This is a genomic window from Pseudomonas sp. DSP3-2-3 (genome assembly GCF_049898225.1).
Lineage (GTDB): Bacteria > Pseudomonadota > Gammaproteobacteria > Pseudomonadales > Pseudomonadaceae > Aquipseudomonas.
In genome coordinates this window covers 1-56,566 of the sequence record NZ_JAFCXH010000026.1, presented here as the reverse complement: position 1 = coordinate 56,566, position 56,566 = coordinate 1, and the positions used below count along the sequence as shown (strand labels likewise).

At 59.0% G+C, this 56,566-nt stretch carries 51 protein-coding genes and 3 pseudogenes (1 of these 54 cut by a window edge); 27 read left to right on the top strand and 27 right to left on the bottom strand.

What is annotated here, in order from left to right; all coding sequences use genetic code 11:
• Together ACP7E4_RS23985 and ACP7E4_RS23980 are read left to right on the top strand one after the other, a co-directional pair.
• Window positions 1-375 carry the 3' portion of an MFS transporter gene (locus tag ACP7E4_RS23985; RefSeq protein ID WP_426117998.1) on the top strand. 1,020 nt of this gene lie to the left of the window's left edge, so only the last 375 of its 1,395 coding nucleotides appear in the window; its start codon lies off the left edge, out of view; it ends in the stop codon at window positions 373-375.
• A 9-nt stretch (window positions 376-384) separates the two neighbouring features.
• Window positions 385-921 carry a single-stranded DNA-binding protein gene (locus ACP7E4_RS23980; RefSeq protein ID WP_020290687.1) on the top strand — a complete coding sequence of 179 codons (537 nt, stop codon included), beginning with the start codon at window positions 385-387 and terminating at the stop codon, window positions 919-921.
• A 54-nt stretch (window positions 922-975) separates the two neighbouring features.
• Here ACP7E4_RS23980 and ACP7E4_RS23975 read toward each other — a convergent pair whose 3' ends face one another.
• The 7 genes from ACP7E4_RS23975 to ACP7E4_RS23945 all read right to left on the bottom strand — a co-directional run bounded on the left by ACP7E4_RS23975 (window position 976) and on the right by ACP7E4_RS23945 (window position 6,777).
• Window positions 976-1,689, bottom strand: coding sequence for an RES family NAD+ phosphorylase (locus ACP7E4_RS23975; protein WP_426117997.1), 714 nt, complete (start codon window positions 1,687-1,689; stop codon window positions 976-978).
• Window positions 1,689-2,093: a hypothetical protein gene (locus ACP7E4_RS23970; RefSeq protein WP_426117996.1), complete on the bottom strand. Its 405-nt coding sequence runs from the start codon at window positions 2,091-2,093 to the stop codon at window positions 1,689-1,691. Before ACP7E4_RS23970 ends, ACP7E4_RS23975 begins: the two co-directional genes overlap by 1 nt.
• A 109-nt stretch (window positions 2,094-2,202) precedes the next feature.
• Window positions 2,203-2,682 (bottom strand): DUF1348 family protein, encoded by a 480-nt coding sequence (locus tag ACP7E4_RS23965; RefSeq protein ID WP_426117995.1) that lies wholly within the window; start codon window positions 2,680-2,682, stop codon window positions 2,203-2,205.
• A 96-nt stretch (window positions 2,683-2,778) separates the two neighbouring features.
• The gene (locus ACP7E4_RS23960; protein ID WP_426117994.1) at window positions 2,779-3,732 is read right to left on the bottom strand and encodes a 2-hydroxyacid dehydrogenase; all 954 of its coding nucleotides are present in this window, start codon (window positions 3,730-3,732) and stop codon (window positions 2,779-2,781) included.
• A 36-nt stretch (window positions 3,733-3,768) separates the two neighbouring features.
• Complete coding sequence (locus tag ACP7E4_RS23955) at window positions 3,769-4,533, bottom strand: SDR family oxidoreductase (RefSeq protein ID WP_426117993.1); 765 nt, start codon at window positions 4,531-4,533, stop codon at window positions 3,769-3,771.
• A gap of 30 nt (window positions 4,534-4,563) precedes the next feature.
• The gene (locus tag ACP7E4_RS23950; protein ID WP_426118011.1) at window positions 4,564-5,265 is read right to left on the bottom strand and encodes a fumarylacetoacetate hydrolase family protein; all 702 of its coding nucleotides are present in this window, start codon (window positions 5,263-5,265) and stop codon (window positions 4,564-4,566) included.
• A 171-nt stretch (window positions 5,266-5,436) separates the two neighbouring features.
• The gene (locus ACP7E4_RS23945) at window positions 5,437-6,777 is read right to left on the bottom strand and encodes an MFS transporter (protein WP_331150756.1); all 1,341 of its coding nucleotides are present in this window, start codon (window positions 6,775-6,777) and stop codon (window positions 5,437-5,439) included.
• 343 nt (window positions 6,778-7,120) lie between these two features.
• On the opposite strand from ACP7E4_RS23945, the gene ACP7E4_RS23940 reads away from it, so the two are divergent.
• A complete protein-coding gene (locus tag ACP7E4_RS23940) occupies window positions 7,121-8,023 on the top strand; it encodes a helix-turn-helix transcriptional regulator (protein ID WP_426117992.1) in 903 nt (300 codons plus the stop codon).
• Between the two features lie 132 nt (window positions 8,024-8,155).
• Here ACP7E4_RS23940 and ACP7E4_RS23935 read toward each other — a convergent pair whose 3' ends face one another.
• Window positions 8,156-10,507 carry an FdhF/YdeP family oxidoreductase gene (locus ACP7E4_RS23935; protein WP_426117991.1) on the bottom strand — a complete coding sequence of 784 codons (2,352 nt, stop codon included), beginning with the start codon at window positions 10,505-10,507 and terminating at the stop codon, window positions 8,156-8,158.
• Window positions 10,508-10,703: 196 nt separating this feature from the next.
• Between ACP7E4_RS23935 and ACP7E4_RS23930 the strand changes: the two genes are divergently transcribed.
• Window positions 10,704-12,878 (top strand): mechanosensitive ion channel family protein, encoded by a 2,175-nt coding sequence (locus ACP7E4_RS23930; protein ID WP_426117990.1) that lies wholly within the window; start codon window positions 10,704-10,706, stop codon window positions 12,876-12,878.
• A gap of 154 nt (window positions 12,879-13,032) precedes the next feature.
• Here ACP7E4_RS23930 and ACP7E4_RS23925 read toward each other — a convergent pair whose 3' ends face one another.
• On the bottom strand, window positions 13,033-17,358 hold the full coding sequence (locus ACP7E4_RS23925) for a DEAD/DEAH box helicase (protein WP_426117989.1): 4,326 nt from the start codon (window positions 17,356-17,358) through the stop codon (window positions 13,033-13,035).
• A 309-nt stretch (window positions 17,359-17,667) separates the two neighbouring features.
• On the opposite strand from ACP7E4_RS23925, the gene ACP7E4_RS23920 reads away from it, so the two are divergent.
• Window positions 17,668-18,552 carry a sugar nucleotide-binding protein gene (locus tag ACP7E4_RS23920; RefSeq protein WP_331150761.1) on the top strand — a complete coding sequence of 295 codons (885 nt, stop codon included), beginning with the start codon at window positions 17,668-17,670 and terminating at the stop codon, window positions 18,550-18,552.
• On the top strand, window positions 18,545-19,474 hold the full coding sequence (locus ACP7E4_RS23915; protein ID WP_426117988.1) for an NAD-dependent epimerase/dehydratase family protein: 930 nt from the start codon (window positions 18,545-18,547) through the stop codon (window positions 19,472-19,474). Before ACP7E4_RS23920 ends, ACP7E4_RS23915 begins: the two co-directional genes overlap by 8 nt.
• A gap of 81 nt (window positions 19,475-19,555) precedes the next feature.
• Here the strand turns inward: ACP7E4_RS23915 and ACP7E4_RS23910 are convergent, their stop codons facing one another.
• The 6 genes from ACP7E4_RS23910 to ACP7E4_RS23885 all read right to left on the bottom strand — a co-directional run bounded on the left by ACP7E4_RS23910 (window position 19,556) and on the right by ACP7E4_RS23885 (window position 23,737).
• The gene (locus ACP7E4_RS23910; RefSeq protein WP_426117987.1) at window positions 19,556-20,242 is read right to left on the bottom strand and encodes an OmpW/AlkL family protein; all 687 of its coding nucleotides are present in this window, start codon (window positions 20,240-20,242) and stop codon (window positions 19,556-19,558) included.
• Window positions 20,243-20,357: 115 nt separating this feature from the next.
• Entirely contained in the window at window positions 20,358-20,879 is a 522-nt protein-coding gene (locus ACP7E4_RS23905) for a DUF3299 domain-containing protein (protein ID WP_426117986.1), read from the bottom strand.
• Window positions 20,880-20,890: 11 nt separating this feature from the next.
• Entirely contained in the window at window positions 20,891-22,156 is a 1,266-nt protein-coding gene (locus tag ACP7E4_RS23900) for an ABC transporter permease (RefSeq protein ID WP_426117985.1), read from the bottom strand.
• 1 nt (window position 22,157) lies between these two features.
• Window positions 22,158-22,868 (bottom strand): ABC transporter ATP-binding protein, encoded by a 711-nt coding sequence (locus ACP7E4_RS23895; RefSeq protein ID WP_426117984.1) that lies wholly within the window; start codon window positions 22,866-22,868, stop codon window positions 22,158-22,160.
• A gap of 6 nt (window positions 22,869-22,874) precedes the next feature.
• Window positions 22,875-23,453: a DUF2796 domain-containing protein gene (locus ACP7E4_RS23890; protein ID WP_426117983.1), complete on the bottom strand. Its 579-nt coding sequence runs from the start codon at window positions 23,451-23,453 to the stop codon at window positions 22,875-22,877.
• Window positions 23,454-23,533: 80 nt separating this feature from the next.
• Window positions 23,534-23,737 carry a hypothetical protein gene (locus tag ACP7E4_RS23885; RefSeq protein WP_426117982.1) on the bottom strand — a complete coding sequence of 68 codons (204 nt, stop codon included), beginning with the start codon at window positions 23,735-23,737 and terminating at the stop codon, window positions 23,534-23,536.
• Between the two features lie 571 nt (window positions 23,738-24,308).
• Here ACP7E4_RS23885 and ACP7E4_RS23880 point away from each other — a divergent pair.
• Window positions 24,309-24,650: a hypothetical protein gene (locus tag ACP7E4_RS23880; protein ID WP_426117981.1), complete on the top strand. Its 342-nt coding sequence runs from the start codon at window positions 24,309-24,311 to the stop codon at window positions 24,648-24,650.
• Window positions 24,651-24,660: 10 nt separating this feature from the next.
• Here ACP7E4_RS23880 and trxA read toward each other — a convergent pair whose 3' ends face one another.
• Together trxA and ACP7E4_RS23870 are read right to left on the bottom strand one after the other, a co-directional pair.
• A complete protein-coding gene (gene trxA / locus ACP7E4_RS23875) occupies window positions 24,661-25,533 on the bottom strand; it encodes a thioredoxin (RefSeq protein WP_426117980.1) in 873 nt (290 codons plus the stop codon).
• A 190-nt stretch (window positions 25,534-25,723) separates the two neighbouring features.
• The gene (locus tag ACP7E4_RS23870) at window positions 25,724-26,176 is read right to left on the bottom strand and encodes a YbaY family lipoprotein (RefSeq protein ID WP_331150771.1); all 453 of its coding nucleotides are present in this window, start codon (window positions 26,174-26,176) and stop codon (window positions 25,724-25,726) included.
• A 204-nt stretch (window positions 26,177-26,380) separates the two neighbouring features.
• On the opposite strand from ACP7E4_RS23870, the gene nrdR reads away from it, so the two are divergent.
• The 10 genes from nrdR (at window position 26,381) to ACP7E4_RS23820 (ending at window position 33,786) form a co-directional block, all read left to right on the top strand.
• On the top strand, window positions 26,381-26,845 hold the full coding sequence (gene nrdR / locus ACP7E4_RS23865; RefSeq protein ID WP_065833665.1) for a transcriptional regulator NrdR: 465 nt from the start codon (window positions 26,381-26,383) through the stop codon (window positions 26,843-26,845).
• Between the two features lie 41 nt (window positions 26,846-26,886).
• Window positions 26,887-27,987, top strand: a complete 1,101-nt coding sequence (gene ribD, locus ACP7E4_RS23860) for a bifunctional diaminohydroxyphosphoribosylaminopyrimidine deaminase/5-amino-6-(5-phosphoribosylamino)uracil reductase RibD (protein WP_426118010.1) — start codon at window positions 26,887-26,889, stop codon at window positions 27,985-27,987.
• Window positions 27,988-28,035: 48 nt separating this feature from the next.
• Window positions 28,036-28,707, top strand: coding sequence for a riboflavin synthase (locus ACP7E4_RS23855; RefSeq protein ID WP_020289645.1), 672 nt, complete (start codon window positions 28,036-28,038; stop codon window positions 28,705-28,707).
• A 16-nt stretch (window positions 28,708-28,723) separates the two neighbouring features.
• Window positions 28,724-29,815 carry a bifunctional 3,4-dihydroxy-2-butanone-4-phosphate synthase/GTP cyclohydrolase II gene (gene ribBA, locus ACP7E4_RS23850; RefSeq protein ID WP_426117979.1) on the top strand — a complete coding sequence of 364 codons (1,092 nt, stop codon included), beginning with the start codon at window positions 28,724-28,726 and terminating at the stop codon, window positions 29,813-29,815.
• A 134-nt stretch (window positions 29,816-29,949) separates the two neighbouring features.
• The gene (gene ribH, locus ACP7E4_RS23845) at window positions 29,950-30,426 is read left to right on the top strand and encodes a 6,7-dimethyl-8-ribityllumazine synthase (RefSeq protein WP_020289643.1); all 477 of its coding nucleotides are present in this window, start codon (window positions 29,950-29,952) and stop codon (window positions 30,424-30,426) included.
• On the top strand, window positions 30,423-30,920 hold the full coding sequence (gene nusB, locus ACP7E4_RS23840; RefSeq protein ID WP_426117978.1) for a transcription antitermination factor NusB: 498 nt from the start codon (window positions 30,423-30,425) through the stop codon (window positions 30,918-30,920). Before ribH ends, nusB begins: the two co-directional genes overlap by 4 nt.
• A 177-nt stretch (window positions 30,921-31,097) precedes the next feature.
• Window positions 31,098-32,063 carry a thiamine-phosphate kinase gene (gene thiL / locus ACP7E4_RS23835; protein WP_426117977.1) on the top strand — a complete coding sequence of 322 codons (966 nt, stop codon included), beginning with the start codon at window positions 31,098-31,100 and terminating at the stop codon, window positions 32,061-32,063.
• The gene (locus tag ACP7E4_RS23830; protein ID WP_020289640.1) at window positions 32,060-32,569 is read left to right on the top strand and encodes a phosphatidylglycerophosphatase A family protein; all 510 of its coding nucleotides are present in this window, start codon (window positions 32,060-32,062) and stop codon (window positions 32,567-32,569) included. The genes thiL and ACP7E4_RS23830 overlap by 4 nt, the downstream gene beginning before the upstream one ends.
• 183 nt (window positions 32,570-32,752) lie before the next feature.
• The gene (gene ribA, locus ACP7E4_RS23825) at window positions 32,753-33,370 is read left to right on the top strand and encodes a GTP cyclohydrolase II (protein ID WP_426117976.1); all 618 of its coding nucleotides are present in this window, start codon (window positions 32,753-32,755) and stop codon (window positions 33,368-33,370) included.
• Window positions 33,367-33,786 carry an MFS transporter gene (locus ACP7E4_RS23820; RefSeq protein WP_426117975.1) on the top strand — a complete coding sequence of 140 codons (420 nt, stop codon included), beginning with the start codon at window positions 33,367-33,369 and terminating at the stop codon, window positions 33,784-33,786. Before ribA ends, ACP7E4_RS23820 begins: the two co-directional genes overlap by 4 nt.
• Before the next feature lie 130 nt (window positions 33,787-33,916).
• Here ACP7E4_RS23820 and dxs read toward each other — a convergent pair whose 3' ends face one another.
• The 3 genes from dxs to ACP7E4_RS23805 all read right to left on the bottom strand — a co-directional run bounded on the left by dxs (window position 33,917) and on the right by ACP7E4_RS23805 (window position 37,098).
• Window positions 33,917-35,812 carry a 1-deoxy-D-xylulose-5-phosphate synthase gene (gene dxs, locus ACP7E4_RS23815; RefSeq protein ID WP_426117974.1) on the bottom strand — a complete coding sequence of 632 codons (1,896 nt, stop codon included), beginning with the start codon at window positions 35,810-35,812 and terminating at the stop codon, window positions 33,917-33,919.
• A 159-nt stretch (window positions 35,813-35,971) separates the two neighbouring features.
• Window positions 35,972-36,859 carry a polyprenyl synthetase family protein gene (locus tag ACP7E4_RS23810; RefSeq protein ID WP_426117973.1) on the bottom strand — a complete coding sequence of 296 codons (888 nt, stop codon included), beginning with the start codon at window positions 36,857-36,859 and terminating at the stop codon, window positions 35,972-35,974.
• On the bottom strand, window positions 36,856-37,098 hold the full coding sequence (locus tag ACP7E4_RS23805) for an exodeoxyribonuclease VII small subunit (protein WP_020289635.1): 243 nt from the start codon (window positions 37,096-37,098) through the stop codon (window positions 36,856-36,858). Before ACP7E4_RS23805 ends, ACP7E4_RS23810 begins: the two co-directional genes overlap by 4 nt.
• 330 nt (window positions 37,099-37,428) lie before the next feature.
• On the opposite strand from ACP7E4_RS23805, the gene ACP7E4_RS23800 reads away from it, so the two are divergent.
• Genes ACP7E4_RS23800 through ACP7E4_RS23790 form a run of 3 tightly spaced genes read left to right on the top strand, consistent with a single transcriptional unit; the run spans window position 37,429 to window position 39,136 of the window.
• Window positions 37,429-38,046, top strand: coding sequence for a cytochrome b/b6 domain-containing protein (locus ACP7E4_RS23800; RefSeq protein ID WP_426117972.1), 618 nt, complete (start codon window positions 37,429-37,431; stop codon window positions 38,044-38,046).
• A complete protein-coding gene (locus tag ACP7E4_RS23795) occupies window positions 38,043-38,828 on the top strand; it encodes a molybdopterin-dependent oxidoreductase (protein WP_426117971.1) in 786 nt (261 codons plus the stop codon). The genes ACP7E4_RS23800 and ACP7E4_RS23795 overlap by 4 nt, the downstream gene beginning before the upstream one ends.
• A gap of 53 nt (window positions 38,829-38,881) precedes the next feature.
• A complete protein-coding gene (locus ACP7E4_RS23790) occupies window positions 38,882-39,136 on the top strand; it encodes a pentapeptide MXKDX repeat protein (protein WP_426117970.1) in 255 nt (84 codons plus the stop codon).
• Window positions 39,137-39,308: 172 nt separating this feature from the next.
• Here ACP7E4_RS23790 and ACP7E4_RS23785 read toward each other — a convergent pair whose 3' ends face one another.
• A complete protein-coding gene (locus tag ACP7E4_RS23785) occupies window positions 39,309-39,569 on the bottom strand; it encodes a DUF6429 family protein (RefSeq protein ID WP_426117969.1) in 261 nt (86 codons plus the stop codon).
• 285 nt (window positions 39,570-39,854) lie between these two features.
• On the opposite strand from ACP7E4_RS23785, the pseudogene ACP7E4_RS23780 reads away from it, so the two are divergent.
• The 6 genes and pseudogenes from ACP7E4_RS23780 (at window position 39,855) to ACP7E4_RS23755 (ending at window position 48,160) form a co-directional block, all read left to right on the top strand.
• Window positions 39,855-41,587: pseudogene (locus ACP7E4_RS23780) on the top strand (type I restriction-modification system subunit M).
• On the top strand, window positions 41,577-42,896 hold the full coding sequence (locus ACP7E4_RS23775; RefSeq protein WP_426117968.1) for a restriction endonuclease subunit S: 1,320 nt from the start codon (window positions 41,577-41,579) through the stop codon (window positions 42,894-42,896). The pseudogene ACP7E4_RS23780 and the gene ACP7E4_RS23775 overlap by 11 nt, the downstream one beginning before the upstream one ends.
• A 1-nt stretch (window position 42,897) precedes the next feature.
• Window positions 42,898-43,836 (top strand): COG2958 family protein, encoded by a 939-nt coding sequence (locus tag ACP7E4_RS23770; protein WP_426117967.1) that lies wholly within the window; start codon window positions 42,898-42,900, stop codon window positions 43,834-43,836.
• A pseudogene (locus ACP7E4_RS23765) lies at window positions 43,833-44,465 on the top strand (DUF1016 N-terminal domain-containing protein); the annotation flags it as partial. The gene ACP7E4_RS23770 and the pseudogene ACP7E4_RS23765, both read left to right, overlap by 4 nt.
• Before the next feature lie 156 nt (window positions 44,466-44,621).
• A pseudogene (locus ACP7E4_RS23760) lies at window positions 44,622-45,041 on the top strand (PDDEXK nuclease domain-containing protein); the annotation flags it as partial.
• A complete protein-coding gene (locus ACP7E4_RS23755; protein WP_426117966.1) occupies window positions 45,038-48,160 on the top strand; it encodes a type I restriction endonuclease subunit R in 3,123 nt (1,040 codons plus the stop codon). The pseudogene ACP7E4_RS23760 and the gene ACP7E4_RS23755, both read left to right, overlap by 4 nt.
• Window positions 48,161-48,478: 318 nt before the next feature.
• Here ACP7E4_RS23755 and ACP7E4_RS23750 read toward each other — a convergent pair whose 3' ends face one another.
• The 6 genes from ACP7E4_RS23750 to exaC form a co-directional block, all read right to left on the bottom strand.
• The gene (locus ACP7E4_RS23750) at window positions 48,479-49,189 is read right to left on the bottom strand and encodes a LexA family transcriptional regulator (protein ID WP_426117965.1); all 711 of its coding nucleotides are present in this window, start codon (window positions 49,187-49,189) and stop codon (window positions 48,479-48,481) included.
• 426 nt (window positions 49,190-49,615) lie between these two features.
• Window positions 49,616-50,143 (bottom strand): inorganic diphosphatase, encoded by a 528-nt coding sequence (ppa, locus tag ACP7E4_RS23745; protein WP_020289622.1) that lies wholly within the window; start codon window positions 50,141-50,143, stop codon window positions 49,616-49,618.
• A 124-nt stretch (window positions 50,144-50,267) separates the two neighbouring features.
• Window positions 50,268-51,080 (bottom strand): zinc-dependent peptidase, encoded by an 813-nt coding sequence (locus ACP7E4_RS23740; protein WP_426117964.1) that lies wholly within the window; start codon window positions 51,078-51,080, stop codon window positions 50,268-50,270.
• Window positions 51,081-51,083: 3 nt separating this feature from the next.
• The gene (locus ACP7E4_RS23735) at window positions 51,084-51,731 is read right to left on the bottom strand and encodes a DedA family protein (protein ID WP_426117963.1); all 648 of its coding nucleotides are present in this window, start codon (window positions 51,729-51,731) and stop codon (window positions 51,084-51,086) included.
• Between the two features lie 280 nt (window positions 51,732-52,011).
• Window positions 52,012-52,470 (bottom strand): GNAT family N-acetyltransferase, encoded by a 459-nt coding sequence (locus ACP7E4_RS23730; RefSeq protein ID WP_426117962.1) that lies wholly within the window; start codon window positions 52,468-52,470, stop codon window positions 52,012-52,014.
• A 181-nt stretch (window positions 52,471-52,651) separates the two neighbouring features.
• Window positions 52,652-54,172 carry an acetaldehyde dehydrogenase ExaC gene (gene exaC, locus ACP7E4_RS23725; RefSeq protein WP_331150581.1) on the bottom strand — a complete coding sequence of 507 codons (1,521 nt, stop codon included), beginning with the start codon at window positions 54,170-54,172 and terminating at the stop codon, window positions 52,652-52,654.
• Between the two features lie 314 nt (window positions 54,173-54,486).
• Between exaC and ACP7E4_RS23720 the strand changes: the two genes are divergently transcribed.
• Entirely contained in the window at window positions 54,487-56,397 is a 1,911-nt protein-coding gene (locus tag ACP7E4_RS23720) for a sigma-54-dependent Fis family transcriptional regulator (protein ID WP_426117961.1), read from the top strand.
• Window positions 56,398-56,566 lie beyond the last annotated feature (169 nt).

Sequence of the window (56,566 nt, the reverse complement as noted above, 5' to 3'; positions counted from 1 at the left end):
GGCACGGCGATGGGCGTATATTCCACGAGCCAGTTCCTTGGTTCGGCCGCAGGTGGGATACTCGGCGGCTGGTTGTTCCAGCATGGCGGGCTCGATGTGGTTTTCCTCGGCGGAGCGGCCATGGCTGCGATCTGGCTTGCCGTCGCAGTCACCATGCGCGAACCGCCTTACGTCACGAGTCTACGCTTGCCGTTGTCGCCGCAAGCGCAGCGTGACGCAGGCCTGGCAGCGCGGTTGATGGCTGTAGCAGGTGTAACGGATGCAGTGGTGGTTGCTGAAGAGGCAGCCATCTATATCAAATTAGACACAGCACTATTGGATCGCGCGTCTCTGGAACGAATGGTCAATCCATCGACCGAAGCGTGCGAAGCCTAGGAGAACGTTATGGCCCGTGGGGTTAACAAAGTCATATTGGTCGGCACTTGCGGCCAGGATCCCGAAGTTCGCTACTTGCCTAACGGTAACGCCGTGACCAACCTGAGTCTGGCGACCAGCGAACAGTGGACCGACAAGCAAACCGGTCAGAAAGTCGAAAAGACTGAGTGGCACCGCGTTTCGATGTTCGGCAAAGTTGCCGAGATCGCTGGCGAGTACCTGCGCAAGGGCTCCCAGGTCTACATCGAAGGCAAGCTGCAAACCCGCGAGTGGGAAAAAGACGGCATCAAGCGCTACACCACTGAAATCGTCGTCGACATGCAAGGCACCATGCAACTGCTGGGCGGTCGTCCTCAAGGCGAAGGCGCTCCACAGGGTCAAGGTGGCGGCGGTTATCAGCAGAATTCTGCACCGCGTCCTCAGCAGTCGCGTCCGCAGCAGTCCGCGCCTCAAGCCCAGCCACAACGCGAATCGCGTCCGGCTCCGCAACAAGCGCCGCAACCGGCTGCAGATTTCGACAGCTTTGATGATGATATTCCGTTCTAGGCCATGCCTCGAAACGTAAAAAGGGCCCGTGACTTCACTGTCACGGGCCCTTTTTTATGGGCCGGGATCTGCTTTGGTCGCTGACACTTCGCTGATTTTGCTGACGCTGGTGATCTGGCCGTTCCAGACCATCTCGTAATGCGCGGTCTGGATGATCGATGAAACCGGGCGGGGTTTCAGCAGCGCCCAGCAGTGTTGGCCCTGGGCCCTGACCGAGCGGTAACGCAAGCCATTGCTGCCCGTAGCGCGGATTTCCCGGCCCAGGCGATGTGAGTCGGTGTAGTCGTCCGGATCGTAAATGGGATCAGTCATTGGCACAGTCGCAGCGTCCAGCATCCCGGCTTCATTGAAGGTGCAGGCCAAGCCGCGGAAAACAAATCGCTCGTAGCTCAGGTTTTGTACGTTCGACCAGTATTTGTTCTGGTGATGCTGCACTTCAGCCAACGCCGTATCCATGGTGTCTGCCAGATACAAAACCCCGTAACTGCCATCGCTGAATCGCGAGCCACTCGGGTTGATGTGGGTAAAGGGTGCAGTCGCGTAAGAGCAGCCGGTGATGCCGAACGGGATTTCTGCAAGCGGGATCAATTCCAGGCGTCCGGTTTGATTCAACAATCGTGGGTTGGTCAGTGCCTGAATCTGATACAGCGCTTCAAATTCATCCGCACTGGCGACGTCATCGAACAGTTCAATGGGCGGGAATTTGGAATTGACCAGTCGATAGGCCTGCTGTTGCTCGTCACTCAGGCTCGGCAACTGGCTGAGCATCACCACAAGCCACCGCGCAGCACATCGATGCGCCGGAAGGTTTCGTACAGGGAAATCATGTCGCCTTGAGCCATGATTTCCAGCGGCGAGCGGCCGTTGAAGAACTCGTTGTGATTGACCATCGCCGGAAAGCCGTAGACGTTATCCGGATTATCAAACACCAGGCGCAGGGCGGCGTGGATGTTGAGGACGAAGCTGATGCGCTGCATTTGGTCCGCATCCAGACTTACCGACCAGGCGGGATCCTGCTGGTTGGCGCGCACATAAGTACTGCGCGATATACGCAGGATGCGACACGTCTGATCACTTGAGGCTCGCCATTTATCAAGGATGGCGACGGCGGCACGCAAACCCGCAGCGCATTGCGCTTTGGTAAATGCCTGGAGTTGAAGGACTGCCGACATGGCAATGATCTCTCTTTGAGTCTGTAGATATATTTGTGAGTAAATATAGTCTATAGACTCAAATTCCGCCAGTATCCGTTGTCCGTTGTCCGTTGTCCGTTTGCCGGTGTTACAACCCCAATTCTGAAAGCCCCGGATGATCATCCGGACGTCTGCCCAGCGGCCAATGGAATTTCCGCTCCGATTCCTTGATCGGCATATCGTTGATGCAGGCAAAGCGGTTGGCCATCAAACCGTTCTCGGCGAACTCCCAGTTTTCATTGCCGTATGAACGAAACCAGTTGCCTGAGTTATCGTGCCATTCATAGGCGTAACGCACGGCAATGCGATTATCGGTGAAAGCCCACAGCTCTTTGATCAGCCGATAATCCAGCTCTTTAGCCCATTTGCGCATGAGAAAATTCTTGGCTTCCTCGCGATTGGTCGCGAATTCCGTGCGATTGCGCCACCGGGTATCCAGGGTATAGGCCAGCGCCACTTTCTCCGGGTTGCGGCTGTTCCAGCCGTCTTCAGCGAGACGGACTTTCTGGATGGCCGATTCGCGTGTGAATGGCGGCAGAGGAGGGCGTGTTTCGGGAGTGGACGACATGACGAGACCTCTAGACGATGGGAGTCAGTGGTTCCGTGCAACGGGAGGCCGTTGAGCGGGGCATCATTCTACCCCGTCAAACGGTTGAACCTAAGATTACAAAACGGTCGCGCTCGGCTTTTCCCCTGCCAGCCCTTGAGCAAGGCTTGCCAGGACCATTTCGCCCATCCGCGTGCGGGTCTGTACGGTTGCGCTGGCGCGGTGCGGTTGCAGCACGACGGATTCCAGCTCGAACAGCTCGGTCGGCACATTGGGTTCATCGACGAATACGTCCAGGCCCGCACCGGCAATCGAGCCAGACTTGAGCGCCGCGAGCAGATCCGGCTCATTGACCAGGCTGCCACGCGCCACGTTGATCAGATAACCCTCGGCACCCAGCGCTGCCAGCACTTGCGCGTTGATGATGCCCTTGGCCTTGTCGGCTGCGGCCGCGACGATCAATGCGTCGCTTTGCCGAGCCAGTTCGATCAGGTCGGCGACGAAGGTATACGGCACGTCGTCCATGGCTTTCAGATCGGTGTAGCTGATCGGACAACCGAAGGCCGCCGCACGGGTGGCAACGGCGCGACCGACGCGACCCAGACCGACGATCCCGATCTTCATGCCGCTGAACTGCCGGGCCAGCGGGATCGGCGCCAATGGCGTCGGGCTTTGCGGCCAGGCACCACTGCGCACATAACGGTCTGCGGTGCACAGGCCACGGCAGGCCGAGATCAACAGGCCGATAGCCAGGTCAGCCACGTCCTCGGTCAGCGCGCCGATGGTTGCGGTGACATGAATGCCACGGTCGCGGGCGTAGGCCAGGTCCACTGCGTCAGTACCGACGCCATTGACGGCGATGACTTCCACGGCCGGCAATTGCTCCATCACCGCGCGGGTAATGCCCGTGTGGCCACCAGTCACCACACCGCGAATGTTGGCGCCGTGTTCACGCAGATAAGCGGCCTTGTCGGTTTGCTGGAAGTAGGGGCGAACGGTGTACAGCTCGTTGAGCCGCGCATTGATCTCGGGGATCAGGATCGGGCTCAGTTGCAGGATTTCAGGTTTCATCGCGTTCTCGCTCAAGCAGAAATTCAGAAAAATTGATCAGCCGCGGCCGACGAACGGCATGTTGGTGGCCATGACAGTCATGTTCAGTACGTTGGCCGAAAGCGGCAGATTGGCGATGTAACGCACGGCATCGGCGATGTGCTTGACGTCGATCATCGGCTCTACGGCGGTCTCGCCATTGGCCTGGCGCACGCCTTTGGTCATGCGCACCGACAGTTCGGTCAGCGCGTTGCCAATGTCGATCTGGCTACAGGCGATGTTGAATTCACGGCCGTCCAGGGCAAGGCTCTTGGTCAGCCCCAGAACCGCGTGTTTGCTGGCGGTATAAGGCCCGGTGAACGGGCGCGGGGTGTGGGCGGAAATCGAACCGTTATTGATGATGCGTCCGCCTTGGGGCGACTGTTTGCGCATCAGGCCGAAGGCGCCGCGGCTGCACAGGAAAACCCCGGTGACGTTGGTGTCGATCACGTTCAGCCACTTATCCACCGGCAGCTCGTCCATAGGCACGGCTGGAGCATTGACGCCAGCATTGTTGAAGACCACATCGACCCGGCCATAAACTTCTTCGATGGTGGCAAACAATGCATCGACGCTGGCTGGATCGCGCACATCAGAGGACACCGCCAGCGCTTCGCCACCTTGCTCGGCGGCCAGTGCCACCAATTCTTCGAGCGGTTCCAGACGCCGTCCGGTGACCACGACTTTGTAGCCATCAGCCAGCAAGCCGAGCGCAACTGCGCGGCCGATACCGCTGCCAGCGCCGGTGACCAAGGCGATTTTCGGGAGGGAATTGTCAGTCATTGTTATATCTCCGTTTCATCATTTTCTGGATCAGGCAGCGCGACGGCCGCCAATACGTACTTCGAACCTGGCGATCCCCGCGATGCCCGCGCTGATCACATCGCCGGGTTGCAGGACATCGACGCCCGGCGGGGTGCCGGTCATGATCAGGTCGCCAGGAATCAGCCGGATCGACTGCGACAAGCGGCTGACGATTTCGCCAACCGACCAGATCTGGCTTTCAAGGTCCGAACGCTGGCGCTCTACGCCGTTGACGTTCAGCCACAGTGCGCCCTGGCCGGGATGTCCCAGAATGCTGGCGGGCTGGATGGGGCTGATGGGCGCCGAGCCGTCGAACGCCTTGGCCGCTTCCCAGGGCTGGCCCACCGCTTTGGCCGCCATCTGCAAATCGCGGCGGGTCAGGTCCAGGCCGGCGGCATAGCCCCAGACGTGGTCCAGCGCATGGGCTTCATCGATGTTGAAACCGCCCGTGCCGATGGCGACCACCAGTTCGATCTCGTGGCAGAACTGCTCGGTCAGCGGCGGAAACTCCAGCTCGCCCACAGCATCGATCACCGAGGTGGCGGGCTTCATGAAGAACGCGGGCATTTCTCGTGGAGCGTTTTGCGAGTCGCCCCAGTGATAGTTGCGGCCCAGGCAAAACACTCGCGCGACCGGAAAGCGTGCGCTGCTGTCCGCCACGGGCAAGCTGCGGATCAGGCCAGGTTCGAACACGTAATCAATCATTGTTATTCCTTGAGCTAGAGCCTTCTTGCCGATCAGCCTACGGGATCGGCAGCGGCCAAAGTTGGACAAAGCGGTGTTCGAACTGGAGTAAACACGGCGAATGCGCGCCATAAAAAAGGCGTACTTGCGTACGCCATTGCCAAGGGGAGGCATAAGGTCACACACATTCTTTTTGCGTTAGCGGGTCTTCAATTCAATGCGGTAGATCTTGCCCAGCAGCAACGAGTACGAGAGTGTGCCGATCAGCGCAACACCGCCGATGAACCAGAACGCGTAGGCGAACGACCCCGTGACGTGCAGGATCTGGCCGATGACAATCGGTGTCACGATCCCGCCAATGTTGGCGGCCAGGCTGGTCACGCCGCCGGTCAGGCCAATCAGTTCCTTGGGCGCGATTTCCGACACCGCCGCCCACGAAGACGAAGCGATGCCTTGGGCGAAGAAAGCGATGGTCAGCAGGGCAATACACACTTCGTTGGAGTCGGTGAAGTTGACCAGCATGATCGACATGCCCAGCGCCGAGCCCACCACCAGCGGCAACTTGCGCGAGAACGACAGGGAATAGCCGCGCCGGATCATCCAGTCGGCAATTGCGCCGGCCAGCAGCACACCAACAGTGGCTCCGATAAAGGGCAATACGGCGAAGATCCCCACTTTGACCATGGTCAAATGACGCTCTTCGATCAGGTACGTCGGGAACCAGGTCAGGAAGAAGTACAGTGCCGAAGTGCTGGCAAACTTGCCGATGCAGATCGCCCAGATCTGGCGATACTTCAACAGCTCGGCGATTTGCGCCCACTTGAATTTGTTCTTGTCCTTGCTGGCTTTCACCAGACCGCCGCCGTCCTCAATGTACTGCAGCTCTTCCTTGCTGACCTTCTTGCAGAACAGCGGGTCGCGATACAGAAACAGCCAGGCGATACCGAAAATGATGCCCGCGATGCCGGTGCTGTAGAACACGTGGCGCCAGTCATAAGTGGTCGCCAGCCAGAGCAACAGGCCGGTGAAGAGTGCGGTGCCCAGATACTGGCCGCAGACATAAATACTGCTGGCCAGGCCGCGTTCTCTGGCAGGAAACCAGACGGTAACGGCGCGACTGTTGGCCGGGAAAGCTGGCGCTTCCATGGCGCCGATTGCCAGACGCAGGCCGAACAGCGAGGCGAACCCGCCCGCCATACCCTGGCACACCGTGACGGCGGACCAGGAAATCAGCGATACACCGTAAGTGATCCGCGAGCCGAATCTGTCAGCGATAAAGCCAGCGGGAACCAGGGCAAACGCGTAAGTCCAGGCAAAGGCGGAGAAGATAAGGCCCATTTCGACTTTATCCAGACCAAGATCCTTGGCCATGAACGGAGCGGCGATAGAGATGTTTACCCGGTCCACATAGTTGATGATCGTGGCAATCAACAACAGCGAAAGCATGAACCAGCGACGGCGAGAAGGCAGACGAACCGGTGCGGCAGCGGGTGCGGCGACACGGGCGTCGATCGCCTGGATATCAGGGGAGCTCGACATGAGAATTCCTCATTGTTTTTATTGGTATCGAGTTAAGTTGCGGCCCCAAAGTGATCGTACGACGATGTAAAAACAACCAAGTGCTTAGACCGTTTATTAATTTGCAGACAGCCTGCTCAGTATTTATCCAAGAAAATTACACCGCATGCGAAGCCCCGATAAGTTGACAATCCTGGGTAAAACATACGACTTAGAGCGCCTGCTGAATTTGACGTGGTGAATTTTCTTTTGGACATGGAATGACAATGGCTGGAAAATATTTTTACGGATTTATGTCATAGGACGACTGACAATAAAGGCGCGGCTCAGAACCGCAGCCGCATTTTGCACACGAGGTACCGATATGGATTCAGCAACGTCAGCGCCGACGTATGGCATGCAGCAACGCAGCGAGCGAGCCGATTTCTACATCCGTGACAAGCATGCCCGCAGTGCCGAAACCGGGCCGCATCGGCATGAGTATTTTCAGATTCAGATCAACCTCGGCGGTGACACCGTGCAGCACATTGGCGGCGTGATCCGGCCGTTCCCGCGCTATGCCCTGGCGTTTATCCTGCCGCACAAACTGCACCTGATTCCGCATCCGGACGCTGGCAATTTTCTGCTGATCAACTTTGCCCAGACCTTTCTGCTGCCGCAATTGCAGTGCGATCCGCTGGATCTGGAAGACGTACCTATCGCGCTGGCGCCTGAGTTGTCGCCGTTTCGCTTTCAGGAAAGCCTGGATTTCATTCTCGATGAAGCCGATTTTGGCGAAATCGAGACGTTGTTGATCCGCATGCGCAAGCTTGATCAGCAGCGCCAGTTCGGCACGCGGGAAATCCTCAAAGGCTGCCTGTTGCAGCTGATCGGTACGGTGTGTGAGCGGTTCGCCGAGCAGATCAAACTCCTCGCCGATGACAATGCCGCCGAGCGCAGTCGTCGCGATGCGCTGGCGCGGATGTCGGAATACGTGCGCAAGAACCTCAGCGATCCGGACCTGAGCCTGAAAAAAGCGGCCTCTGCGGCGTTTCTCTCGCCCAATTACCTGACGCACTGGTTGCGCAAGGAAGTCGGCAAGACCTTCAGCGAACTGGTGCTGGAACGCCGCATGCACCTGGCCCGCACGCTGCTGCTTACTGGCACCAAACCTGTAGGCGAAGTCGCCAGACTTTGTGGTTTCGCCGACGAAGCCTACTTCTCCCGCCGCTTCCGCAACGCCCACGGCATGCCGCCTGGACAGTTTCGCAAGCAGCGGGATTTGTAAAAGGCGCAATTACAAAGCCCGTTGGAGCGAGGCTTGCCCGCGAAGGCGTCGGTTCAGTCAGCGAGATAGTTGAAGCCAGTTCCGGCCTCTTCGCGAACAAGTTCGCTCCCACAGGGATTTTGGCGTGCCGTTTCAAAGCACCTGATCCGCCTCCGGCACGGCCTGCTGTTGTTCGCGCGGGCCGGGCACGACGTGGCTCAAGGTGATCGGGATCGACTTGGCGGCGGGCACTTTGCTGCGTTCCGCGTAATGCCAGAGCGGCACCAGCGGATTGCATTCCGGGTAGTACGCCGCGCTGCAACCTTCGGGAATATCGTAGGCAATGATCTGCATCGGCCCGACTTGCCGTTTGGTTTCCTGCTCAACCGCCGTGGTCAACATCACCCAGCCGCCGGGAGCGAAGCCCAGACGGACGATGTCGTTACGGTTCATGAAAATCACTGTGCGCGTGCCGCTGATTCCACGAAAGCGATCGTCATAGCCGTAGATCGTAGTGTTGAATTGGTCGTTGCTGCGGATCGTCATCAACTGCATAACCTCGCGTCGCCCGGGCGCAACCTCCACATCGTCGTCTTCGTTGAGCATCGTCGGCGTGATGAACTGCGCACGCCCACTCTCGGTCTTCCATTGCCGATGCGCCGCCGCCACTGGACGATGGAAGCCGCCGGGTTGCCACATGCGGGTTTCCATATCATGGAAAATTTCCGGATAGACCTCGCCAATGGCTTCGCGGATTGTTGAATAGTCGCTGCGCCACGCATCCCAGTCGATACGCTCGATGCCCGACAGGGTTGTCTCCGCCAGCCCGGCAATAATCGCCACTTCCGCACGCAAATGCTCGCTGACCGGTTCGCTCTGGCCTTTCCAGCCATGGATGTAACCGGTGCTGTCTTCAGTGCTATAGGTTTGTTCGCGACCGTTTTGCCGGTCGATTTCAATCCGGCCGAGGCAAGGCAGCAGCCAGGTATTTTTTGCCGTGACCAGGTGCGTGCGATTGAGCTTGGTCGCAATCTGCACGCTCACTTGCAGGTTTTTCCAGGCCGGTTCCATGCGCGATGTATCCGGGATCGCCCGCAGGAAGTTGCCGCCCAGGCCGATGAAACCCTGCATGCTGCCGTCGAGAATGCCTTCGCAGGTCTCGACCGTGGCGCGGCCTTTCTTGCTCGGGACATGAAAACCGTACAACGCTTCAATTTTATCCACCGGGACTTTCGCCGGATCTTCGGTGATGCCCACGGTGCGCTGCCCTTGCACGTTGGAATGGCCGCGCACCGGGCAAATCCCCGCGCCGGGCTTGCCGATATTCCCGCGCAACAGCAGCAGATTGACCAGCATCTGCACGTTTTCAACGCCGTGGCGATGTTGGGTTATGCCCATGCCGTAGATGATCATCACCCGTTCGCTGCGGGCATAAACCGTCGCGGCGGCTTCCATGGCGCCACGGCTCAGGCCGGAGCGCTGCTCCAACGTTTCCCAGGCGCAGGCGCGAGCCATGGCCACAAAACTGGCGAAGCCCTGAGTGTGTTCGGCGATGAACGCCAGATCGATGATCGGCGGCTCACCTTTGACCAGCGCCGCCATGTCCATTTCGAACAAGGCCTTGGCGATGCCGGTTAGCGCCGCCAGGTCGCCACCGATTGCCACCTGATGATACTGAGTGCTGACCACGGTCGAGTCCGGGCCGAGCATTTCCTTGGGGGATTGCGGATTGACGAAGCGTTCCAGGCCGCGCTCGCGGATCGGGTTGAAGGTGATAATCGGCACATTGCGTTTGCGCGCCTCCTGCAACGGGTGCAGCATGCGCGGGCTGTTGCTGCCGACGTTCTGGCCGAAGAAAAAGATGCAGTCGGTGTGCTCGAAATCATCAAGCGTCACTGTGCCGATGGGCACACCGATGCTTTCCTGCAAACCCACCGACGTGCTTTCGTGGCACATGTTCGAACTGTCGGGCAAGTTGTTGGTGCCGTAGGCCCGGGCGAACAGCTGGTACATGAACGACGCTTCCAGCGAAGCGCGGCCTGATGCATAAAACGCCACGCTGTCCGGTTCGATTGCGCGCAATTGCGCACCGATCTCGCGGTAGGCTTCTTCCCAGCTGGTCTCCCGGTAATGATCGGTTTGCGGCTCATAGCGCAACGGATGAGTCAGGCGGCCGTGTTGTTCCAGGTCGTAATCGGGCCATTGCAGCAACTCGGTGACTGAGTGGCGGGCGAAAAAATCCGGGCTGGTCTTGAGAGACGTCAGTTCCCACGCCGTGGCCTTCGCGCCGTTCTCGCAGAATTCCAGGTGATGGGGCTTGCCCGGCTTGGCCCAGGCACAGCTGACGCAGGCGAACCCGCCGGGTTTATTTTGCTTGAACAGCGCGACTGACCCTTTGCCCAGCGCTTGTTCGCGCCAGAGAATCTGCATCACGGACCTGGCCGAACCCCAGCCACCCGCAGCAGAGGTGTAGGGTCGGTAATGTGCCTTGGGATGGATAAGCATTGAAACATTTCCTCCAGACTGCGAAAACACGACGGGCGGCGCTGCCATATCCAGCTGTGACGCGGCGGTCTGGGCAAAGGTTCGGTGCAGGTTCACCAGCGGTTCAAAGGTCCGGCGGCGGGCGCAAAAGCGAACTTGCCGGGCAAAAACGAATCAGTTCTAGCGGCAGTTGATAAACAGAGGAGTGACCAGCGTTTTGCCGAATCTCAAGTCCATCATCGTGCTCTGCGTTCTTTTGTGCGCCGGCAACTTCAATCTTCAAGCTGCCGACGCGCCTGCCGCAGCGGCTCCCGCACCCGCCGCAGCTCCCACAGCCGCAGCGGCACCCGCCGAAGAAGCGCCCGCCGCGGCGGAAATCCTGGTTCAAGGCGGTTTGCTCGGTGCCATCAGTTCAAGCATCGACGAGGTGCAGGACAAACTCGATCTTGATGGCCACCTGCTCGACTCCTGGCGACTGCGTGCTGATCGCGCGGCCAACGAGCTGGACAAACTGGTCAGCAAACCGTCTTCGCGCTCGCAGTGGGGTGTAGCTGGCGATTTCCTGATGCTGTCGGTGGTGTGGATCGGTGCTTTTGCGATCCTCACCACGCTGGGCAGTTTCCTCGCGATTCGTCTCAACCGGCGGCCATTCCTCGCGGTTCGCCAGCGCAGTCAGGCCTTGCTGGGCTACGTTTTGCCCTACACGCTGCCCGCCATTGTCTGTCTACCGCTGACGCTGTATGTCAGCCATTTCCTGGACGCTTCTGTCGGTCGCGCCCTTGCGCTTTGCTTCGCGTATTCGACCAGCAGCGGCATTGTGTCGACCTCGGTGCTGCTGTGCGTGATCGTCATGTTCGATTTCGGCCACAAGCGCGCGGCGGTACGCATGATCCGGCGCTACAGCCCGCGGCCTTTGTTTGTTGTCGGGTTCATGGCCGCCTTGAGCGACGCACTGACCAGCCCGCAGATCGCGCGCCAGTTCGGCAACAACGTCACCACCAGCGTCGCGGTGTTTACCGGGTTGGTGGCCTCGGTGGTGTTCTGCATTCTGGTGATCAAGATCCGTCGGCCGATTGCGCATCTGATACGCAACCGCTCCTTGCACAGCCGCTTGAAGCAGCCAGCGTTGCAGGAATCGCTGAAAGTGTTTTCCAACCTGTGGTATCTGCCGATCCTGCTGATGATTCTGGTGTCGGCAGTGAATCTGATCGGCGCCGGCGACGACAGCCAGAAAGCCCTGCGCTGTGCGTTGTTCACCACCGTGTTGCTGATTGCCACGGTGTTCCTCAGTACGGTTTTCCAGCATCTGTTCAAGCCTGCAGTCGCGCCCGATCGCGGCGGGCATGTGTATAAAGAGCGCCTGCTCAGCCTGCTGTATGCCGTAGCGCGCATTGCGCTAGCCATCAGCTTTATCGAAATACTGGGGCGCATCTGGGGTTTTTCACTGTTCGAATTTGCCCAGCGCAATACCTTGGGCCGGGTCATCAGCGAATCGTTGAGCAGCATCGGTCTGATTCTGTTGGTCACCTGGCTGCTGTGGGTGGTGCTGGACACGGCAATTCAGGAAGCGCTGAAAACCCCGATCAATCTTCGTTCTTCACGGCAGCCCAGCACGCGCATCAAGACCATTTTGCCGCTGCTGCGCAACGCGATAAAAATCGTCCTGGTGGTGATTTGCGCGATCACCACCATGGCCAATCTGGGCATCAACGTTGCGCCGTTGCTGGCAGGTGCCGGGGTCGTCGGTCTGGCCATCGGTTTCGGTTCCCAGCAGTTGGTGCAGGACGTGATTACCGGCTTGTTCATCATCATTGAGGACACCTTTTCCGTCGGCGATTGGGTGGTGCTGTCCACCGGGCATTCCGGCACAGTCGAGAGCCTGACCATTCGCACCGTGCGTCTGCGTGATGGCAAAGGGTTCGTACATTCGGTGCCGTTCGGCCAGATCAAAGCCGTCACCAATCAGTCGCGGCAGTTCGCCTATGCGTTCTTCTCGGTGCAGTTCACTTACGACAGCGACATCGACAGCGCGCTGTCCTTGATCCGCGAAACCGGGCAGTCGATCAGTGAGGACATTTTGCTCAAAGGCAGTCTGCAAGGTCCGCTGGAAGTGTTCGGCGTGGACCGTATGGACCTCAACGGTGTGGTGTTGACCGCACAATTCCGCACAGTTTCCGGTGGGCAATACGGCGTGGGCCGAGCCTTCAACGAGCGCTTGAAAAAACTTGTGGATAAAGCCAGCGACGTGCGCTTTGCGCAGACTTATCCACAGACCGTGATCAGCCCGATTCCCGGCGCCGCACCGGCGTTGGCGATTGATGACGAAGGGCAACCCGCGCCAGCCAAGCCTAATGTGGTGAATCGGGATGGGTCGGAAAGCCCGGCGGTGTAGGTGGACCATCGGTGGGAGCAAGCTTGCTTGCGAAGACGGTATTTCTGACATGCAGTTCTGTCGGGTCCACTGGCCCCTTCGCGAGCAAGCTCGCTCCCACAGGTGAAAATGCGGTCATCCCGTGGGACCGGATCGCGCCAATCAGCAAGGTTTTTCAGCGCAACAACCGCTCACGAATCTGTCCCATACCCTGGCCATCCAGCTCCAGCCAATACACCGGTTTGCCCGCAATGATCGCAGCCGCAGGAATGCCGTCGCGGTAGATCAGCCGATTGCCCACCAGCGCGGGCACTTTCTGGCCGGGTAGCAAGGTGCCCAGCAGATTCAACGGATCAACCCCACTCAAGCTGATCAAGCTGCCGTCCAGCGGGCGTTTGCGGATTTCACGCAGCACGGGGATCGCCTCCGGCAAGGCGAATTGCTCGCCCGCCAGGCCGCTGACAAAGCGCCCGCCGCGTATCTCGCCGCGCGCTTCCAGACGATGAAAAGTGCGCAACAATTCGCGCCAGCTCGGCAGCCAATCGGCTTCGCGCTCCAGCAAGCGCCAGAACACCACGCCATAACGACGCAGCAATGTCAGCGCGATGTGCTCAAGTATTTCTGGATCAGTCGCTTGTGGCCGTTTGTTGTCGACAACTGCGGGCTCCGCCGCAGCGCGCCTGAGCAGCGCCCAGCGCCCCGCGTCATCCATGCCGCCGATAAACGCGCCACGATTGCGTCGACTGGTATGCGCCGAGCGTTTGCTGGCGGGCGTGATCAGCGCGCGCAGACCGGCGAAGCTATCGGCGTTGACCAACCCGGCCGCGACCAATTCCTGCAAGGCGATTTCCAGTTCGGCGCGCAGCAGATGGGCTTCGGTCACCAGTTCGTCGAAAAACATCGCGCCCTGGCTGGCCAGTGCGGCATGCACTTTTTGCGCTTTCAGCGACAAGTCCGCCACGGCCGATTGTTCGGTCAATCCGCTCCAGAGACTCACCTGACTGCGCGGCAGCAACACAATGGGCGTGCTGCGCAGCGCCGAGCCTCCGGTCTTGCTGCGGTTGGCGATCCGCGTCCAGACCACTTTGCCGGAGCGACAAATCTCATCCAGCCAGCCGGGGGAAAAGTCCTTGAGCCGCGCGGGCAGTAAATCGCTGTCCCACGCGCCAGCGGCGGCGCTGAAACCTTCGAGTTGAGCGATGACTTCCGGCAACGCAGCCTGGCCTTGGCTGCGCGTCGCGGTGGACAAATGCTGCCAGTCGAACAGAAAACGCATGAAGTCCTGCAACGACACCGGCTCGATTTCCCGGCGCAGGCGTTTGACCGTATAACGATGAATGCGCGCCAGCAGATGGCGCTCGCACCATTGGTCATCGGTTGCGCCAGGGCTGAAGCGGCCGCGCAACACATAACCTTCGCTTTCCAGACGCGCCAACGCTTGCGCCACGTGGCTGGTACTCAAGGCTAGAGGCGCGGCAATCTCAGGCACCGGTAATGGACCGAAGCCACTCAGGCGCGCACGAATGACTTCAACAATGGCCTCGTCGCGCTCCCATTCCTGATCAAAGCCGGGCAGAGCGGTCAGCGGCGGATGCATTTCGGCTTGTGGATAAATAGCTTGCAGGCAGGACAAACGTTCCAGCGGCAGCCAAAGTGCCTGCTCCGCGCTGACTTGCAGGCGCGTGACGCGCCCTGAACGCGCGAGTTTTTCCAGCCATTCCCGCCACGACGGCTGCGCCCGCGCTTCGGCACCGCTCACGCAACTCAGGCTCATCAACGCTTCATGCATCTCGTCGCTATTCTGCGGTTGCGGCCAGGCTTCTTCGCCGACCGCCGTGATGGCTTCGGCATCCAGCGCGCCGAGGTCATCCGAGGATTGCGGATCGCTCCAGCGTCGGTTGAGCACCGCTTGCGTGCGGCGTTCCTCCAGCGGCGCGTCGTCGAGAAATGCATAAGGCCGCGCATTGAGGATTTCGGCGGCAAGCGGCGAGGGCGCCAGCAAGTCCCGGGCAATCAGGCGAATCTGCCCGCCTTCCATGCGTCGCAACAATGCCAGCCAACCTTCGGCGTCCATGGCTTCGTGCAGGCAATCGTCGAGGGTTTGCTCGATCAGCGGATGATCGGGAACGTCCCGTTCGCCCACCAGATTCTCCAGGCAGGCGATTTGATCCGGGAACACCGTGGCGATCAGGTCTTCGCTTTTCATCCGTTGCAACTGCGGGGCAACCTTGCGCCCGCCGATGTAGCGCGGCAAGGCCAGCGCGGTGCCCGCATTCCAGCGCCAACGCACACCAAACAGCGGCGCATCCAGCACCGCCTGAATCAGCAAATGTTCGGCGCTGTTGGAGTGCAGATATTTCCAGACTTCATCCAGTTCAAAGCTGTGGCTGGTGGACAGCGACAGCACGATGGCATCTTCGCTGGCCGCCGCTTGCAGCTCGAAATTGAACGTGCGGCAAAAGCGCTTGCGCAGCGCCAGGCCCCAAGCGCGATTGATGCGGCTGCCGAACGGGGTATGAATAATCAGCTGCGTGCCCCCGGTTTCATCGAAGAAACGCTCCATGATCAGCGTGTCCTGGGACGGCAGCGCGCTCAACACCGAGCGGGTGCGCGCCAGGTAATCCACCAGTTGTTCGGCGCTGGCCAGATTCAGTCCGAGCGTGTCGATCAGCCAGTCGATGCACGGCTGCAAGTCGCCAGGATGCGCGCCGAGCAGCGCGTCGATCTGCCCTTGCAGGCGTGCCACGGCGAGTGACAGTTCATCGCTGCGTCCCGGCGCTTCGCCGAGCCAGAACGGAATGGTCGGCGGCTGGCCGTGGGCGTCCTCGACGCGCACCCGGCCGCTTTCTATGCGCAGGATGCGGTACGAGGTGTTGCCCAGCTGGAAGATATCCCCGGCGATGCTTTCCACGGCGAAGTCTTCGTTGACCGTGCCGATGTTCAGCGCCTGGGGTTCGAGGATCACGCTGTAGTCGGCGTTGTCCGGGATCGTGCCGCCGCTGGTGACCGCGGTCAGCTTGCTGCCGCGTCGGCCGCGCAAAGTGCGGGTCAACGCATCGCGATGAATATAAGCGCTACGCACGCCTTGGCGACCGGTGTAACCCTCGGCCAGCATGCTTAACAGGGCCTGATGATGCTCGGCGTCCAGTTCGGCATACGGCGAGGCCTGGCGGAACATGTCCAGCAGCGCTTGCTCCTGCCATTCCTGGCAACTGACCTCGGCGACGATCTGCTGGGCCAGCACGTCCAGCGGCGCCTTGGGGATCTGCAGAATGTCCAGTTCACCCCGGCGCACGCAGTCCAGCAGTGCGGCGCATTCGATCAGGTCATCTCTGGAGGTGGCAAACAGACGGCCTTTGGGCGTGCCGCCGACGTGGTGCCCGGAACGGCCGACACGCTGCAAAAATGCCGAGATCGAGCGCGGCGACGCAATCTGGCAGACCAGATCCACGTCACCGATATCGATCCCCAGTTCCAGTGACGCGGTGGCGATCAAGACTTGCAGGTCGCCGCGCTTGAGACGTTGCTCGGCATCCAGGCGCTGTTCCTTGGCCAGGCTGCCGTGATGCGCGGCTACGGCTTCTTTGCCCAGGCGCTCACTCAAATGCCGGGCCATGCGTTCGGCCATGCGCCGGGTGTTCACAAAAATCAGCGTGGTGCGATGTTCGCGGGCCAGCACCGCCAAACGGTCGTAGACCAGCTGCCAAACGTCATTGGCCATCACCGGGCCCAGCGCCACGGGCGGCACTTCAATTCCCAGATCCCGTGGGCGGGCGTGGCCGATATCGACGATGGCGCACGGGCGTTTGACTCGGTCGGCACCCACCAGAAAACGCGACACCAACTCGATGGGTTTCTGCGTCGCCGACAAGCCGATGCGCAACAGCGGCACGCTGCACAAGGCTTGCAGCCGTTCAAGGCTCAACGCCAGATGGCTGCCGCGTTTGCTGGCGGCGATGGCGTGGATTTCATCGACAATAACGGTTCGGGTGCCAGCGAGCATGCTGCGCCCGGAATCCGAGCCGAGCAGCACGTACAGCGATTCCGGCGTGGTCACCAGGATGTGCGGGGCTTTTTTGCGCATGCTGGCGCGGTCTTTCTGCGGCGTATCCCCGGTGCGCACGGCGGTGCTGATACGCAGCGGCGGCAAGCCCATCCGCGCCAGTTGTTCGGTGATGCCCGCCAGCGGGTTTTGCAGGTTGATCTGAATGTCGTTGGACAGCGCCTTGAGCGGCGACACATACACCACGAAGGTCTGTTGCGGCAGTTCGCCGCCGTTTTCCAGGCCGTGATGCACCAGATCGTCGAGCACCGCGAGAAACGCCGTCAAGGTTTTACCCGAACCGGTGGGCGCAGCGATCAGCGTTGAGCGTCGCGCCTTGATCAACGGCCACGCCTGCGCCTGAGCAGGGGTAACCGCCGGGAAAGTGCTGCGAAACCAGGCGCTGACCGCCGGATGAAAACCATCGAGCGCCGGGTCAGGGATATGCGGAAGATTCATGAGGCAATTAATGAGGGGGCAGGCGGGCGGATGCAAGGGCCTTTGATCGGTGGTGCGGAGACTCAACCCATCATTGGGTTTGGAATGATTCGTGGGATCGGCTTTAGCCGGGAAGAGGCCATCACATCCGCAACCTTTGTATTGTCAGGAATGCAGTCTTCCCGGCTAAAGCCGGTCCCACTAGCTGGCAGGCCTGTAGGAAAATCCCCACAAACCCAAACGGTTGGGGGTTAAGCGGCAACGTGATATGTTTGCAGGCGTTTTAACACATAATATTTCATTGGATTTGATACCGAGCCTGCTGACTCTATGCGAATGCGCCTTATGCTGTTGGGCGGCGGGAATGCCCTCGGGCAGGCGCTGATTCGTCTGGGTGCCGAGGAAGACATTGGTTTCCTCGCGCCGCGTCCGCCGCAAGACGGCTGGGATGCAGCGAGCCTGACGCAACTGCTCGATGACACCCGTCCCGATGCCTTGATCAACCTCGCTTACTATTTCGACTGGTTTCAGGCCGAAACGGTTAGCGAACTGCGACTGTCCAGCCAGGAACGCTCCGTGGAGCGTCTCGCCGAGCTGTGCCAGCACCACAACATCGTCCTGTTTCAGCCTTCGAGTTATCGGGTTTTCGACGGCTCGCGCGCGACTGCCTACAGCGAAAAAGACGAGCCGGTGCCGCTGGGGCTGCGCGGTCAGGCGCTGTGGCGTATAGAACAAAGTGTGCGCGCCACCTGCCCGCAACATGTGCTGCTGCGTTTTGGCTGGTTGCTCGATGACAGCGCCGACGGTGTGCTGGGTCGCTTCCTGACCCGGGCCGAATCTCCCGAAGCACTGCTGCTGGCCGACGATCGGCGCGGTAATCCAACGCCTGTCGATGACGCCGCGCGAGTGATCATTGCCGTGCTCAAACAGCTCGATTGCGAAGCGCCGTTGTGGGGCACGTACCATTACGCCGGTCACGAGGCGACCACGCCTTTGGCGCTGGGCCAGGCAATCATCACCGAAGCCAGCCCGCTGCATCCGCTGGCCATCGAAGCGCCCACCGCCCAGGCTCACGCCGCACGGCCGGACGCGGCAGAAGAGCCGCAACACGGCGTGCTGGCCTGCAAAAAAATCCTTCATACCTTTGGCATCAAGCCGCGCGCATGGCGTGCAGGCCTGCCAAGCCTACTGGATCGCTACTACCGACATGTCTGAAGCTCCTGTTCTGATTACCGGCGGTGCCGGTTTTATTGGCTCGCACCTCACCGACGCGCTGCTTGCCAAAGGCTACCGCGTACGCATTCTCGATGACCTTTCCACCGGCAAGCGCAGCAATCTGCCCTTGGATAATCCGCGTGTCGAACTGATCGAAGGCGATGTCGCCGATGCCGCATTGGTGGCCCGCGCCGCCGAAGGTTGTCAGGCCGTTGCGCATCTGGCGGCGGTCGCGTCGGTTCAGGCTTCCGTGGATGACCCGGTTCGCACGCACCAGAGCAATTTCATCGGCACCCTGAATGTATGCGAAGCCATGCGTCAGGCCGGTATCAAGCGTGTGGTGTTCGCCTCCAGCGCGGCGATTTACGGCAACAACGGCGAAGGTCAGGCGATCAGCGAAGACACCGCCAAGTCTCCACTGACGCCTTACGCGTCGGACAAGCTTTCCAGTGAGCACTACCTGGACTTCTACCGGCGCCAACACGGCCTTGAGCCGGTGATCTTTCGCTTCTTCAATATTTTCGGTCCGCGCCAGGACCCATCTTCGCCGTACTCGGGCGTGATCAGCATCTTTGCCGAGCGCGCTGAAAAGGGCCTGCCGATTGCCGTGTTTGGCGATGGCGAACAGACTCGCGACTTTTTCTACGTGGGCGATCTGGTCAAGCTGCTGACCCAGGCGCTGGAAATGCCTCAGCCCGAAGAGCGCGCGTTCAACGTCGGCCTGAACAAGACAACCTCGCTCAATCAGTTGCTGGGGGCCTTGTCCGATGTCGTTGGCCAACTGCCTGAAATCACCTACAAGGATCCACGTTCCGGGGACATCAAGCATTCCCGGGCCAACAATCAGCGGTTGTTGGCGAGGTTTATCCTGGATGAGCCGACCCCGTTGACCGTCGGCCTGGCAAAACTGCTGGGGCGTTGATGCGTTGTAACCTCAGATTCGAGGTATAAAAAAAGCACCGTGAAGGTGCTTTTTTTGGTTCCTGATTTTCCCCGTCGGGTATCAGAATTTGTAACCAACGCCGACCATGTAAACCCATGGATCGATATCGACGCTGACTTTGGTCTTGCCAACGCTTAGGGCAGACGGGCCGTCTACGCTGGCGTCGGTGTCGATGTCCACGTACCAGACCGAGGCGTTAAGCATGACTCTGTCGGTCAGCATGTAGTCCATACCGATTTGGCCCGCCAGACCGAATGAGTCCTTCAGCTTGAGGTTGCTGAAGCCTTCGCTTTTACGGGTGCCAGTCAGGTCAGTATCGAAGAACGTGGTGTAGTTGATACCGATACCGGCGTACGGCTGGAACTTCGACGACGGTTCCATTGGGTAGTATTGCAGCGACAGCGTTGGTGGCAGCTGCTTGACGTCTGCCAGCTTGCCATCAAGGCCCGGACCAAGGCCCTTCACTGAAACGGTGTGGCTGAAAGGCGATGCCGCCAACAGCTCAAGACCAATGTGCGGGGTCAGCATGTAAGCGAAGGTCAGACCCAGCTGGTTATCGCCATCCAGAGTCGCTTTGGAACCGGACACTTTCGTGCCATCGAGTTTCACCTCGCCGCTGTCTTCGTTTGGCTCAACGTGCGCGACGCCGGCACGGACGATGATATCGCCTGCTTCGTGAGCGTGAGCTACGAGCGGGGCACTGAGTGCGAGCGCGAAGAGGGATGCGCTGAGCAAAGACTTGTTCATGGGGGCTCCAAAGGCGGTTCAAGTTGTCTGTGTGCAATGTTACGGCGCGTCTGGAACGCGGCTTTGACACAGCTCAATAAAACGCGATGAAGCCTTCACTCTCAGCTCTCACCCCTCAGGAGTCCGGCAACTCGTAGACCAGAATCTGGTCAGCCTCCATTTGATAACCGGCATCGGCCAGTTCGCTGGTGGACGCCTTGACCTGCATCGGCCCTTCGATCCAGTACGGCTGGTACAACTCGTCAACCTTCACACCCAGCTCGCTGGTGACGTGCACGATCTGGTTCGAGGGCGGTGGCGGCACATGAATGCAGGCGCCGAAGTACGGGACCAACAGGAACTCGATCACGCGACCTTCTTCGCTGACTTCCAGCGGCACGATATAACCCGGCAGGCGTACCCGTTGTCCGTTGAGCGCCTTGACCACCGGCGCGTGCGGCGCGACTTGATGCGCGGCTGGCGCTGACTCGACCGACAGCGCATCGGAGAGCTTCGACAAATCATGGATCGGAGCCGTGATCGGAGCGATTTTCGGCGCGTCAGGCGGGATCATTTCTTCCCAGGTCAGCACTCGGGTTTGCGCCGCCCACAACGGCGTCGCAACCAACAGCAACAGCGCGAGCAGCAAACGGCGCATGTTCAACATCCTCATAAACGGATCGACAGGCCATCGGCCAAAGACTGCCGATAGGCGCGCCATGCGGGCACAGCACCCATCAGCAACGCGGCGGCCAGAATACCGCCGAGCAGCGTCCATTCATATTCGCTGGGCAATGACAGTGGCAAAAACAAACCGTAGTTGGCTTGCACATAACTTTGCGCAGCGGCAATGCCGATGTACAACAGCACCACGCCGCTGACCACGCCGGCCAGCGCCAGGGCGAACGCTTCCAGCACCAGCAGGCTTGCGATGTGCCAGGGACGCGCGCCCACCGAACGCAAAATCGCCATCTCCCGGCGCCGTTCATTGAGGCTGGTGAGAATCGCCGTCAACATGCCGATCAAGCCGGTCAGCACCACGAACAGTGAGATCACGAACAAGGCTTTTTCGGCGGTGCCCATCAGGCTCCACAGTTCCTGCAGCGCCACGCCGGGCAGGATCGCCAGCATCGGCTCGCCGCGAAATTCATTGATCTCGCGCTGCACGCTGAACGTGGCGATCTTGCTGTTCAGGCCCAGCATGAACGCGGTGATCGCTTGCGGCGTGAGGTCCATGTTGCGCGCCTGATCGGCGGAAATTCGTCCGGTGCCGTGAGCAGGCACGCCGTTCTGCCAATCGATATGAATCGCTTCCATGCCGCCCAGGCTGATGTGCAAGGTGCGATCCACCGGCGTGCCGGTGCGCTTGAGAATACCGACCACAGTGAAGGGCTTGTCGTCGTGCTTGACCAGACTGATCGCCGCCACGCCATGGGCCAGCACCAGCTTGTCGCCGAGCTTGTACTTCAGTGCGTCAGCCACCTCGGCACCGAGCACCACTTCGAATGGATCGGTGGCAAACGCGCGACCTTCGGCAAGCTCCAGGTGTTGCTGGCGGCCGAACTGGTAATGCTCGAAATAGCTTTCGTTGGTGCCCATCACCCGATAACCGCGATGCGAGTCGCCCAGGGAAATCGGAATCGCCCACTTCACCTGTTTGCTCTGGGCGAAGTGCTCGAAGCTGTCCCAACGGATGTTGTTGGTGGCGTTGCCGATGCGGAATACCGAATACAGCAGCAAGTTGACCGAGCCGGAGCGGGCGCCGACGATCAGGTCCGTGCCGCTGATGGTGCTGGCGAAACTGGCGCGGGCTTCGGTGCGCACGCGTTCGACGGCCAGCAACAGGCACACCGACAAGGCAATGGCGAATGCGGTGAGAAAAGCGGTAAAGCGCCGATTGGCCAGACTGGCCATGGCTAGACGAAACAGATACATCTCAAACCTCTGCGGCGACGGCGGCGCGATTGAGTTCGGACAACGACAGCGCGCGGTCGAACAGCGGCGCAAGGCTTTGATCATGGCTGACGAACAACAGGCTGGCGCCCGCTTCGCGACATTCGGCGAACAACAATTTAATGAAGGCTTCCCGGGCGTCGGCATCCAGCGCAGAGGTGGGCTCGTCAGCGATCACCAGTTCCGGCTGACCGATCAAGGCCCGCGCGGCAGCGACCCGTTGTTGCTGACCGATGGACAGTGAGTCGGCGCGACGGCCGAGCATCTGCGGATCTTTCAGGCCCAGATGCGCCAGTAGCGTGACGGTGGCTTTCGCTACGCTGCCATGGCGCTGAATCGCCCGTTGCGCGCGGACTTTGGAAAAGTGGCAAGGCAGCTCGACGTTCTCGCGCACCGACAGAAACGGCAACAGGTTGAACTGCTGGAAGATGTAACCGGTGTGATCGACCCGAAACCGGTCGCGGGCGCTGGCAGACAACTGCGTCAGTTCCTGGCCCAGCAAGCGAATGCTGCCGCGATTGGGTGTCTGCACGCCGCCGAGCAGGCCGAGCAGAGTGGTCTTGCCGCTGCCGCTGGGGCCTTTGAGGAACAGCGTTTCACCCGGCTCCAGGCGAAAAGCCGGGATGTCCAGCAACGGCGCATGTCCCGGCCAGCTGAAACCGAGGTCGGACAATTCAATAAGTGGCTGATCCATACCGAATCAGAATTTCAGTTTCGGGTTGCTTGGACGCACTTCGGCGCCGGACTGGCCTTTTGGCGAAATCAGCTGTACCTGAAGTTTTTGCGTGGCCGGGAATGACTTGAAGATCTGCGACAGATCGAGGGTTTTCAGCACCGCCGGAACCTTGCAGACGAAGGTGTAGTTGCCATGAATCTCGCTGTGCTCGTGGTGTTCCCCGGCCTTGGCGTCGTCATGATCGTCGGCATCGGGCTTGTCGCCGAACAGCGGGCTTTCCAGCTTCAAGGAGGTCACCGAGCACTGCGCCGCTTCCGGCATGCTGAACAGCGCGTTGGGCTTGAGCAACACTTCGCGGGCTGCGGCGACCTTGGCCTTGTCTTCTGCGCTGGTAGCTTCGTGCTCGAAGCCGACGATGTTCATCGCCGGGCTATCCAGTTCGAATTCCAGCTTCTGACCTTCCAGCGCCACGTCCAGTCGACCCACGCCATGCTCATGCGCGCCGAGGCTGCCATGTTCATGATCGTGGTCGTGCTCATCAGCCGCCTGAGCGATGGCGAGCGGCAGCAGGACGAACGGCAGAGCAAGAAGCAGACGGCGCATAAAACAGTCTCCGGGACACATTTGGATAAAATCGTTATGTGATCTTATAACAGTTATGCTTCCGGCGGGTATTTCAATCTTTAAATGCGGTTATCCCAAGGCCGCGTCTGGCGCAGGTCTTTGGCCAGCGTATAAATGAGGTCGCGGCCACAATGGCTGGTCCAGCGTAGGGTTTCGATGAGTCGATGTTCATCGGGAGTGAGGTAGGCGAAGCCCTGGCGTTTGGCTTCGTGGAGGCATTCGAGGGATTGATGGGACGGGCAGCTGTGTTTCAGATTTTTCATGTACATATCCTTTGTCAAAAAAAGACTGCCACACGACGCTGCGTTCGAAGGGTGGCGGCTGTATACGGGTTCGCAGACCGAGGCAAAGGCATCCCGGCACACCATCAGGTGTCCCACATACAGCCGCCATTAAGCGTTTTGTAAGTTTGTCTGCCTTTGCTGATTCGGGCTGCGAAATCCGTTCGCTGCTGCTGCAACGACCGGCGCACATTACCGATGCGAGACGCGATCCACGAGGTAATGACAGCGATTCATAGCGTAGGAAATGTCTACAGATTGACACCGAATTCGTAGGAGCGAGGCTTGCCCGCGAAGAGGCCGGTACCTCCGATACACATCCTGCGTCTGACCTGACGCCTTCGCGGGCAAGCCTCGTTCCAACGAGTATTTCAATTTTTAAATGTGGTTATCACCGGCCTCTTCGCGAGCAAGCTCGCTTCCACCCTGAAATGCGTTCTACTTGTGGGAGCGAGCTTGCTCGCGAAGGCGGTGGTTCAGACAATGAAGATCAATCAGGCAAGCACCGAATCTATGCGAGCATGTCCCCCGGCAAAAAAATGAGGAAACCCCCATGTTGCGTATACGCGGAACCGTCGGCGACTGGCCGGTGGATTTGACCCTGGAGCTGGACGAAGGCGATTGGGCGCAGTTGGGCGTGCAGCTCAAGGCCGCCAAGCCGGAAGCGGCGGTGGCCGACAGCAAGCCGGTGACTCAAGACGACGCGCTTTGGCAAATCGCCCAGGACCTGCTGCGCAAGGCTGGGCAGATGAACGGGCCGGAATTACTTGATCAACTGGAAGGACTGACCGGCAGCACGGCGGCGGGCAAGCGCTTGCTGGTGCGCTTGCGCCACAACGCGCAGGTCAAGGTCGAGAGCGGCCAGGATGCGCCGCTCTATATCTGGAAGGATTAAGCTGGGAGGACTAGTACAGCGCAGCGAACAACTTGCGGCGGTAAGCCGTGACCAGCGGGTGATCGTTGCCCAGCAGGTCGAACACTTGCAGCAACGTTTTGTGCGGCAAGCCATCGGCGTAATTGCGGTTGCGGATGAACAGTTTCAACAGGCCTTCCAACGCGGCTTCGTACTGCTGGCGCGCCAGTTGCTGAATTGCCAGTTGATGCACGGCTTCGTCGTCCTGCGGGTTTTGCGCGATCCGCGCCTTGAGGTCGGCGGCGTCCGGGAAGGCTTTGGCTTCGGCCAGGAACGTCAGTTGCGCACGGGCACCGGCCAGCTCGGCTTTATGTTCGTCACCGCTGACGGCATCCAGCACTGCACGGGCTTCGCCCAGTTCGCCACGCTCCGCCAGGCAGCGCGCATACAGAATCAGCGCGGCGGCGTTGGTGTTGTCTTCAGTCAGCAACTGTTGCAGCGCGGCCTCGGCTTCGGCGAAATGACTTTCAGCGAACATTTCCTGGGCCAGTTTCAGCGGGTCGGCCGCGACAGGCGCGGGCATGACCACGTGCTGATCGAGAATCTTGCGAATCTCCGATTCAGGCTGCGCACCGGTAAAACCGTCGATGGGCTGACCGTCCTTGAACAACACCACGGTTGGCAGGCTGCGAATGCCGAAGCGCGCGACGATGTCTTGCTCGGCGTCGCAGTCGACTTTGGCCAGCAGCAACTCGCCTTGGTATTCCTCGGTGATTTTTGCCAGCAGCGGCATCAGCACCTTGCACGGTGCACACCACTCAGCCCAGAAGTCCACCAGCACGGGTTGGTCGAACGACTTGTCGATGACCAACTGCTGGAAGGTCGCGTCAGTGGCGTCGAAGATGTAGGAGGTTTCCTGGTTCATTGCGAGTCTCGGGGGAATCTGAATGCCGCCAACTATAAAGGGCGCGTGGGATTGCGCAAAGCGGTGCATTGGCCGCTCTCCCCGTAGGAGGGAATTTATTCCCGAAGAGGCCGGTGCAAGCACTGCAAATCAGGCAGGCTGAAATGACGCCTTCCCGGATGAATCCAGTCCCACGGGTTCGGCTTGGGTATTAAGGCGCCGGCTCGAATTGCAGCTGACCCAGCGCTTGAGTGGTGGGTTGCTGAATTTGCACCGACGGCAGGTGCAGGATCAACTGCCCGGATTTGCTCGCGCGCCCGCGCAGTTCGACCCGCGCCCCGGCTGGAAAGGCTTCGGGATTGAAACGCAGCTGAAACGGCAGCGACTGATTGTTGCCCGCCAGCTTGGTACTGGTCAGCAGTTTTTGCGGACGACCCTGGTTGTCGATCACCAGCAACGCCAGTTCGACTTCGGCGCCAGCGGGCACGCCGAGCAATTGGCCGCTGAGTTCGCGCTGATAAGGCAGCAGCGGTTCCGGGCCAGCCGGGGCTTTGCTGACAGGTGCGGTCACAGCCTTGGCCGGGGCCGGTTTGGCGGCATCGTTACTGCTGCACGCAGCGAGCAGCCCGACGAGGCCGAGCAAGACAAACGGTCGTAGCGTCATGAACAGCTCCAACAAATACTAATATGAAGGACGGCCATGGGAACCGTTCATTCATCGCTGACGGGAGGTTAAAAGTGTCGCATCGCGGGCAGTATTACCGAACGCCGCGTGCGCTGCGCGTCTATATACCGCAAAGGCCAAGACTTGTCTTGCCTGCGGGATGCGCTACCATGGCGGCCCTTCCTATTTTTGTTGCCTGCGACCATGCACTGTCCCTTCTGCGGTGCCAACGACACCAAAGTCATCGACTCACGCCTTGTTGCCGAAGGCGAACAGGTACGTCGCCGTCGCGAATGCCTGGCTTGCGGTGAGCGCTTCACGACGTTCGAAACCGCCGAACTGGTGTTGCCGCGCCTGATCAAGCAAGACGGCAGCCGTCAGCCGTTCGACGATGAAAAGCTGCGCGCCGGTATGCAGCGGGCCCTTGAAAAGCGGCCGGTCAGCGTCGAGCGTCTCGAAGCCGCGCTGGTCCACATCAAGCACAAGCTACGTGCGACCGGTGAGCGCGAAGTCAAATCCCTGGTGGTCGGCGAGCTGGTCATGGCCGAGCTGCAGAAGCTCGACGAAGTGGCGTATATCCGCTTCGCGTCGGTTTATAAACGTTTTCAGGATCTCAACGAGTTTCGCGAAGAAATCGACCGCCTGGCTCGTGAGCCGGTTAAAGAGTGAGCGCCCCGTTGACTGAGCAAAACGCTCTGGACACCCATTACATGGCCCGCGCGCTGGAACTGGCGCGCAAAGGCATTTATTCGACGCATCCCAACCCTCGGGTCGGCTGTGTGATCGTGCGCGACGGGCAGATTGTCGGCGAAGGCTGGCACGCCCGCGCTGGCGAACCCCACGCGGAGGTCCACGCGCTGCTGCATGCGGGCGACAAGGCCCGAGGCGCGACCGCTTACGTCACCCTTGAACCGTGCAGTCATCACGGACGCACGCCGCCCTGTGCCGACGCGCTGGTCAATGCCGGTGTCGCGCGGGTTGTCGCGGCCATGCAAGACCCCAATCCCGATGTCGCCGGTCGCGGCCTGCTGCGCTTGATGGGCGCCGGGATTGCGGTGCAGAGCGGTGTGCTGGAAAGCGAAGCCCGCGCACTGAACAAAGGCTTTTTGAAGCGTATGGAAAAAGGCTTGCCTTACGTGCGGGTCAAAATGGCCATGAGCCTGGACGGTCGCACGGCCATGGCCAGCGGCGAGAGCCAGTGGATTACCGGCCGCGAAGCGCGCTCGGCGGTGCAGCGTCTGCGCGCCCAGTCGAGTGTTGTGCTCACCGGCGCGGACACGGTTTTGGCGGACAACGCGCGCTTGACCGTGCGCCCTGACGAGCTAGGCCTGAATGCCGAATTGACCGCCTTGGCGATGACCCGTCCGCCGCTGCGGGTATTGGTCGATGGCCGCTTGCGGGTGCCATTGAGTGCGCCGTTTTTTCAGGCCGATCATGCTTTGGTCGCGACTTGCGCCGCAGCGTCGGCCCGTGAGCGCTATCACGCTGAAGGGCATGACATGCTGGCCCTGGCGAGCGCCGATGGCCACGTTGATTTGCGTAGATTGCTGGTCGAACTGGCCGCCCGTGGCGCCAATGATGTGTTGATCGAAGCCGGCCCGCGTCTGGCCGGGGCGTTTACGCGCCTTGGGTTGGTGGATGAGTTTCAGATTTTTATCGCGGGCAAGTTTCTCGGCTCTTCGGCCCGGCCGCTGCTCGACCTGCCGCTGGCGCAGATGAGTGAAGCGCTGGAGCTGAACATCGTGGAAATGCGCGCAGTCGGCAATGACTGGCGAGTCACTGCGATACCCACGCCGCTCGCGGGCGTATAATTTCGGCCTTTCGCTCAGCGCGCAGGCTTTGGTCTCCTGGAGAACCCCATGTTTACCGGCATCATCGAATCCATCGGCAGCATCCGCGCCATGACCCCTAAAGGCGGCGATGTCCGCGTTTATGTGGAGACCGGCAAGCTCGATCTGGGCGACGTCAAACTGGGCGACAGCATCGCGGTCAATGGCGTCTGCCTGACTGCGGTGGAGCTGCCGGGCGACGGTTTCTGGGCTGACGTCAGCCGCGAAACCCTCGACGTGACGGCGATGGTCGATCTCAAGCCTGGCAGCCGCGTCAATCTGGAGAAAGCCCTGACGCCGACGACGCGTCTGGGCGGCCATCTGGTCAGCGGCCACGTTGATGGCGTTGGCGAAATCCTGTCTCGCGAAGAGAATGCCCGGGCGATTCAATTTCGCGTTCGCGCCCCGCGCGAGCTGGCCAAGTACATTTCTCATAAAGGCTCGATCACGGTCGATGGCACCAGCCTCACCGTGAACGCCGTGGATGGCGCTGAATTCGAACTGACCATCGTGCCGCACACCCTGGCTGAAACCATCATGTCCGACTACCGTGCGGGCCGTAAGGTGAATCTGGAAGTGGACCTGCTGGCGCGTTATCTGGAGCGTCTGTTGATGGGTGACAAGGCGGCCGATTCCTCCAAAGGGCAGGCTGGCACCATTACTGAAAGTTTTCTGGCCGCCAACGGCTACCTCAAATCCTGAATCAAGGGGGTGCCACGTGGCGCTCAACAGCATTGAAGAACTGGTTGAAGACATTCGCCAAGGCAAGATGGTCATCCTTATGGATGACGAAGATCGCGAGAACGAAGGCGATCTGATCATGGCCGCCGAGTGCGTCAAAGCCGAGCACATCAACTTCATGGCCAAGCACGCCCGTGGGCTGATCTGCATGCCCATGACCCGCGAGCGCTGCGAGACCCTCAAGTTGCCATTGATGGCGCCACGCAACGGTTCCGGTTTCGGCACCAAGTTCACTGTGTCCATCGAAGCCGCCGAAGGCGTGACCACCGGCATCTCCGCTGCCGACCGCGCGCGCACCGTTCAAGCGGCCGCTGCCAAGGATGCCAAGGCCGAAGACATCGTCAGCCCCGGGCACATCTTCCCGTTGATGGCCCAGGCGGGCGGCACGCTGTCCCGCGCCGGTCACACCGAAGCCGCCTGCGACCTGGCGCGCATGGCCGGTTTCGAGGCCAGCGGCGTGATCTGCGAAGTGATGAACGATGATGGCACGATGTCCCGTCGCGCCGAGCTGGAAACCTTTGCCGCCGAACACGGCATCAAGATCGGTACCATCGCCGACCTGATTCACTACCGGATGATCCACGAACGTACCGTTCAGCGGATTGCCGAGCAGCCGCTGGACAGCGAACTGGGCCAGTTCAATCTGGTCACCTACCGCGATTCGGTGGAAGGCGACGTGCACCTGGCGCTGACCCTGGGCAAGATCTGTGCAGAAGAACCAACACTGGTGCGAGTGCACAACATGGACCCGCTGCGCGACCTGTTGATGGTCAAACAGCCCGGCCGCTGGAGCCTGCGCGCCGCTATGTCTGCGGTCTCCGAGGCGGGCAGTGGTGTCGTGCTGTTGCTTGGTCACCCGCTGGATGGCGACGTTTTACTCGCGCATATCCGCGAAACCGCCGAGCAGTTGCCGATCAAATCGCCGACCACTTACAGCACGGTTGGCGCCGGTTCGCAGATCCTTCGGGACCTGGGCGTGCGTAAAATGCGCCTGATGAGCTCACCAATGAAGTTCAATGCGATATCCGGTTTCGATCTGGAAGTTGTAGAATACGTGCCCTCCGAATAAATACCGGCAGGGCGTTCGCCGTCATACACGCAAGGTGTGTGCAGCTTTCGCCCTGACAGTTACGATTCGTGGCCTAAAATCCCTCAAAGTTCGCCGCCAAGGCGTGCTTGCTCTTTAAGACGAGACTCACCCGAATGACCCTGAAGACCATCGAAGGTACCTTCATCGCCCCCCAAGGTCGCTATGCCCTTGTGGTAGGCCGTTTCAACAGCTTTGTCGTGGAAAGTCTGGTGAGCGGTGCCGTTGATGCCCTGGTTCGCCATGGCGTAAGCGAAAGCGACATCACCATCATCCGCGCGCCGGGTGCCTTCGAAATTCCGCTGGTTGTGCAGAAAGTAGCGCAACTGAGCGAATACGCCGCCATCGTTGCCTTGGGCGCCGTCATTCGTGGTGGTACTCCGCATTTTGAATACGTGGCTGGTGAATGCGTCAAAGGCCTGTCTCAGGTTTCCATGGAATTCGGTATTCCGGTCGCCTTCGGCGTGCTGACCGTTGACTCCATCGAGCAAGCCATCGAGCGTTCCGGCACCAAGGCTGGCAACAAAGGCGCAGAAGCTGCGTTGTCCGCCCTTGAAATGGTTAGCCTGCTGGCGCAGTTGGAGGCCAAGTGATTTCTGACGAGAGCGATCAGTTCAACCCCCGCGAAGAAAAGTCGCCGGAAGTTGCCAAGAGCAAGAGTGCCAAACGTCGCGAAGCGCGCCAGATGGCTACCCAGGCTCTGTATCAGTGGCACATGGCAGGTCATTCGCTGAATGAAATCGAGGCGCAGTTCCGCGTCGACAACGATTTCAAAACAGTTGATGGCGCTTACTTCAGCGAATTGTTGCGCGGCGTGCCGACCAACAAGGACGAAATCGATGCGGTTCTGGCGCCATGCCTGGACATCACCATCGAAGAACTCGACCCGGTTGAACTGGCCATCCTGCGCCTGTCCACCTACGAGCTGCTCAAGCGCATCGACGTGCCGTACCGCGTTGTGATCAACGAAGGCATCGAACTGGCCAAGGTCTACGGCTCCACTGACGGCCACAAGTTCGTCAATGGCGTGCTGGACAAGCTGGCTCCGCGCTTGCGTGAAGTCGAAGTCAAGGCGCACAAGCGCTAGAACTGGCATCGACCCGTTGGCGCTGTGACTGTGGGAGCGAGCTTGCTCGCGAATGCGGTATTTCAGGCAGATAAATATGCTGGATTTGCCAATCTCTTCGCGAGCAAGGTGGATCGCCACCCCGGTCGCTCCCACAAGTGCATGCCACTCCGACGTGTTGTGCAGGACGAGATTGAAATGGGCGAGTTCGAGCTGATCCGCAATTACTTCGCCGCTGCGCCCTGTGCGCAAGTGGGTGAAGGTGTCGCTTTGGGGATCGGTGACGACTGCGCCTTGCTGACGCTGCCGCCCGGCAAGCAGTTGGCAATTTCCACCGATACGCTGGTCGCCGGGGTGCATTTCCCCGAGGTTTGCGACCCTTTCCTGCTCGGCCAGCGCGCACTTGCGGTTTCCGCCAGTGACCTTGCGGCCATGGGCGCCACGCCCGTTGCCTTCACCCTTGCCCTGACCCTGCCGGAAGTCCAGGCCGACTGGCTGCAGGCGTTTGCTCGCGGTTTGAACGTCATGGCGCAAAGCTGTGGGCTGCGTTTGGTGGGCGGCGATACGACGCGCGGGCCATTGAGTCTGACGCTGACGGTTTTCGGGCGCGTGCCTGCGGGTCAGGCCTTGACCCGCAGCGGGGCGAAACCCGGCGATCTGCTGTGTGTCGGTGGTTCGCTGGGTGATGGAGCAGGCGCTTTGGCGCTGGTGTTGAACGAGCGCGAAGCTGAGGCGTCTACCGCAGAGTATTTATTGGCGCGCTACTGGTCGCCGCAGCCGCAAATCGCGCTAGGGCAGGCATTGCGTGGCAAGGCTACAGCCGCGCTGGATATTTCAGACGGCCTGCTTGCCGATTGCGGACATATCGCGCTGGCCTCCAGGGTGCGCTTGCTGGTCGAGCGGGATTTGCTGCCGCTGTCCGAACAACTGCTGACGTTGTTTGGCTTGCAGGCCGCGCAACAGGCGGCGCTCAGTGGCGGTGATGACTACAGGCTGGCCTTTACGCTACCGGTGCAGCATTTGACCACTTTGCAAGAGGCCGGTTGGCCGGTGCAGGTCATTGGCCGTGTCGCAGCGGGCGAGGGCGTTGCGCTGATCGACGCCAATGGGCAGGACATTCCCGTCCTGACTCGCGGCTATCAACATTTTCGGGAGACACGGTGACAGATCATCCTAAGCAGGTCCCGGCGGAACACGTTCCACCGTCGGTCTGGACCAATCCCTGGCACTTCCTCGCGTTCGGCTTCGGCTCCGGTACCCTGCCCAAAGCGCCTGGAACCTGGGGCTCCATCGTCGCCGTGCCGTTCATTCCGCTCTGGCAAATGCTGCCGGACTGGGGTTACTGGCTGATGCTCGGCATCACCATGCTGTTCGGCTTCTGGCTGTGCGGCAAAGTCGCCGATGACCTTGGGGTCCACGACCACGAAGGCATCGTCTGGGATGAAATGGTCGGCATGTGGATCACCTTATGGCTGGTGCCCGAAGGTTGGGTCTGGCTGTTGGTGGGATTCCTGGTGTTCCGCTTCTTCGACATCCTCAAGCCTTGGCCAATTCACTGGATCGACCGGCATGTCCATGGCGGCGTGGGCATCATGCTCGACGATGTGCTGGCCGGGGTATTCGCCTGGCTGGCGATGCAGGTCCTGGTCTGGGGCTGGCACTTTATTTGAAGGCTGAACGTGCGCCCCGCGCTGGCGATTGCCGGGCGCGGCGCATATTCCTCAATCTTCCTAAAGCATTGATCCAACTTCCTGATCTGTATGACTGATAATTCAGCCTAAGCGTCTGCAGGAACCTGCTGTTACAATGCCGCCTTGCGAATTTCCAGTCCTCATACTGATCAGGAGCACCCGGTGCCCGTCGTATTTGTCGCCGCTTCCAAGCTGCCAACCCCATTTGCGCAATTCACCATGCATGGCTTTCTTGAGTCTGCAACGGGGCGTGAACATATCGTTTTGAGCCTCGGCGACGTATCCGATGGCGCTCCGGTCCTCGGTCGGGTGCATTCCGAATGCCTGACGGGCGATGCCCTGTTCAGTCAGCGTTGCGACTGTGGCTCGCAGCTTGAGGCCGCCTTGCGCGCCATCGCTTCCGAAGGTCGCGGTGTTTTGCTGTATCTGCGTCAGGAAGGCCGCGGCATTGGTCTGCTGAACAAGATCCGCGCCTACGAATTGCAGGACGGCGGCGCCGATACCGTGGAAGCCAATGAGCGTCTCGGTTTCGCGGCAGACCAGCGTGATTACGCGATTTGCCTGCCGATGCTGCAGCATCTGGGCGTCGAGTCCCTGCGCCTGATGACCAACAATCCGCGCAAGGTCAAAGCCTTGACCGAGATGGGCATCACCGTCGCCGAGCGCGTGCCGCTGCATACCGGTCACAACCCGCACAACAAACTGTACCTGGCCACCAAGGCCGGCAAACTCGGCCACATGATGGGCAATGAACATCAAGGCGAGGCGGATCGCGCGTGATCCGCAACAACCTGAGGCGCCGCCTGGCGCTGGCATGGTGGTGGCAATTGGTAGTAACGCTGGCGCCCTTGCTGGCCGCCAGTGCGCTGTTCGGCTCCAGTAAAACCATGTCGCTGGTGTTGGCGATGCCGTTGTTTATCGCCGGACTGCTGTCGATGTTCGTCAGCCTCAAGCCGTTTGGTGCGTACAAACGCGCATTGATCAGCACCGAGGCCGCACTGGATACCCCCGAAGAAGCCGCCGTCTGGCGTCAGCTCGCCGCCGTCCGGGGCAAAGCCTTTCTCGCTGCCGGACTGCCCGCGTGGATTGCTGCCGCAGCAGTATTCGTCGGGCTGGAGGCAGTGCCGTTAGTGTTGTTGGCGATATCCAGCGTGGTGTTGCTGTATCTGTATCGGATACCGCGGCAGCTGGGTTGAGGTCACGTTCCCCAGTCTGATGAATTGTGGGAGCGAATTCATTCGCGAAGAGGCCGGTACCCCCAATGCATTTCCTGCGCTTGAAATACCGCCTTCCCGGATAAATCCGGTCCCACAACCCGATCAGCGCTCAACCAATCAACACCAGCCGCTCATTGATCGCCGCTTCAATCCCCGCTTCATCCAGCCCGCACTCGGCCAGCATTTGCGCAGGCTTGGCGTGTTCGACGTAAGCGTCCGGCAAGCCCAGATGCAGCACGGATTTGAGGATGTTCTCCCGCGCCAGGAATTCGCTGACCGCAGCGCCAGCGCCACCCATGACGGCGTTTTCCTCGATGGTCACCAGCAACTCATGATTGGCAGCGGCGTCGCGGATCAGAGCCTCGTCAATCGGTTTGACGAAACGCATGTCGATCACGGTGGCGTCTATCTTCTCGGCAACTTTCAACGCATCAGCCAATTGCACGCCGAACACCAGAATCGCAACCCCTTGGCCGTTGCGACGCACGACACCCTTGCCGATCTCAATGGGCTCAAGGCCGCTGTCGATCACCGCGTTCGGGCCTGAGCCGCGTGGGTAGCGCACTGCAGCCGGACCGTTATGCAGGTAGCCGGTGCTGAGCATCATGCGCAATTCGTTTTCATCACTCGGCGTCATCACCAGCATGCCGGGGATGCAACGCAGGTACGACAAGTCGAAACTGCCCGCGTGAGTCGGGCCGTCTTCGCCCACCAAACCGGCGCGGTCAATGGCGAACAGCACGTCGAGGTTTTGCACCGCCACGTCATGAATCAGCTGATCGTAGCCGCGTTGCAGGAAGGTTGAATAAATCGCCACGACGGGCTTGCTGCCTTCGCAGGCCATGCCCGCTGCCAGCGTCACCGCATGCTGCTCGGCAATGGCGACATCGAAGTAACGCTCCGGGAAACGTTCGCTGAACGCCACCAGATCCGAGCCTTCCTTCATCGCCGGAGTAATGCCGACCAGACGCGAATCAGCCTGCGCCATGTCGCAGATCCACTGGCCGAACACGCCGGAATACTTCGGTCCGCTGACCTTTTTCGGCGCGGCTACCGGAGCATTCAAGGGTTCGAGCTTGGTGATCGCGTGATAGCCGATCGGATCGGCTTCGGCAGGCGCAAAACCTTTGCCTTTCTTGGTCACCACGTGCAGGAATTGCGGGCCCTTGAGGTCACGCATGTTGCGCAGCGTGGCAATCAGGGTCGGCAGATCATGACCGTCGATAGGCCCGATGTAGTTCCAGCCCAGCTCTTCAAACAAGGTGCCGGGGACCAGCATGCCCTTGGCGTATTCTTCCGTGCGCCGGGCAATTTCCCAGGCACCGGGCAGACGTGACAGAACCTTCTTGCTGCCTTCGCGCATGCTGGCGTAAGTGCGGCTGGAAAGAATCTTCGCCAGATAGTTCGACAGCCCGCCGACGTTGCGCGAGATCGACATGTCGTTGTCGTTGAGGATTACCAGCATGTCGGCGGCGACTTCAGGCGCGTGGTTCAACGCCTCGAACGCCATGCCAGCGGTTAGCGCGCCGTCACCGATAACGGCGATGGCCTTGCGCGAATGGCCCTGCAAGCGGGCGGCAATCGCCATGCCCAATGCGGCGCTGATGGACGTGCTGGAGTGGCCGACGCCAAAAGTGTCGTACTCGCTCTCGCTGCGACGCGGAAAGGCGGCAACGCCGTCCTTCTGGCGCAGGGTGGCCATGCGCTGGCGGCGACCGGTGAGGATCTTGTGCGGATACGCCTGATGACCGACATCCCAGACCAGGCGGTCATCGGGCGTGTCGAACACGTAATGCAAGGCGATGGTCAGCTCGATGACGCCGAGACCGGCACCAAAATGCCCGCCGGTTTGGCCAACGGAATAAAGAAGCTCCAGGCGCAGTTCATCGGCCAGGGCTTCCAGCTCGGCTTCACCCAGCCGACGCAGGCCGTCCGGCGTTTCAGCACGGTCGAGCAACGGCGTGGCAGGGCGCTCGCGGGGAATCTCTTTGAACGTCGTGGGCATCAGGCGAATCGTTATAAGTAGAAGAGGCGGCAGTTTACCTGATGCATCGCATGCTGCCCATGAAGTGCGGCAGCGGATGCTCAGACACAAAGATCAAACACAAGGCTGTGACCTGACTAATGCGCGCCAGTTCGTCACGTTATGAAGGCTGATAGCCGTTTAGTTGCGCCGCTCGACGATGTACCGGGCTAGATCGCGCAGCGGTTGGGCGGCCGCGTCGAAAGGTCGCAGGGCGTCCAGCGCCTGATCGCGCAGCTCCAGGGCGTAAGCCTTGGCGGCATCGAGGCCGAGCAATGCGGGATAGGTGGGTTTGTCCCGGGCAATGTCCGCGCCCTGGCGTTTGCCGAGGGTTGCAGTATCGCTTTCAACATCGAGGATGTCGTCCTGGACTTGAAACGCCAGGCCGATGGCGCGGGCGTAGGCTTGCAACGCGTCGAGCCGGGCCTGATCCGCGTGGCCGCTGGCCAATGCGCCAAGTTTGACGCTGGCTTCGATCAGCGCGCCGGTCTTGTGCCGGTGCATGAAGGCCAGCGCGGTTTGATCAAGCTTGATACCCACCGAGCCCAGGTCAATCGCCTGACCGCCGACCATGCCTGCCGGACCGGCTGCGAATGCCAGCGCACCGATCATCTGCAGGCGCGTTTCTGCATCCTGCGGTGTCAGGCGCTGATCGAAGAGCGCAGTAAACGCCAGACTCTGCAAACCATCGCCAGCCAGAATCGCACAGGCTTCATCGAAGGCCTTGTGAGTGGTCGGCTGGCCGCGCCGCAGATCGTCATCATCCATGGCCGGCAAATCGTCGTGCACCAGCGAATAGGCGTGGATCAACTCCACCGCACAGGCTGCGCCGTTGGCATCATCAGCCTTGCCACCGAGCGCTTCGCAGGCCGCATACGCCAGCAACGGCCGCACACGCTTGCCGCCGTTCATCACGCTGTAGCGCATGGCGTCGTAAAGACGCGCCAGCTCCGGGCCAGGTGCCACAAACAGACTGTCGAGCGCCGCGTTGACGCGCAGCTGGCACTGGGCCTGATAGCTCGCAATCATTCGGGCTGTTCCGCATCGAAAGGCTCTTCGGCCAGCTCACCGTCACGCTCCAGCAACACCTGAACCTTCTGCTCCGCCTGCGCCAAAGCGCCCTGGCAGTCGCGAGTCAGGCGAATCCCCTGTTCGAACGCGGTCAACGAATCTTCCAACGACAACTCGCCGTTCTCCAGACGCTCTACCAGCGTTTGCAGATCAGCGAGGGATTGTTCGAAATCCAGTGCAGCTTTCTTGCGGGCCATGAGCGCTATTCCGGTAGAGGTTAAACCGCCGCGACACTAGCAGAGCGAGGGCTTTGGGGCAAATGGGGATGGGCCAGCGGTGCGGCAAAACAGGCAAACTGCTGGCACGTTAAGGAGCCTCATACGCGGCAATACCGATGGCTAACCCATACTCAAATCAGGGGCAAGAAGGCTTGCCAGCTTCGAATCCATCCCGTGCGCGCAATATGAAAGTCGATTTTCCGCAGCAGTCAGGCGCGAGTTATCACGATTAATTTAACTTTGCGTGAGGATTTGGAGATATTCCGCCGCCCATACTCGGCGCTAATGAGTAACGAGCGGAAGCCGAACATGTCGCAGTCATCTGCTTCACCCAGGGCCAGCCATCCACGCTGGCTAAGGTTTGCCCATTGGCTCAACGCGTTGGCGGTACTGGTGATGGTCACCAGTGGTTGGCGCATTTACAACGCTGCGCCGATCTACGCATTCAGTTTTCCCAAGTCGATCACTCTAGGCGGCTGGCTTGGCGGCGCGTTGCAATGGCATTTCGCGACAATGTGGTTTCTGGCGATCAACGGCCTTATTTACCTGGTCTTCAATCTGTTCAGCGGACGCCTGAAGCGGCGTTTCTTCCCGGTGTCGCCCAAAGGCGTGGTGCATGACTTATGGGCGGCGGTGCGTGGAAAGCTCGGGCACGCCGACCCTGGTCATTACAATCAGGTGCAACGGGCGGCATACCTGTTCGTTATGGTCGACATCACGCTATTGGTACTGTCCGGGCTGGTGTTGTGGAAGTCGGTGCAGTTTCCATTGCTGCGTGAATTGCTGTGGGGTTACGAAGGGGGACGCCGTGTGCATTTCTTCGCCATGGTGCTGTTGGTGAGCTTCGTGATGGTGCACCTAGTGATGGTGGCGCTGACTCCGAAAACGCTGTTGGCTATGATCGGCGTCCGCAAGGAGCAGGTATGAAGAAGCGTAGCCAGATACCTGGACTGGACGAAACTTCGATCCTGATCGACGCTCGCAAAATACTTGCCCCACAGATCGAAGACCGCTCGCGCCGCTCATTCCTGCTGCGAGGTCTGACCCTCGGCGGAGTGGCAATGTTGTCGGGTTGCGACATCACCGACAACCAAAGCGTCGACACCGCGTTGTCGTCCATGTCGCGTTTGAATGACCGGGTGCAAGGCTGGCTGTTCAACCCCAGCGCGATGGCACCGACTTATCCCGAATCGATGATCGCCCGGCCATTTCCCTTCAATGCCTTTTACGGCATCGACGAAGCGCCGACGGTAGAAGAGGAAAGCTTTCGCCTGGAAGTCACAGGACTGGTCGCCGACAAGCGCCACTGGCGCCTTGAAGAGCTGCGGGCCATGGCCCAGAACGAACAGATCACCCGTCACATTTGTGTCGAAGGCTGGAGTGCGATCGGGCGTTGGGGTGGCGTGCGCTTCAGCGACTTTCTCAGGCGGGTCGGAGCCGACACTGATGCCAAATATGTCGGTTTTAAATGCGCCGACGATTATTACACCAGCATCGACATGGCCACCGCACTGCACTCGCAGACTCTGCTGGCGCTGACCTATGACGGCGCGGTGCTGCCGCGCGAATACGGTTTCCCGATGAAGCTGCGCATGCCCACCAAACTCGGCTACAAGAATCCCAAACACATTCAGGCGATTTTCGTCAGCAACACCTACAGCGGTGGCTACTGGGAAGACCAGGGCTACAACTGGTTTGGTGGCAGCTGACGAGTGCCGGGTCACTTCACACGTCCATCACCCACGCTCCAAGGAGTATCACCATGAAAAAGTTGACCACCGTTGTTCTGTCCCTGTGCCTGGCCGTTGGTGCTGCCAGTGTCTTTGCTGCTGACACTATGAGCAACGACAGCATGAGCAAAGACTCGATGTCCAAGGACGGCATGTCCAAGGACGTGATGAAGAAAGACGCGATGAAGAAGAACGATTCGATGTCCAAAGACAACATGTCCAAAGATGCGATGAAGAAGGATGCGACGCCCAAGGATGCAATGAAAAAAAGTGAAATGTCGCAGTAATTCCTGTCATCGCCGTCCATGTGGGCGCGCGCCTGAACTGATCAAATAAGTCCGAAACACCATTGCCAATCGGGCAGCGCGCGCTGCCCAACGGCTACCTCAATCCCGGCTTAAGTGAGCGTGCGCAGCCAGGCAATACTTAGGCGCACCCCAGCGTGGCTTTGGCGTAGAGTCAGGTATTGGGATTGGACGCATGCCCCTCTTGAGTCCTCACTCCAAATAGCCGGTCGGCTATCTGCCGACCTCGCTCCAGCCCTTCCTCCGTCAACCAGATCGACTTGTTCTTGTTCACCGGATTACTGATGAAACCATGCTCATGCAATCGGTTCATGACCTCGAAGTCAAACCCTTTCCAGGCGTTGCCTTCGTCGGAACTGAAGGCCGCCAGCAGGGCAAGCACGGCGTCTTCAATCAATTTGTCGTCGTATTCCATGATCGTTGCTCCGCTCGTATTCGACAGGTAACGTCGAGTTTGTGCTGGGCCGGGGACAGGACAGGGCATTCGGCCAACAGTTTTTGTGTGAGGCTCAGCACTCGTTTTGACCTACCGTTCGTGGGAGGTCTGGCTGCAAAATAGTACCCTCGCTCTTGGTCGTTACAACTCAGGCGAAACCGGTAGCGACCCGTTATCATGCGAGCAATCTTTGCCCGGATATCTGTGATCGGGCTTTCAATTTTTACCACGCAATTCATCTGCGTCGAATGTAGGAAGTAGTCCATGACGGATCAAAAGGGTGCCGAACAGACTGCCAGCAGTCTAGCTGAACAGGCGCTCGGCCAGGCCCGCGCTCGTTTCGCGTCGAGCGAAAGCACTATTAGCCCAGACCCTGAGCCGGTAAAAAAGAAGCCCGGCCGCAAGACCACCGCCCCTGTTACAAGTAACACGCTACAGGACCTGCAAAAAACGCTGTGGGCTACTGCGGACAAATGCGCGCCAACATGGACGCCGCTGAATACAAGCACATCGTCCTCGGCCTGATCTTCCTCAAGTATATTTCTGACAGCTTTGCTGGCCGCCGCGTCGAGCTGGAGCGTCGTTTTACCGATGCCAGCGACGACTACTACCTGGACAGTGACGATGCTGAACTGCTGGTTCGAGAGCTGGAAGAGCGCGACTACTACAAGGAAGTGAACGTATTCTGGGTGCCTGAAGTGGCGCGCTGGGAATCGATCAGGGCCAACGCCAAACAGGTGGATATCGGCAAGCGTATCGACGAGGCCTTGTCCGCGATCGAGGCAGAAAACCCTTCCCTGAAGAACATCCTCGACAAACGCTATGCTCGCGCTCAGTTGCCGGACGGCAAGTTGGGCGAACTGGTCGATCTGATTTCAGTCATTGGTTTTGGTGGTGATGCCAATCAGGCCCGCGACTTGCTCGGTCAAGTCTACGAATACTTCCTGGGTCAATTCGCCAGCGCCGAAGGCAAGAAGGGCGGACAGTTCTATACCCCGGCAAGTATCGTCAAAACGCTGGTCGCGGTGCTCAACCCCCACCATGGCAAGGTCTACGATCCTTGCTGCGGTTCCGGCGGTATGTTTGTCCAGTCGGAGCGATTCATTGAAGCCCATGGCGGAAAGCTCGGCGACGTGTCGATTTATGGCCAGGAGTCCAACCCGACCACTTGGCGTCTGGCGGCGATGAATCTTGCCATTCGCGGTATCGACTTCAACCTTGGGCGTGAGCCTGCTGATACTTTTATCCGTAACCAGCATTCTGACCTTCGCGCCGATTTTGTCCTGGCGAACCCACCTTTCAATATCAGCGACTGGTGGCACGGTAGCTTGGAAGGCGATCCACGCTGGGTATACGGCACGCCTCCGCAAGGTAACGCCAACTACGCGTGGTTGCAGCATATGTTGTTTCACCTCAAGGCGAGTGGCCGTGCCGGTATTGTCTTGGCCAACGGCTCGATGAGCTCCAGTCAGAACACTGAAGGCGATATTCGCCGGGCTATGGTTGAAGCAGATGTAGTTGAGGTGATGGTCGCGTTGCCTGGGCAGTTGTTCTTCAATACCCAGATTCCGGCCTGTCTGTGGTTCTTGACCAAACAGAAAGTCGCTCGGCCTGGGGAAGTGTTGTTTATCGATGCTCGCAAGCTCGGAACTAATATCAGCCGGGTCCAGATTGAGTTGCTTGATAATGACATTGAGCGCATTGCGCAGACTGTCGCCAATTGGCGTGGAGTGCCGCTGGATGTGGGTGGTGAGGTCGCGGAGTACGCAGACATCCCCGGCTTCTGCCGCAGTGTGACCCTCGCCGAAATCGCGGAGCATGGCCATGTGCTCACTCCAGGCCGCTATGTTGGGGCCGAGGCCGTCGAGGATGACGACGAAGCTTTTGCCGAGAAGATGCAAAATCTCACGGCTCTATTGGGCGAGCAGATGGCCAAGGGCGCGGAGCTTGACCAGTTGATCCGGCAGAAGCTGGGAGGGCTGGGCTATGAGTTCTGAGTGGAGCAGGCTTTCGATTAAAAAGGCAGGTATTGTTTTGATCGACTGCGACCATCGGACGCCCCCAGCAGTTGATGAGGGGTATCCGTACATCGCAATACCGCAACTCAAGAATGGTCATATTGCGCTTGATGGCGCTCGCAGGATCTCCCAAGCGGATTACATTGACTGGACAAGGAAGCTCAAACCCCAAGCTAATGATGTCATTGTTGTCCGTCGATGCAATTCCGGTGATAGCGCTCATGTTCCTGCTGGGCTGGACTGTGCGATAGGACAAAACCTTGTGGTACTCAGCACCAGTGGCGATAGAGTTCTTCCCAGCTTCCTGCGCTGGCTACTCAAAGGTCCGGAATGGTGGAATCAGGTATACAAGTTCATCAATGTTGGGGCTGTATTCGACAGTCTGCGCTGTCGGGATATTCCCAACTTTGAGCTAACAATCCCGCCACTAGACCAGCAGGCTGAAATTTCTGGCACCTTGGGTGCAATAGACGATCGCATCACCCTGCTACGAGAAACCAACACGACCCTGGAAGCCATCGCCCAGGCGCTGTTCAAATCCTGGTTCGTCGATTTCGACCCAGTGCTTGCCAAAGTAGAAGGGCTTGGGCCAAAAGGCATCGACGCGGCCACTGCGGCGCTGTTTCCCGATAGTTTTGAAGAGTTAGAGCTGGGATTGGTGCCTAGGGGGTGGCGAATTTTGCCACTTGAAAATGCTTATGAAGTCAATCCGCCGCGCAAGCTCAAGAAAGGCGAAGCAGCACCCTATCTCGACATGGCGAGTGTCGGAACACAAGGCCATGTTGTTAGCGGTGTGATTGATCGCGAGATGGGCTCGGGCAGCAAGTTCATCAATGGTGACACTCTGCTCGCCCGCATTACACCGTGCCTCGAAAATGGTAAATCTGCTTTCGTTGATTTTCTACCGACCGGTCAAACAGGCTGGGGCTCGACTGAATTTGTAGTGATGCGTCCCAAAGTACCGCTGCCGCCTTATCACGGCTATTTGTTAGCTCGTCATAGCCCATTTCGTGAGCATGCAATTCAGAGTATGTCCGGCACCAGTGGGCGGCAGCGTGTGCAGAATGATGTTCTTGGGCAGTATCCCGTGGTCGTTCCTTCGGAAGAAGTTGCGGAAGCGTTTGGAGCTGTCGTTGGTAGCATTCAGCATAAAATTGCGGCCAACCAAGAGCAAACCAAAACCCTCACCCAGCTCCGCGACACCCTATTGCCTCGCCTGATTTCCGGCCAGTTGCGCCTGCCAGAAACGGACGCCTTTATCGAAGATACGTTGTCGGCGGTCATCTGATATGGCTCTTAACCTCCGGCAACGCGTCATCGACCGCCTGCAAAACCTCCCCGACACCCAGCAAACCGCCCGCGAACTTGCTCAATGGATATTCGAGCAGTTCCCTGCAGAATGCGCAGTCAAGAAAGCGGGCAGTGCCAGCTACATCCAGACTGACAATGATCTGGTACAGCAACTGGTAGCGGAGATATCTGGTTCCCGTCCACGCTGGCAGCAGATGCATCCCCAGTTGAAAACAACTGAAGGCCGACCACGTCACTATTACTGGTCGCAGATGGATGCCAGCGATGAGGTGGCGGCGGCCGAAGGGGTAGCCCTCACTCCGGCAGACTTACCAGAGCCTTCGCCGTTGCGTGAGCACGCACTTTACCCATTGCTGGCCGAATACCTGCTGACGGACGATCAGCGCGTGTACGCCATGCGGATCAACGAAAAACGTTCGTCCAACCGAGCTGGCAGCGGCGGCAACGAATGGCTGCACCCCGATTTGGTGGGCCTGGAAGATATGACCGCCGATTGGACGCTAGGTCTGCGTGACTGCGTGCGCGTACTGGGCGAACGTCGTGCCCGGCTATGGTCCTTCGAGGTCAAGCTGCTCCTCAATCGCTCCAATGCCCGCAAGAGCTTTTTTCAGGCAGTGTCCAATTCCTCCTGGGCGCATTTCGGCTATCTGGTGGCGGGTACCGTAGAGGGTGACGGCACGCTCAAAGAGTTACGTATGCTCGCTTCAGCCCATGGCATTGGCGTCATTCAGCTCGACGTACAGAATCCAACGGAAAGCCAGATTCTGATCCCCGCTCGCGAACGCAGCGAAATCGACTGGGATATGTGCAACCGACTGACCGAAGAAAATAGCGACTTCGCCGAGTTCATCGGCCGTATACGTCGCTTTCACCAGACCGGTGAAGTGTCGACCAAGGAGTGGGAGGCCAGTGAGTGACTAAAGAAACGATTTCCGCATTGCCTGAGGGCTACGCCGACTGGCTGATTCAGCTTAAAGTCGATATTGCTCAAGCCCGGCAGCGAGCAGCATTGGCCGTCAATGCCGAGTTGGTGCAGTTGTATCATCGGATCGGAGCGGAAATCAGGCAGCGCCAGCAGGTCAACGCTTGGGGCGCCAAGGTCATCGAGCGCCTGGCGCGAGATCTCAAAGATTCGTTCCCGGACATGAAAGGCTGGTCAGCCAGCAACCTCAAATACATGCGCTTTTTTGCTCAGCATTGTCCGGATCGCCGATTTGGTCAGCAAGCTGCTGACCAATTGCCTTGGTTCCATGTAGTGACGTTCTTGACCAAGCTGGACAGTCCCGCCGAGCGCGAGTGGTATGCCCAGCAAACCGTTTTGCTGGGCTGGTCGCGCAGCACTCTGGAGCAGAACATCAAGAACCGCTTGCGGCTGCGTCAAGGTAGCGCGGTCACCAACTTTGTTGCTCGCTTGCCGGCTGCAGAATCGGCTTTGGCCCATGAAACCCTGAAGGATCCTTACCTTTTCGACTTTCTGGGTTTGGGTGAAGACGCTCATGAACGCGACATTGAAGACGGGTTGATCCGTCATATCACCCGATTCCTGTTGGAGATTCTATGTCCGGGGGCAACCGCCAGGCGCCAGACGTATTGTCTGAACCGACGCCTTCCCGGCTAAAGCCGGTCCCACTGTGGGACCGGCTTTAGCCGGGAAGACGGCATTCCAGTAGACGCAAATGCATCGGCTGTACGTCCAGATCCGTTGGAGCTAGGAGCAGGTTTTGCCTTCGTTGGTCGCCAGTTTCGCCTTGATGTTGGAGGAGACGAGTTCTTCATCGATTTGCTGTTCTATCACACCCGCCTCAAGTGCTATGTGGTGGTTGAGCTCAAGGCAACAGCTTTCAAACCCGAACACGCTGGCCAGTTGAATTTTTATCTGGCAGCCGTGGATGCGCAGATTAAGGCCGAAGATGACAAACCCACCATCGGTCTGCTGTTATGCAAACAGCAAAACCGCTTGGTGGCCGAATACGCTTTGTCGGGAACCGACAAACCCATTGGCGTTGCCGAATACCAATTGCTGCGCGATTTGCCCGAAAGCCTGGGCCGAAATCTGCCGAGCATTGCCGAAATTGAGGCCGAATTGGCCGGCGATCTGCACACAGGAAGTGAGTTGGAATGACCGAAGACCAGTTGGAACAGGAAACCCTTGGCTGGCTGGGCGAGCTGGGCTATACGTCTGTTTACGGTCCTGATATCGCCTATGACGGCGAGAGCCCGGAGCGTGACAATTACCGTCAGGTAGTTCTGGTTGAGCGTTTACGCGGCGCTATGGCCAGGCTCAATCCCAAAGTGCCGTTGGCTGCGCGGGAGGATGCGCTCAAGCAGGTGCTGGAGTTGGGCTTGCCCGTACAGTTGTCAGCCAATCGCCTGTTCCATCGTCTGTTAGTCAGCGGCGTACCGGTGCAGTACCAAAAAGATGGCGAAACGCGGGGCGACTTTGTGCGCTTGATCGACTGGGTCGAGGTAAAAGCCAACGATTGGCTGGCCATTAATCAGCTCAGCATTCAGGGCCCGAAGCATACCCGACGTCCGGACATCATTCTGTTCATCAACGGTCTGCCTTTGGTATTGCTTGAGCTGAAAAACCCGGCAGATGTGAAGGCTGACCTGGGCAAAGCCTTTGATCAAATCCAGACCTACAAGGAGCAGATTCCGGACCTGTTCCAATACAACGAAATTCTGGTGATTTCTGACGGCAGCGAAGCCCGGATGGGCTCATTGTCTGCTGATGTCGAACGTTTTATGAATTGGCGCACCATCGACGGGCAGGATCTCGACCCGCTGGGTCAATTCAACGAACTTGAGACTTTGGTGCGCGGTGCCTTGGCCCCGGAAATGCTGCTCGATTATCTGCGCTACTTCGTGTTGTACGAGGATGACGGTCGGCTGGTAAAGAAAATCGCTGGCTATCACCAATTTCATGCAGTGCGTGCCGCTATTCAGCAGGTGGTCCTTGCGTCGCGTCCCGGTGGCACTCAAAAAGGCGGGGTGGTCTGGCACACTCAGGGGTCGGGCAAAAGCATCACCATGACGTGTTTCGCCGCAAGGGTGATGCAGGAAGCCGCGATGGAGAATCCCACAATTGTAGTGATCACGGATCGCAACGACCTTGATGGTCAGTTATTCGGAGTTTTTTCTCTATCTCAGGATTTACTGCGCGAGGAACCTGTCAAGGTAGAGTCCCGCGGTGACTTGCGCGCCAAGCTGGCGAATCGCCCAAGTGGCGGCATAGTGTTTGCGACTATTCAAAAGTTCATGCCAGGGGTCGATGAAGATCGTTTCCCAGTGTTGTCCTTGCGCCCAAATATCGTAGTTATCGCCGACGAGGCACATCGCACCCAATATGGGTTCAATGCATCGCTAAAAGCCTCTGCAGAACTTGCTGCAGCCGATAGTCAAACCCGGTATGAGGTCGGCTATGCCCAGCATTTACGTGATGCGCTGCCGAACGCTACGTTTGTTGCGTTCACTGGTACGCCTGTGTCGAGTGAGGATCGAGATACTCGCTCAGTGTTTGGCGAATACATTCACGTGTATGACATGCAGCAGGCCACTGAGGACGGTGCAACCGTCGCTATTTACTATGAGTCGCGCCTGGCCAAGTTGTCACTGAAGGATAGCGAGCTCCCAACGATCGACGATCAGGTCGATGAACTGGCGGAAGACGAAGAAGATGACCAGCAATCCCGTTTGAAGAGTCGTTGGGCCGCCCTGGAAAAAGTTGTCGGTGCCGAGCCTCGTATCTGTAGTGTGGCGACTGATCTCATCAGACACTTTGAAGAGCGGAATCAGGGGCTGGTCAGCATGGGCCAAATGCCTGGCAAGGCCATGATGGTAGCTATGAGTCGTGAGATTTGCGTGCATTTATACAACGAAATTGTCGCCCGACGTCCAGACTGGCACGACGAGGATCCGGAAAAGGGTGCAATCAAGATCGTGATGACTGGCAGCGCATCAGATAAGGCCTCACTGCGACCTCATATCTATTCCGGACAGGTCAAAAAACGGCTTGAGAAGCGTTTCAAGGATCCGCTTGACCCGCTCAAACTCGTAATTGTGCGTGACATGTGGTTAACAGGGTTCGATGCGCCTTGCGTCCATACCTTGTATGTGGACAAGCCCATGAAAGGCCATAACTTGATGCAGGCCATCGCTCGGGTGAACCGTGTCTTCAAGGACAAGCAAGGCGGTCTGGTGGTTGACTACATCGGCATTGCCAACGAGCTCAAGGCTGCTCTTAAGGAGTACACCGGGAGCAAAGGCAAAGGTCGGCCGACCGTGGACGCTCATGAAGCCTATTCGGTGTTGGAAGAAAAGCTCGACGTCCTCCGCAGTCTGCTATTTGGCTTTGATTACAGCGACTTTCTCAAAGGGGGGCACAAGTTGCTTGCCGGGGCAGCGAATCATGTTTTGGGACTGGAGGATGGCAAAAAGCGCTTTGCTGACTCCGCGCTCGCCATGAGCAAGGCCTTCACCTTGTGCTGTACCCTGGATGAAGCCAAGGCAGTTCGCGAGGAAGTGGCATTCTTCCAGGCGATCAAGGTGATTTTGATCAAGCGTGAGGTTAGCCAGCGGAAGAAGACTGACGAAGAGCGCGAATTGGCCATTCGCCAGATCATTGGTAACGCCGTGGTCTCGGGCGATGTAGTGGATATTTTCGAGGCCGTGGGCCTGGAAAAACCGAACATCGGCCTGCTCGACGATTCGTTTCTGGCTGAAGTGCGCAATCTTCCGGAGAGAAATCTGGCGGTGGAGCTGCTGGAGCGTCTGCTGGAAGGCGAAATCAAAAGCCGTTACAGCACCAACCTTGCTCAGGAAAAGAAATTCTCCGAGCTGCTGGCGAATGTAATCAAACGCTATCAAAACCGCTCCATCGAAACCGCCCAGGTGATCGAAGAGCTTATCGAAATGGCCAAGAAATTCGCTGCGGCAAGCAAGCGCGGTGATGAGCTGGGGCTCAATGATGATGAGTTGGCGTTCTACGATGCTTTGGCCAATAACGAGGCATCGGTACGCGAGCTTGGCGACGAGATACTGGCCAGGATTGCTCATGAACTGACTGCAAGTTTACGGGCTAATGTCAGTGTTGACTGGAGCAGCCGTGAAAGCGTGCGAGCCAGACTGCGTATTCTGGTGCGGCGGATTTTACGCAAGTACAAATACCCACCCGATCAAGCTGAAGATGCCGCTCAGCTGATTCTCAACCAGGCAGAAAAGTTGTGTGAGGCTTGGTTGTAGATCGTTCGGAAATGGTCGCTCCCTTTGAGCGGGCGCATACCAGTGAAATATCGGCAGGGGCTTTCCTACAGTCATTAAAAAGCCGGCTTGTGGCCGGCTTCTCAAGGACGAGCTTGGTTTGTTTTTGGCAAACCGCACTCGCCTTTAACAGGTGCGCTCAGCGGGTGGGCGCTAATAGGGAGTGGCTTCGCGGTTTCGCGTTGCCGGGCCTTCAGGCAGGATGTGCCTTTGGGCTTGAAGATGGGCGCAGAGGATACTGATGTTCATCCCGGTTGCCCAGCATTGAAACGTGTTGTCACCCACTTCAATCCCCGCCGTTCAGCGGAATGGTGGCGCATGGCGGCGTACGTTCAGGGTTGACCACCAGAATATCCAGCCCAGGACGCGTATCTTTTGTTGCTCGATTTGTTCGGCGGTGAAGAGTTCGTCGGGGTATTCGCTGTGGTTGTGGCTGCGCAGGCGCAGGCCGCCGCCGGGTAGGCGGTAGAGGTATTTCACGCGGAGCATGCCGCTGTGTTCGATGGCGTACATTTCGCCGTCAATGACGCGGGTCTGGGCGCGGTCGACGCCGATCAGGGAGCCGTCCTGGATTTTCTCGGCCATGCTGTTACCGATCATCGCGATGCAGATGGCGTTGTCGGGGTGGATGTTCATGCTTTGCAGCACGTGCAGTGGCAAACGGATCGTCTTCCCGGGGGCTTGGGCGATGACCGATTCTTGCTCTTTTAATACCGGCAGCTCTATGTCTCCACGCGGCAGGCTCCGTCCTGGGTGAAGCGTAAGCGGTGTGTCGCCGCCGTTATGTTCATTGGCGGGCTCAGTCGGGTGTTTGGGGCCGTCGCCCGTGCGTAGCCAGCGAGCGTTGACGGTCAGTAATTCAGCCACCTCTTCCAGGCGCGCCATGGGGATGCCGCGTTTGAACCAGTTGTTCACATGTTGAGGCGTGACCTTCCGGTTGGCGGCGAAGTCCGTGGCAGAGAGATGGCACTCCCGCAGGAGGGCGCGTAGTCGATCACCTGATGTATTCATGGCGATGGATTTTACGTATGTCGCGAACTTGTTTAAATAAACGAGGTGTTCAAATACGTAATGTTTCCAGTCAGGGCTGTATTGGGCTGACTACAGAATCAATAGTGCGATGTAGGGATATTCTGTAATTATCATTCTGTAGTTAAACAATGCTCTGGATATTTAGCGCGGCGCTAAAGGATTCGGCGTTATGTTTATTGTTTAGTCGAAACGTCGAACGGCCTGCCTATATGTTTATCTGAAAAATGATTGTTTCCACAGCGAGTCCAATGTCAGGCATCGGAAAGCCTGCTGCGTCATGGAGCAGTTGGGCTTCAGGTGTGAAGAAAGGGTGTTGGGCGGCAGGAGAGGAGGGCATTGCGAGGTTTTAAACGTTGCTTACGGAATGCCTGTCGCCAGACATCCCGCAAACGCTGAAACGGGTTATCAGCCTTTGTAGGCGGCTACCGATTTCATGATCTCGGTGCGGGCGGCTTCTGCGTCGCCCCAACCTTCGATTTTTACCCATTTGCCTTTTTCGAGGTCTTTGTAGTTTTCGAAGAAGTGTTTGATTTGCTCAAGCAGCAGGGCTGGCAGATCGGTGTATTCCTTCACGTCGACATACAACTGGGACAGTTTGTCGTGTGGCACTGCGATAACTTTGGCATCGCCGCCGCCATCATCGGTCATGTGCAGGATGCCCACTGGACGTGCGCGGATTACCGAACCTGGGGAAACCGGGTAAGGCGTCACGACCAGCACGTCAAGGGGATCGCCATCGTCAGCCAGAGTGTTGGGGATGAAACCGTAGTTGGCCGGGTAGAACATCGGCGTGGCCATGAAGCGGTCAACGAACAGGCAATCGGTTTCTTTGTCGATTTCGTATTTGATCGGCGCGTGGTTGGCCGGAATTTCGATCGCGACGTAGATGTCGTTCGGCAGGTCTTTACCAGCCGGAATCTTGCTGTAGCTCATTGGGCAGTGCCCCCTTTGATTGACCAGACGGCTTTGGCTGATTACGCCAAAAAGTGGGCCGGATTATAGGCATATTCTGTTGGTGTTGCCATGCGTGGCCTTGCGCCTTTAGGCGTGTAGCCCTTTAGTGTTGAGTCTTGTACGAAGGTTCATCACGCTGCAATGAAATCAAGCGGGCAAGCGGGTCCTGGCGGTAGAACGCCTTGAGTTGCTCGTACACTGCCGGGTATGCCTCGGCCAGCAAATCCGGGGCGCTGAAGAAGTATTCGCTGGTCACGGCGAAGAATTCGGCGGGGTTTTCCGCTGCGTAAGGGTCGATGGCGGTTTCGAGGTGCGGGTGGCGATCCAGTTGCCGATTGAGATCGTCGTAGGCGCTTTGCATGATGCTCGCCCAGTCGCTGACTCGCATGTCGCTGTGCAAGGGCGGCAGACCGTTGGCGTCGCCATTGAGCATGTCGAGTTTGTGCGCCAGCTCATGGATGACCAGATTGTAGGCATCCCAGTCGCCGCTGGATAACACGCCGGGCAACGCCAGGATCACCGGGCCTTGCAGCCAGGCTTCGCCGCTGTGTTCGCCGTCCCATTCGTGCTCGACGCCGCTTGCGTCGCGATGACGTTGCGGGCTGACGAAGTCGTCGGGGTAAATCACCAGTTCATGGAAACCCTGATACCAGTTCAGATCGCCCAGATTGAGCAGCGGCAGTTGGGCTTGCGCGGCAATAAAAAGGCGTTGTTCTTCATTCAGTTCGACGCCGGGCAAAGTGGTGATGTGCTTGTCCTGTAAAAACAGCACGCTGTTCTCACGCAGCAGGGTTTCCTGTTCAGCGGTCAGACCGTCAAGAATCGGCAAGTGCTGTCGCACCCGCTGCCAAAGCTCGGGTGCGACCGGATTTTTTGCCAGCGTGCGGCGACGACGCCATTGGCTGAACGACCACATTGGTTAGCGGGCGTCGGCTGAGCGGGCCATGCGGCTGCGGACCAAACTGATAATCATTGGCAGCAATGAAATCACGATGATCGCCAGCACCAGCACCGACAGGTTTTTCTTGATGAATGGCACGTTGCCGAAGAAATAACCGAGGGTCACTAGGCCGCCAACCCACAATACCGAGCCCAGCACGCTGAAGCCCAGGAAGCGCGGGTAATGCATTTTGCCAACGCCGGCAACGAACGGCGCGAAGGTGCGAATGATCGGCAGGAAACGCGCCAGCGTCACGGTCTTGCCGCCATGGCGCTCGTAGAACTCGTGGGTGCGCTCCAGATAATCCCGGCGGAAGATCTTCGACTTCGGATTGCTGAACAGCCGTTCCCCGGCGGTGCGGCCGATGATGTAGTTGGTGCTGTCGCCGAGTATTGCGGCGAACATCAGCAGCCCCGCCAGCAGAACCGGGTCCATGCCACCACCGGCAGCCACGGCGCCGGCGATGAACAGCAGCGAATCACCGGGCAGGAACGGCATCACCACCAGGCCGGTTTCGCAGAAAATCACCAGGAACAGGATCGCGTAAACCCAGGTGCCGTAGTTGGTGACCAGAAGGTCCAGATAGACATCCAGGTGAAGAATGAGGTCGAGCGGGTTGAAATCCATGTAGGGCGCCTGTGTAGCTGACCCACGGCCGGGTCGCGTGCGGAAGAAACTGCTGAGAGTGATCAGGGCGCGATTATAGAGGGAGAAACGCTTTACGGGAGCAGCAGGGGTATTCCGGTTGGGACGCGGGGCGTATTTGTGTGACTGGATTTGTCCATGATGCTACCGAATTGAAATGCATTCGTTGGAGCGACGCTTGCCCGCGAATCAGGCGCCTCGGTGGTAAAGATCCACCGCGTCATCGTTCTTCGCGGGCAAGCCTCGCCAACGGGCCCCCGGTTCAATCCCCGTTAATCGGCAATACGTAGTTCTTGAATTCCTTGTCTTCGCGAAAGCCGATGGATTCGTAGACTTTCTGCGCGACTTCATTGTTGCTGCTGGTGGAAACCCGCATGCGCACGGCCTGGGATTCCTTGGCCATTTTTTTCGCGCTTCTCATTAGATGGTCGGCGACCAATTGGCGACGAGCGTCCTCGGCGACGTAGATGTCGTTGAGGATCCAGACGCGCTTGAGGGACAGCGACGAGTAACTCGGGTAAAGCTGGCAGAAGCCCAGCAGCTTTGTGTCATCGTCGTCCGGCATCGCAAGATAGATCACTGACTCGTCACGGCGCAGGCGCTTTTCCAGGAAGCTGCGTGAAGATTCCGGGAAAGGATGTTCGCCGTAAAACTCACGGTATTTGACGAACAACGGGCAGAGCAGGTCCAGATGTTCCAGCGTGGCTTTGATGATCCGCATGGTGGCCTCAACTTCACTAAGGGCTAATACCGGGACAATGATGAACGGTTCGATCAGGTTGTTGCGCCGATGCTGCCTAACCCCTTTAGAAAGCGCAATCTAATGATTTCAAGTAAAGCAGATGATGCTCCAGAAACACCAATGGCCTCCGAAGAGGCCATTGGCGGTCAGGCAGCCGGGTTTAGAAGAAGCCCAGCGGGTTGATGTCGTAGCTCACCAGCAGGTTTTTGGTTTGCTGGTAGTGCTCAAGCGCAATTTTGTGGGTTTCGCGGCCGACGCCGGATTTTTTGTAGCCACCGAACGCGGCGTGCGCCGGGTACAGGTGATAGCAGTTGGTCCACACGCGTCCGGCCTTGATTGCACGGCCCACGCGGTAGGCGCGGTTGATGTCGCGAGTCCACAGACCTGCACCCAAGCCGAACTCGGTGTCGTTGGCGATGGCCAGCGCTTCGGCTTCGTCCTTGAAGGTCGTGACGCTGACCACCGGGCCGAAGATTTCTTCCTGGAACACACGCATCTTGTTGTTGCCTTTGAGCAAGGTCGGCTGGATGTAGTAACCAGTCGCCATGTCGCCTTCCAGTTTTTCTACCTTGCCGCCAGTCAGCAGCTCGGCGCCTTCGCCCTGAGCGATTTCCAGGTACGAAAGAATCTTGTCGAATTGCTGCTGCGAAGCCTGGGCGCCGACCATGGTCTCGGTATCCAGCGGGTCGCCACGCTTGATCTTCAGCACCTTCTGCATCACGACTTCCATGAACTGCGGATAGATGGACTCCTGAATCAGTGCGCGAGACGGGCAGGTGCAGACTTCGCCCTGGTTGAAGAACGCCAGCACGATGCCTTCGGCGGCTTTGTCGATGAACTCAGGCTCGGCGCTCATGATGTCTTCGAAGAAGATGTTCGGCGACTTGCCGCCCAGTTCCACGGTGGACGGGATGATGTTGGCGGCCGCCAGACTCATGATGTGCGAGCCAACCGGCGTCGAACCGGTGAAGGCGATCTTGGCAATGCGCTTGCTGCTGGCCAGTGCTTCGCCAGCTTCACGACCGTAGCCTTGCACGACGTTGAGCACGCCCGGCGGCAGCAGATCGCCGATCAGTTCCATTAGCACGGTGATGCCCAGCGGCGTTTGCTCGGCGGGTTTGAGCACGACGCAGTTACCCGCAGCCAGCGCCGGAGCGAGTTTCCAGGCAGCCATCAGGATCGGGAAGTTCCACGGGATGATCTGACCGACCACGCCCAGCGGTTCGTGGATGTGATAGGCGACGGTATTGCCGTCGATTTCTGCCGCGCTGCCTTCTTGGGCTCGCAATACGCCAGCGAAGTAACGGAAATGGTCAACGGCCAGCGGAATATCGGCATTCAGGGTTTCGCGGACGGCCTTGCCGTTGTCCCAGGTTTCGGTGATGGCCAGGACTTCGAGGTTTTGCTCGATACGGTCAGCGATTTTCAGCAGTGCCAGGGAGCGAGCCTGCACGGAGGTCGAGCCCCAGGCTTCGGACGCGGCATGAGCGGCATCCAGGGCTTTTTCGATGTCTTCGGCAGTGGAGCGTGGGAATTCAGCAATCGGCTTGCCGGTGACCGGCGAAGTATTGGTGAAATATTGACCCTTGACCGGGGCCACGAACTCGCCGCCGATGTAGTTACCGTAACGCTCCTTGAAGTTGACCAGAGCGCCTTCGGTACCGGGATGTGCGTAACGCATGGTGTTATCTCCTGATTCTTGTTGTTGGGGGAGCTGCGACGAAGCGGGGTGACAACGCGCGGTTGCACTTGTTAAAGCGTAGAGCAAAGGGCGGGCCACTGCGTCCAAAGCACTGATTTAGCGGGGTCCGGAAGGATGAACGGCAGCTATGAGGAGTGCGCTGTGCCACCCGTGGCGCAGGGTCGAGTGACACTTTGTGCCAGTTTCGATACGTCCGGCGACCGCCGACGGCAGCGTGATTGCAAAGGCTGACGGGCTGGAGGATGCTGGGCGGCAACTCCCGTGGAAAATAATAAAGTGGAGAACAATAAAAAGTGCACAGCAATCATCTGACCCGGCATGCACAGCAAGTCTTGACGGTGGCCAAAGGCGAGGCGCAATTGCGCGGCCCTGGCAGCGACCCGTCCATCGTCCGTTCCTGGTTGCGTTGCCTGGACGATTACCATCTCGACCCCGCGCACGCCAATGCGCCAGTGGTCCTCGAACATGATCGCGTGCTGGAAAGCCGCCAGCGTTTGCAGCAAGTCCTGAGTGTTGCGGGTCAGGAAATGAGCAGCCTGCATCAGCAGTTGGCGGACGGCCACGCGGTATTGCTGACCGATGCGCGTGGCGTGATCCTCAACTGCGTCACCGCGCCTGCCGAGCGTACGGTTTTCGAACGCGCCGGGTTGTGGCTGGGCGCTGACTGGAGCGAGGCCTGCGAAGGCACCAACGGCATCGGCACCTGCCTGGTAGAACGTCAGCCGCTGACCATTCATCGCGACGAACATTTTCGTGGCCGTCATACCGGCCTGACTTGCTCGGCCAGTCCTGTGTTCGATCCTCATGGCGATTTGCTCGCTGTTCTCGACGTGTCCTCGGCGCGTGATGATGTGTCGCGGCAAAGCCAGTTTCACACCATGGCGCTGGTCAACCTTTCAGCAAAACTCATCGAAAGCAGCTACTTCCGACATCATTTTGAAGACCGATGGTTGCTGCGTTTTCACGTGCAATCCGAATCGGTCGGGCTGTTCAGCGAAGGGTTGCTGGCGTTCGATGGTGAAGGCCGTATCAGCGCGCTGAATCAGAGTGCCTTGAACCTGCTGGGCCTTGGGCGCAGTCAGCTGCTGGGTCAGCCGGTGGAGATGTTTTTTGACTGTTCACTCAGTGAACTGCTGGGGCGCGCCAGTCCTGAGGCGCACACCAGTTGGCCGCTGCGCACCCGCGACGGTCGCGGATTTTTCGCCGCCTTACGTGGGCAATTGCCCGGCAGCGCCAAAGGTCCGGCGGCGCTGGTGGTCAAATCCGCGGCCCAAAGCATCCCGCCGAGCAGCATTTGTCTGGGTGATGAGGCATTACAAAACGATTTTCGCCGCGCGCTGCGGGTCTTCGAGCGCGACGTTCCTTTATTGATCAACGGCGAAACCGGCTCCGGCAAAGAAGCTTTTGCCAAGGCTGTGCATCAGGCCCGTCTGCGGTCAAGCAAAGCGTTCGTCGCGCTGAACTGCGCAGCGATCCCGGAAAGCCTCATCGAAAGCGAGCTATTCGGCTATCGCGGCGGCAGTTTTACCGGCGCGCGCAAGGAAGGCATGCGCGGCAAACTGCAGCAGGCTGACGGCGGCACATTGTTTCTGGATGAAATCGGCGACATGCCGCTGGCTCTGCAAACCCGTTTGCTGCGGGTGCTGGAAGATCGCCTGGTGGTGCCGATTGGCGGCGAACCTCAAGCTGTGGATGTACGAATTATCAGCGCGACCCACCGGAACCTGCTGGAACGTGTGTCCGATGGCAGCTTCCGCGAGGATTTGTATTACCGGCTCAACGGTCTGGAAGTGGCGTTGCCGGCCTTGCGTGACCGCAGCGACAAGTCGCAGTTGCTGGACTTTCTGCTGGCGCAGGAATCCGCCGGACAGCGACTGACGATGGACGGCGCGGCGCGCCAGGCGTTATTGGCTTTCGCCTGGCCGGGTAACGTCAGGCAACTGCGCACGGTGTTGCGCACTTTGGCTGCGTTATGTGAAGAGAACCGGATTTGTTTTGACGATCTTCCGACCGCCATTCGTCTTGGCGCTGCGCCGGTCGTGGCGATGGCAGTGGTTGATCATCCGCTGGAAGATGCCGAGCGCAGCGCGTTGATCTCGACGCTTGAGTCCCATCGCTGGCACATGACGCATTGCGCCCATCAGTTGGGGATCAGCCGCAACACGTTGTATCGAAAATTGCGCAAGCATGGGATTGCGAGATAACCCAAACGAGAGGGTAAGGCTTTTTGTGGGAGCGAGCTTGCTCGCGAAGGTTGACCTTGCCCCCGAGAAACGTATCCCTTAACCCGGCGTCGGGGTTGAGTATCTAAGGTTGTTGCATTTGCCAGTTCTTCTCGTATTGCATCGGGCTTACGTAAAGCAGAGTCGAGTG

Coding starts and splice junctions, on each gene's coding strand:
- ACP7E4_RS23980 (WP_020290687.1), top strand. CDS start 385: ATGGCCCGTGGGGTTAACAAAGTCATATTGGTCGGCACTTGCGGCCAG.
- ACP7E4_RS23975 (WP_426117997.1), bottom strand. CDS start 1,689: ATGCTCAGCCAGTTGCCGAGCCTGAGTGACGAGCAACAGCAGGCCTAT.
- ACP7E4_RS23970 (WP_426117996.1), bottom strand. CDS start 2,093: ATGTCGGCAGTCCTTCAACTCCAGGCATTTACCAAAGCGCAATGCGCT.
- ACP7E4_RS23965 (WP_426117995.1), bottom strand. CDS start 2,682: ATGTCGTCCACTCCCGAAACACGCCCTCCTCTGCCGCCATTCACACGC.
- ACP7E4_RS23960 (WP_426117994.1), bottom strand. CDS start 3,732: ATGAAACCTGAAATCCTGCAACTGAGCCCGATCCTGATCCCCGAGATC.
- ACP7E4_RS23955 (WP_426117993.1), bottom strand. CDS start 4,533: ATGACTGACAATTCCCTCCCGAAAATCGCCTTGGTCACCGGCGCTGGC.
- ACP7E4_RS23945 (WP_331150756.1), bottom strand. CDS start 6,777: ATGTCGAGCTCCCCTGATATCCAGGCGATCGACGCCCGTGTCGCCGCA.
- ACP7E4_RS23940 (WP_426117992.1), top strand. CDS start 7,121: ATGGATTCAGCAACGTCAGCGCCGACGTATGGCATGCAGCAACGCAGC.
- ACP7E4_RS23935 (WP_426117991.1), bottom strand. CDS start 10,507: ATGCTTATCCATCCCAAGGCACATTACCGACCCTACACCTCTGCTGCG.
- ACP7E4_RS23925 (WP_426117989.1), bottom strand. CDS start 17,358: ATGAATCTTCCGCATATCCCTGACCCGGCGCTCGATGGTTTTCATCCG.
- ACP7E4_RS23920 (WP_331150761.1), top strand. CDS start 17,668: ATGCGAATGCGCCTTATGCTGTTGGGCGGCGGGAATGCCCTCGGGCAG.
- ACP7E4_RS23915 (WP_426117988.1), top strand. CDS start 18,545: ATGTCTGAAGCTCCTGTTCTGATTACCGGCGGTGCCGGTTTTATTGGC.
- ACP7E4_RS23910 (WP_426117987.1), bottom strand. CDS start 20,242: ATGAACAAGTCTTTGCTCAGCGCATCCCTCTTCGCGCTCGCACTCAGT.
- ACP7E4_RS23905 (WP_426117986.1), bottom strand. CDS start 20,879: ATGCGCCGTTTGCTGCTCGCGCTGTTGCTGTTGGTTGCGACGCCGTTG.
- ACP7E4_RS23900 (WP_426117985.1), bottom strand. CDS start 22,156: ATGTATCTGTTTCGTCTAGCCATGGCCAGTCTGGCCAATCGGCGCTTT.
- ACP7E4_RS23895 (WP_426117984.1), bottom strand. CDS start 22,868: ATGGATCAGCCACTTATTGAATTGTCCGACCTCGGTTTCAGCTGGCCG.
- ACP7E4_RS23890 (WP_426117983.1), bottom strand. CDS start 23,453: ATGCGCCGTCTGCTTCTTGCTCTGCCGTTCGTCCTGCTGCCGCTCGCC.
- ACP7E4_RS23885 (WP_426117982.1), bottom strand. CDS start 23,737: ATGAAAAATCTGAAACACAGCTGCCCGTCCCATCAATCCCTCGAATGC.
- ACP7E4_RS23880 (WP_426117981.1), top strand. CDS start 24,309: ATGTTGCGTATACGCGGAACCGTCGGCGACTGGCCGGTGGATTTGACC.
- trxA (WP_426117980.1), bottom strand. CDS start 25,533: ATGAACCAGGAAACCTCCTACATCTTCGACGCCACTGACGCGACCTTC.
- ACP7E4_RS23870 (WP_331150771.1), bottom strand. CDS start 26,176: ATGACGCTACGACCGTTTGTCTTGCTCGGCCTCGTCGGGCTGCTCGCT.
- nrdR (WP_065833665.1), top strand. CDS start 26,381: ATGCACTGTCCCTTCTGCGGTGCCAACGACACCAAAGTCATCGACTCA.
- ribD (WP_426118010.1), top strand. CDS start 26,887: ATGGCCCGCGCGCTGGAACTGGCGCGCAAAGGCATTTATTCGACGCAT.
- ACP7E4_RS23855 (WP_020289645.1), top strand. CDS start 28,036: ATGTTTACCGGCATCATCGAATCCATCGGCAGCATCCGCGCCATGACC.
- ribH (WP_020289643.1), top strand. CDS start 29,950: ATGACCCTGAAGACCATCGAAGGTACCTTCATCGCCCCCCAAGGTCGC.
- thiL (WP_426117977.1), top strand. CDS start 31,098: ATGGGCGAGTTCGAGCTGATCCGCAATTACTTCGCCGCTGCGCCCTGT.
- dxs (WP_426117974.1), bottom strand. CDS start 35,812: ATGCCCACGACGTTCAAAGAGATTCCCCGCGAGCGCCCTGCCACGCCG.
- ACP7E4_RS23810 (WP_426117973.1), bottom strand. CDS start 36,859: ATGATTGCGAGCTATCAGGCCCAGTGCCAGCTGCGCGTCAACGCGGCG.
- ACP7E4_RS23805 (WP_020289635.1), bottom strand. CDS start 37,098: ATGGCCCGCAAGAAAGCTGCACTGGATTTCGAACAATCCCTCGCTGAT.
- ACP7E4_RS23800 (WP_426117972.1), top strand. CDS start 37,429: ATGTCGCAGTCATCTGCTTCACCCAGGGCCAGCCATCCACGCTGGCTA.
- ACP7E4_RS23795 (WP_426117971.1), top strand. CDS start 38,043: ATGAAGAAGCGTAGCCAGATACCTGGACTGGACGAAACTTCGATCCTG.
- ACP7E4_RS23790 (WP_426117970.1), top strand. CDS start 38,882: ATGAAAAAGTTGACCACCGTTGTTCTGTCCCTGTGCCTGGCCGTTGGT.
- ACP7E4_RS23785 (WP_426117969.1), bottom strand. CDS start 39,569: ATGGAATACGACGACAAATTGATTGAAGACGCCGTGCTTGCCCTGCTG.
- ACP7E4_RS23775 (WP_426117968.1), top strand. CDS start 41,577: ATGAGTTCTGAGTGGAGCAGGCTTTCGATTAAAAAGGCAGGTATTGTT.
- ACP7E4_RS23770 (WP_426117967.1), top strand. CDS start 42,898: ATGGCTCTTAACCTCCGGCAACGCGTCATCGACCGCCTGCAAAACCTC.
- ACP7E4_RS23755 (WP_426117966.1), top strand. CDS start 45,038: ATGACCGAAGACCAGTTGGAACAGGAAACCCTTGGCTGGCTGGGCGAG.
- ACP7E4_RS23750 (WP_426117965.1), bottom strand. CDS start 49,189: ATGAATACATCAGGTGATCGACTACGCGCCCTCCTGCGGGAGTGCCAT.
- ppa (WP_020289622.1), bottom strand. CDS start 50,143: ATGAGCTACAGCAAGATTCCGGCTGGTAAAGACCTGCCGAACGACATC.
- ACP7E4_RS23740 (WP_426117964.1), bottom strand. CDS start 51,080: ATGTGGTCGTTCAGCCAATGGCGTCGTCGCCGCACGCTGGCAAAAAAT.
- ACP7E4_RS23735 (WP_426117963.1), bottom strand. CDS start 51,731: ATGGATTTCAACCCGCTCGACCTCATTCTTCACCTGGATGTCTATCTG.
- ACP7E4_RS23730 (WP_426117962.1), bottom strand. CDS start 52,470: ATGCGGATCATCAAAGCCACGCTGGAACATCTGGACCTGCTCTGCCCG.
- exaC (WP_331150581.1), bottom strand. CDS start 54,172: ATGCGTTACGCACATCCCGGTACCGAAGGCGCTCTGGTCAACTTCAAG.